We start from the raw sequence: 57,185 nt of genomic DNA, 5'->3' as shown, positions 1-57,185 counted from the left end.
TACAAACACACCATTTATGCGCCAGGTTTTTATACAGGTTACGGTGTTAAAACCATCCCTGGTATCCGCGAAGCAATTGAACAACGTAATTGGGACGAGGTGAAACAGCAGATAGGGGTAGTGTCTGGCAGGATTAATGCATTGGCGGGTTATTTGGCGATGGGGGCGAAGTAAAGATGTTATGGACAGTGAAAATTTATTAACTTCAATTTATAATCGTTATACTGAGATAGGCAAACGGATAGTTGGACAAGCGCCCGGAAAATTAAGATGTGACTGCCTTAAAGATTTTAACCGGCAAAAAGGATTGTTTTCTGTATCACTTACAATAATGGTATTAGAGCGTTTACCCAATGAAGACGACTATGGCATTGTATTTTCGACCACCGCACAGCCGGTGACTCATTATCATGGAATGATAAAAAACAAGATTGAAAACGGATTGTATTTAATTACCGATGTAGGTTCTGGCAGTGGTGAGATATTTGACGACATTGACGAAATTATCTATTACCCGGATGATGAATTAAGCAATAGACAAGTTTTAGAAATTGTAGAAGCATTTGTAAGATCACAGTTAAATGATATAAATGAGATTTTAGTTGATAGATACACCGTTAAGTTTGATATAAATAGAAACGATTTTGCTGTTTAAGTTAAATCACGTTATGCGGATATTGCTTGAAAGATATTTATTATATTTACTCAAATGATAAGGCGGGTTTATATCGATACTTCAGTAGTAGGCGGCTTGTTTGATAAGGAATTTTCAGAGAATACAATTCCTTTTTTTGATGCGGTTTCCAGCGGGCAGTTTATCATTCTTGTCTCGGATTTATTGGAAGTTGAATTGTTAAGGGCACCCTTGCAGGTGAAAAGTTTTCTTAACACGGTTCCGATTCAACAAATTGAAAAAATTAAATTAACGGAAGATGCCGCCGATCTTGCTGATCAATATATTAAGGCTAAAGTAGTAGGGCAAACCAGTCGTGCCGATTGTCAACATATTGCTATGGCAACGCTTGCTAAGGCCGATGTTCTTATAAGTTGGAATTTTAAACATATTGTTAACCTTGATAAGATTCGCGGCTATAATGGTATAAATTATCAACTTGGACATGCGATGATAGAAATCAGAACACCAAAAGAAATTATCAATTATGACAACTCAGACTTTTAATAACACAACCGAAGGTGTAGTGCAGGACTTGCGTAAAATTCGTCAGCAAATTAGCAGTGAAATTAAAGATATGACTTTTGAACAGGAACGAGCATACCTTAATAGCCTGCTTAATATTTCAGCACCAGTTGATGAAATATATCGAATGAATGATTCAAGTGATAAAGAATTGGGTATTAAATGATCTTGCATTTAGATGACCTCACCGTAAATATATCTCACATTAGCCAAAGCGACCTTGTAAACAGCTGGCTTTGGTTAATACCCGATCTTAAACAAATATTGCTGATCTCAAAAATGGGCGATATGTTTTTATTAGCTAATAACGGTCACGTATATTGGCTGTCTACCGATGACGGTTCGTTGACTAAAATAGCAGATGGCAAAGCCGGGTTTGAGCAAATGTTGGCGGATGAAGACAATATTGATAACTGGTTTTTGCCATCGCTGGTTAGCAAGTTATTAGCTGCAAATAAGTATTTGGGCAAAAATGAAGTTTATAGCTTCAAAGAATTTCCTATCATTGGCGGCGAATATTCGGTAGATAATATAGATCCTACTGATATCAGTGTTCATTTTACATTAACAGGTATAATTCATGAACAAATTAAAGATTTACCGGATGGGACAAAAGTGCAGATTAAGCCTATTGATTAATTTATAGCTGTCATAGTGAGAATTATATTTATCGTTATAACGCTTGCGGTTTTGTCCTCCTGTAACTTTTCATCCAGGGTTAAAGTGTCTGCGGTTAATGCGCCAGGTAAGGTTGTTGACTCCGGGGAAACCTTTGACGATTTTCGCAATAAGTTTTATACGGATAGCGCTTTTCAGTTAAGCCGGATAAAATTTCCGTTACCAAAAGTTTACAAGGAGACAGATAACGAGCAGAATGTAAAACCCGATTACCTGCAAAAAGGGCAATGGGAACTAAATTTAATGTTGGATAAAAGCCTGTCGCGTATTGAAACCACAAAATCAGATGATGAAGCCAACGAAAGAATAACAACGCCCGTTGATCCAACTGTTATTCAAAAAAGTCAATTCAAAAAAATAAATGGCAAATGGTTCCTGGTATATTACGAAACTGTTGGTTTTTAGAGGTTTTAAATTCAGAAATCGGCAAAAATGTTTTTTATTTTTTCAAAATTTAAGGGCTTATTTATAAAATCGGTTACAAGAGGGCTTTGTTTCGACCTGGTTAAATCGTCGATGCTTACTGAAGAGGTGAGTATATAGATCTTGCTTTTCTTTAGCGAATCGATTTTTAACTTGTCAAATTCGGTCAAAAATTCCCATCCGTCCATTACCGGCATAGCCAGATCCAAAAAAATATAATCTGGAAGCTGCTCTGGGTTGCTGTCATTGATTTTGCTGAGATGGTCTATTGCACTCTTGCCGTTTTGGCAAGAGTCAATTTTGGGGCTCATCAAGTACTTTTTTATCAACGCTTTCACGATAACACAATCCAATTCTTCGTCATCAATGACAAGAATGCTGACACCTGAATCAATAATACCCATTGGCCGATAAACTATTAAACAACATTAATGTTCTGAATGTATTCTAATACGACATTGAATTAATTTTGTTGCAATTTTTAATTAAAACAAGTCAGTTCGCTTCGGTCATGGTGTATTTGGTGCCATACATATATAAAATGGCGATGAGCTAAACCAGCCATCGCCATTCAAAATTCTTACAAATCACTAAATCAATAATTCAGTAATTCGATAATTAAACTTATTCCCCGTAATACACGTTGTTTTTCAAATCAACATCGGGTAGCTCGTGTTCCGGGTCAATCACCATCGATTTAATTTTTGATGTTGATGGATATTTAAACGTCCATACGCCGCCGCGCTGCCAAACGTTTACCGGCAGGTGCAGGGTTTCAACCTTGCCATTGGCCTGTGTAATTTTCAGGTCGACAGGCATGGCCATTTTTTCGTTATTGGTGATGGTGATCAGGGCGCCATTTGCAGCGTTATCGTCAATATATTTAACGCCGGTAATGGCTTGGTCAATTTTCCAGGTGGTGGTAAACCAGCCTTTCCAAAACCAGTTCAGGTCTTCGCCGCTGGCATCGTTCATCGCGCGGAATAAATCATAAGGCAACGGGTGTTTAAATGCCCAGTTTTTAATGTACTCGTGAAATGCATAGTCGAAGCGCTCGGGGCCTAAAACCACGTTGCGCAAAATATCCATACCCAAAGCGGTTTTAACATAGTACTGGCCATAGTCGTTAAGGCCAATGGCCTCGGGTGCGGTCATCAATGGGTCTTTACTGTTGCGGTACTGGCCTAAAATGCGCTGCGCCTGTTTGCTGGTATCGTTATACTCGCCTTTGTTAAATTGTTGCGAGGCATATTCATTAATAAAAGTGTTGAAGCCTTCATCCATCCACATGTATTTGCGCTCGTTTGAGCCAACAATCATCGGGAACCAGTTGTGTCCAATCTCATGGGTAACATCTCCCCATAGCTGTCCTTTTTTAAGACCACCAAGGCAAAATATAGCACCGGGGTACTCCATGCCAAGGGCAACGCCAGATACGTTCACAGCCGAGTTCCATGGGTATTCAAAATAAGCTTTTGAGTAAATCTCCATGCTGTTTTTCAGGTACTCGGTCGACCGGCCCCAGCTATCAACGCCGGCGCTCTCAACAGGATAGGCCGACATAGCAATACCCTTACGGCCCGATGGGAAATTAACCCTCGCAGCATCCCAGATAAAAGCATCCGATGCGCCAAAGGCAACATCGCGGCTGTTCTGCATTTTATAGTGCCAGGTAAGGCTTCCCTTAAACGGACGGGTTGACGATTTGCCAACTTCGCTCTGTTTAATCAGCATAACGGTTTTGTCGCTGCTTTTAGCTTCGGCCATGCGGCTCAGCTGCGCTGGCGATAATACTTCTTCGGGGTTTTGCAAATCGCCCGATCCTACAACTACCATATTGGCAGGGGCGGTTATGTAGTAATCAAAATCGCCGTACTCGCAGTAAAACTCGCCAAGGCCCATGTAGGGCAGGGTGTTCCAGCCTTCTACATCGTCATAAACGCACATGCGCGGGTACCATTGGGCAATTTCGTAAACGTAACCCTGTTTAAACTTTTTGCGGCCCATGCGGTCGGCACCATAAAATGGTATAGCAAAATCGTAATTGATTTTTACGCTTATCTTTTCGCCTTTGCCATCCATTGGGGCGTTAAGGCGCAGTTGCATACGGGCATCGGTTACAACCGGGGTAACTTTATAGGTTTCGCCTTTGTAGGTAACCTCAACCGAGCCTATGTGGTAACCGCCGCGACTAAAGCCACGCACATCAAAGCGGTCGCCGGTGTAGGGGGTTACGGCCGCGCCACGCGAATCGGGTTTAAATAAGTTTTGGTCAAGTTGCAGCCAAAGGTAATCCAGTTGGTCGGGGCTGTTGTTGGTATAGGTGATGGTAACTTCGCCGGTAATCGTGGTGTCTTTGCCTTCGTTAAGGGCGGCTTTAATCTGGTAGTCGGCGCGGTTTTGCCAATAAGTTGGCGATGGTTTGCCGGCATTTGAGCGGGTGCCCTGCCCGGTAACCGGCCAGGTAATGGGGCCAAATGATTCCTGGTGATTATACTTAACAGAGTCGGTTTGTGCCGATGCCGGGTTTGCCGATGCAAACAGGCCAACAGCACATAAAATGTTGATCAGTTTTAAATAGCGCATTTTTGTCAGTCAATAATAAAAACCGCAAATAAAGGGAATTAAATTGTGAAGTTGGTAACAGGCTGGTTTAAAGAAGCTATAAATGTGGGGATATTCATATTTTATTCATGCTTTGTTCTTTTCGGTAATCTGAACAAAGTAATTTCAGCAACGATTATTTATACCTTTATAGTAATATTTAATAACTACTAATCTTGATGCGTCAACCTAAGCCAATAAAATATCTGCTATTGATTTTACTTTTTTTGTTGCCCGCTCAAATTGTTGCGGCTAACGCTATCGACGATCTGAAAACCGATAGCGACGTCTTAAATTTGTTGGTAAAACTTGATACTAATTTTTTAAGCCATGGAAAACCATATATCGAAGTTTTGCCGACTGATAAATTAATACTTACCCTGAAATGTGGTGATGTAGCCCGCCAATGGGATATTAAAACATGGGAGAAGATTGATTTTAATATGGATAATTTAACCGATTTACTGGTAACTGTAAAAAATGGCGAATGGGCATATGTATACGTCATAATTGATAAGGGACATGGCGTGCTGAATCTGCATCGTTTGTCGCAAGGATATGGTGATAATTGCCAGATGGCAAAGCCGATTTTAGTCGATCATAAGCAGATGCTTCGTTTTTATTCAAAAAGATTGATATTCAATGATGGCGGTAATTTGACAGCGACACCAAGGATAGATACCTTGAATTTTTTATACGGTGATTTTATCGAATTTAACCCTAAGCCTGCAAATTATAAAATAAAGTCGGTTTATATAAATGCATCGGCATGCTTGGGTACTTGCCCCGTATTTAAACTTAATATGGCTGCCAATGGCAACGCTGTATATAATGCAATATGGAATAACCCTAAAAATGGGAATTATAAGGGAAGAGTATCATTGGACAGACTGGCCGAAATAAAATCTTTGATCAATTACATCGATATAAAAAAGCTGAAAAACTCCTATAGCGTAAACTGGACTGATGATCAAACGGCATTTATCAAGGTAGAATTTACAGATGGCACAATCAAAACCATAAATGATTACGGGATGATCGGCAGCTTTGGCCTTAGCCAATTATACACCTTGCTTTTTGATTTAAGAAATACGGAGAAATGGGACTGGGTTAGTTTTGATTAAATATAAATTGGAAGATAATATATGGGAGCCTGGAGTGCTACGATTTTAGGAAACGATACCGCCTGTGAGGTTTATGAAAGGTTTATCGATCTTTATAATTGGGGAGAAAAAGTAGATGAAATTGCCGAGATCGTTTTAGATGAACAGGCCGAAAATATCATTTATGATAAAACCAATGTCTGGCTTGGGCTTGCTTTGGGGTGTTGGGAGTGTAAGGTGCTAACTTCGGAAATTTACGCAGTTGTAAAAGATATCATTGAAACAGGTGAGGATTTGAAGGCCTGCCGCGAACTTGATGCAAGCGAACAGTTTTTAAAGGACAGGCAAAAAAATTTAGATAAGTTCTTAAGCAAAATATCGGTAGAAAAAACCCAAGCCCGATTAATAAAAAAACAGCCCCGCGAGTTTTCGTCTATTTATGTGCCCGGAGCTTGTTTGGCTTGCAAAAATAGCGCGGGTAATTACATTGGCATTTACCTTAAGGAGGCCGAACACTTCAGGAATAAGGGGGAAATAATGTTTTGCTTTCTTGACTTCGAGACGTGTGAGATGCCCGACTTGCAGACATTTAAGGGAAGTCGATTGTATGGCCTTGATGCATTAAGCAGCGAATGGAAAACAGCTATTTATCGTGGAAATGTTATGGGTATTATTTATGAAAAGGATACCCGGTTTGTGTTTTTTGATACGCTTGATAAGCGGTTTAAAATTGTAGGTGCCCTTAAATTCGCTGATAACAGTAAATGGATATGTAATTACGGGGGTGGATATATGAATAAAAATTATGCCGATAATTTTATAGATGTGATAGAGAAGGCACGGTTAACGACCAAAGAGAAATTTCCTGTTTCCGATATTACTTTAGCGGAACTTTTGGACAAAGTTTAATAAAGTAGTTTCAATTTAGCATCCTTACGTAAAACTTTCTCCACCAATCCTGCTTTAACCTACAGGTACAATTATATTCGCACATTGCATTGATAACGCAATACCATCTGCTATGAATAAACTTGCAAATTCCACCTCTCCATATCTGTTGCAGCACGCCAATAATCCTGTAAACTGGTACCCCTGGGGTAAAGAAGCCCTGGATAAGGCCAAAGCCGAGAATAAACTGATATTGGTAAGCATTGGCTACTCGGCCTGCCACTGGTGCCACGTAATGGAGCACGAAAGCTTTGAGGATGCAGCCGTGGCCGCGGTAATGAACGAGTATTTTGTTTGTATTAAGGTTGATAGGGAAGAGCGGCCCGATGTTGACCAGATTTACATGAGCGCCGTGCAACTCATGAGCGGCCGTGGCGGCTGGCCGTTAAACTGTATTTGCCTGCCCGATCAGCGGCCAATTTATGGTGGTACCTACTTCCGTAAAAATGACTGGACATCGCTGCTATTTAACCTGGCCGATTTTTATAAACAAAAACCGGAGGAAGCAGAGGAGTACGCCGTTCGCCTGACAGACGGCATCCAAAAATATGAATCGATCCAATTTGTAGCCGATCAGCCGGATTATACAAAGGACGACCTGAAAGTTATCGGCGATAACTGGAAGCGCTATTTCGACAGGCAGGAGGGGGGTACAGGCAATGCGCCCAAATTCCCGATGCCCAATAACTGGCAATTGCTGATGCGATATGCGCATTTGACCAACGACGACGAAATTGCCAAACAAGTAAAATTAACCTTGCATAAAATGGCTTTCGGCGGTATCTACGATCATGTAGGTGGCGGCTTTGCCCGCTACTCGGTTGATGGCCGCTGGCACGTGCCGCATTTTGAAAAAATGCTTTATGACAATGCCCAGCTCATAACCCTGTACTCCGAAGCCTACACCTGGCAGCCCGATGAATTGTATAAAACAGTGGTTGATGAAATTATTCATTTCACAGCGGCTGAATTGGCATCGCCGGATATGGGTTTTTACTCGGCGCTTGATGCCGATAGCGAGGGGGTAGAGGGTAAATTCTATATTTTTACTAAAACCGAAATTGAAACCATTTTAGGCGACGATGCCGACCTGTTTTGCATTTATTACCATATTAACCAAGACGGCAACTGGGAAGAAGAACACTCCAACGTGCTCTTCAGAAAAGAAACGGACGCGCAGCTGGCCGAAAAGCTGGGCTTAGGGGTGGATGATTTGCTCACCCAAGTAAAAGCATCCCGCAAGAGGGTGTTCGAAGCCCGCCGCCACCGCATCAGGCCGGGTTTGGATAACAAGATACTGGCATCATGGAATGGCTTAATGTTAAAAGGCCTGTGCGAAGCTTACCGGGCTTTTGATAAACCGAAGTACCTGGAACTTGCTTTGAAGAATGCTGATTTTATCATGGATAACCTTATAGGTCAAAATGGCAGGCTCTCGCGGGTTTGCGGCAGCCCGGTAATTGATGGCACCCCGATAGCGTTTTTGGATGACTATGCCAATGTCATAGATGGCTTCATCGCTTTATACGAAGTTACCTTCAATGAAGATTGGTTGCAGCAGGCAAAAGCGCTTACAGATACCGCTGTGGCCCATTATTACGATGAAAACAACGGCATTTTCTTTTATACTGCCGATGATGATGAGCAGCTGATAGCCCGAAAATCGGAAATTATGGATGGGGTTACGCCGGCCAGTAATTCGGTAATGGCGCGTACCCTTAAAAAATTGGGCCTGCTTTTTGATAACGAAAGCTATGCAGCGGTTTCGGCACAGCTGTTACGCAACATTATGCAGCAGTTGGCAAAGTATGGTACAGCTTATTCAAACTGGACCATGTTATTGCTTGATGAAGTGTATGGTATTTATGAAGTTGCCGTAACGGGGCCCGAAGCCGAAACTGTAAGAAAGGAACTTGAAAATAATTACATACCCAATAAAATTATATTGGGAGGTACAAAAGGAAGTTTACCTTTGTTACAGGATAAGTTTGGTAAATCAACACAAATATTTGTTTGTATAGATAAAACCTGCGGATTACCTGCTAATAACACGGCCGACGCACTAAAACAAATGCAGGCCTGATTGCTTATTTATAAAAACAGTAACAATGAAGATTGAACCACAGCACGTAGTGTCATTAACTTACGATTTGTATGTTGACCAGGATGGTACCGAAACTTTAACAGAAAGTGCCACACAAGAACAACCTTTAACCTTTTTGTTTGGTGCCGGCCAGATGCTGCCCAAATTTGAAGAAAACTTAAGCAGCCTTTCAACAGGTGATACTTATGAATTCCGTTTAACTGCAGGCGATGCTTATGGCGAATATGATGAGGAAGCCGTAGCCAACCTGCCTAAAGAAATGTTCCAGGGTGCAGAATTACCTGAAGTTGGTACTATTTTGCCTTTACAGGATAACAATGGCAACCGTTTCCAGGCCCAGGTAGTATCAATAGCCGAAGACGCGGTAATTGTTGATCTTAACCACCCTATGGCCGGCCAGGAACTGCACTTTAAAGGTAGCATCCTGAACGTACGCCCGGCTACGCCAGAAGAATTATCACACGGCCACGCGCATGGTCCGGATGGTCATCACGCTCACTAAGTTTATTGATCGTAAAATATTTGGAAGCCCGTTATGTGAATAGCGGGCTTTTTTGTGCCCCTCCATACGCGTCATTGCGAGGTAGTTTAGAGCATCGTTTAACCATATCCGGTGTACGTTATGCCGATTTTTATAGGTTTTACCTGGTCGGTACTCGCAATGGTATCTTTCTCATTACAGTTTTTTCCAGCGTAGGCTGCTGGTTACCTGATATATCTTCTGCACGTTAGCGATTGCAGCGGATACCGGCTAAGCGCTTCCAGACTTACGAAGTTTTTAAAACTTCGTAAGTCTTCGTTGGTTAGGCGCGGTTCAAATCATCTTCAATGTCATCCCAATTGCGCGCTGTCGTTTTCCCGTCTAAAAAATCCTGCCTTGTTTGTATAAAGCCGTTTATTTCAATCTCAGAAAATAGGTGTCCGCTATTTGCGTCTATTGAGTAGCTTAAACCAAATCGATTAAGGATCTCCTGTAAAACAGAAAGGTCTTTATCGTCAGTGATGTTTACGGTGAGCGTAGTCATAAACGAATTTACTGAAAATTATTTTCAAACGCTATTCCAAACAAAAACGGCCCATCTTCCAAAAAGGCGGGCCGTTTCACATTCCCCCTTCAGGGGGTTAGGAGGCTTAGAAACTATTCCTTACGCTGTTGCTAAAAGTTTTGGTTGTCCAGTAGCCGCTATCTAAAATGCGGCGTACAGTCATTAACGGATAATCTGGGTCGCGTTTATCGGCCAGTTGGAAAGCTATTTTAAAACCTTTCTTTTGAATCTCGGGCAATACCGGTTTTTTCCATACACCGAAAGGGTAGGCAAAGTAGTCAATTTTTTTGCCGGTTATCTCTTCCAGCTTTTTGGTTGGCTTGTCAATCTGGGTAACCCAGTCGTCAACTGGCTTCGTGGTTATTTTTCCGTTTTTGCCTTTGATCTTAATTTCTGAGTTATGCGAGTACTTATCTACCCGGTGATGGTCCCAGGTATGGCTGGCAATTACGTTGCCCTCGTCTGATAGCTTTTTAACCATGTCTGCGGTCATATAATGCGGGCGGCCTAACGATACTGTCATCACAAAATAAACTGCCTTAAAACCGTACTTTTTAAGCGTAGGGTTGGCAATGGTAAACTGGTCAAGATCGGTGTCATCAAATGTAAGCATGATTGGTTTTTTGGGTAACGCCGCGCCGGTGGTAAGGTAGGCGTACAACTGATCGGGCAGGATGGTGTGGTAGCCACTATCGGCCAGCATTTTTATATGCTCTTTAAATGCGGCAACCTGAACAATGTAATCTTTGGCTCCTTTGGAATCAGTAGGCTTCCAATCGCGTATTTGGTGGTAGCAAACGATGGGCACTTGTTTACGAGCCATCACAGCTTTGTTATCTACAGAGGCGGCCGAAGCAGGCGCAGGGCTCGTGGCGGATGCACTGGCAGACTTGTCGGTTGGTTTTCCCTGGCATGACATGGTTGCGCCCAATGCGCAAACTGCCATCCATACAAATGTTTTCTTTATCATAAAATAGTGGATGTTTTTTTAATTAGTTCAACAACGGCGAAATTAGGATTTTATTGAGATTTTCTCAGAGTTAAGAATCAAGAGTCAAGAATCAAGACGGAAATTTCCTAAATCATGAATCAAAAAATCTCATTTCAAATTTGTAATCAAACTAAATCCGAAATCGAAAATCCCAATTCCGAAATCCTAAAGTCCTGCATCTTCGCTTACACCGCGGCCAAAACCTTCTACCCAGTCCCTGTCGCCGAGTCCTTTTGCTACGGCGCTCAATAAGCGGCTGTGCACTGCGTTTACAAGCGGCATGGGTGTGTAGCTCGCCTGTGACAGTTTAAAGGCAAGGCGGGCGTCTTTATAGCCTAATTTGGCTTTGAATCCTACGGGTTCATATTGCTTGTTTGCAATCAGCCTGCCGTAGTTTTGGTAAATAGGGGCGTTGAATAGCGTTGATCCAAAAAAGTTGGCCACCTGCGCGCGGTCAAGCCCGTTCTTCTCGGCAAGGGTGTAGGCCTCGGCCATCATCTCCATTGATGCCATGATCATGAAGTTGCCGGCAATCTTCACCACGTTGGCACCGCCAACTTCCTCGCCAAAATCATGTATGGCCTGGCCCAGGCAATCGAGTACTGGTTTGGCAATATCTTTTACCTGCTGAGGCCCGGAAACGCAAATGAAAAGTTTTTTTGCCGCTGCCGCCTCGGGCCTTCCGAAAACGGGTGAAGCCAGGTAATGACTGCCCGCCTGCTCATGGGCATTAGCCAGCTCAACTGCTGTTTCGGGCGATATGGTGCTCATGGATATGTGCACAGCATTTGGCTGTAGCGTTTTCAAAATTCCGTCGGGCCCTGTAACCGATTCTCGCAACACGTCATCTTCCGATAGCATGGTGATCACGATAGGTACACCGGCGGCCGCTTCGGCGGGTGTTTGGCATTTGGTGATGCCGGCCTGGTCAAGCTCGTCGGCTTTGCTGAGGGTGCGGTTATGGACTTGCAGATGGTAGCCTGCCTCGATAAGGTTTTTGGCCATGTGGATGCCCATGTTGCCAAGGCCGATAAATCCGATTTTGTTTTTCATAGTGTTAGTTAATGTAGTCCCTGTCTTCGTCACTTAGTGTATTTTTATCTTCTTTTTGGTGGATGTTGTCGTGGTAACCTTCAATATCATATTTTGCTTTTTTGGGGCGGCCAACCATAAAGCCCAGGACAAAACCTACAAGGGTCATGGTGATCATGATGGCCAGTTTGGATACCCTGAAACTCATGAACAAAAACGCGAAGGTTACATTGTCGGTATTTTGGGCAAGAGCGGCCGTAAGCAAAATGGTGATGATAATTATTGTGATGGTTTTTATGCTCATGATGTTTTGATTTAATAAAGTTAACAGTTAATACAAGATGCAGTTTTTAATGTTGAAATAAAAGGGGTTTTAGATATGAGATATTAGATGTGAGATTTGAGACGGCCTGGCAGTGATAATTGGATGTTCCAAATTAGTAATTATCCAGATCGGATTTTTCTCTCCATGCCTGTCTTTTTTTACCCCGAAAAAATTTGGAGTTAAATTCTGTCACGGAAAAAACTGACTGATTTTATCGACGGATTTTCCGGTGGGGAAGTGGCCGATAATTTACCATGCTCATGAAGTTTTGATCGACGTCGTTCACGACGATAGGCGAGCTTAACTTTAATATTTCGGGAATTTTAAAAGCCAGATTCACTCGCTGTTTTCTTTGATGAGAGGTAAATTTTTGCCGCTCATTTTTCAGTCCTGTATACAAAACAGATGTCTGCCCTCATTTAAATAGAATTCTCATTTTTTTACTCGGTACACTTTGTTGTTTTGTTATGTCTCAAATGTGAATCTGTACTTTTTAGTTAAATAACATTGTTTAAGTATCTCATTTATTGATTGATAAATGTATATTAATAGGTGTGTGTTTTTGCTTGCTAATTTTTTTAGTTTTTTGTAATTTGACTTAGTTTCCTTTTGTTTAATTTTTACTTCTGATAGAGTGTGTAATTATTTGATTTTTAGTTAATTAAAATTTATTGTAAAATACGTTTTTTAATTTTTATTAATGAAATTGTCAGATATAAATCTCCCTTTGGCGCTTCTGATAAATTTTTCTATTTCTAAATTTTAATACACTAACTAAAAATAGAATTTTGGCGCTAATCGACGCAGGTTGGTTTAAACAGGCAGGAACGTGCCGAAAAATTACAATCGCTCACAGGGCTTAAAAATGGCGTTTTAGGGCAGGGGGATTTATCCCCTATTCAGCCTTGTTTGGGACCGGGAATACATGACTGAGTAAAAAATTTTATGAGATTGGATTGCTATTTGCCAACAAAAATGGAGGGCAAAATTAATCCAGGTAGATAGACTATCGCCAGGAATAACCGAAGTATCAGCCGCGATTTTTACGTCTGGCAATTTGCGACTGGGCAACCGGGTAAAGGAATATGGTTGACAGGATAAGTCCCGAGCCGCCCCAGAATCCGATGGACATTTTATTCATATCGCCAAAGAAAATAAATGCCATGATGATACCATATACAGGCTCGAGGTTGGTGATGAGCGCTACCCGGAAGGCCGAAAGTTCGCGCATGACGGATACCCCGGCAACATAAGCAAGCGAAGTGCACACCGTGCCAAGCAGTACCAGGTAGCCAATATCTGCCGGCTTTAAAAGTAGTTTTTGGTTGTATCCGTTGGTTGCCAAAAGATAAACCGAGATCCAGACAAATGCTCCTGTGAGCTCATAAAAAGCGATGATAGGAGCCTCACTTTTCTTAACAAACCGCGAGTTGATAATAGCGAAGAGTGCCGCACAAACTGCGCTTGCCAGCCCGGCTATGATCCCCTTAGTGTATTGAGTTTCGAATTTGAAAATTAAAATGATACCGGTGATGATTAATAAACCAGCCATGATTTCCAGTTTAGAGATCCTGCTTTTGTTAATCAGCGGCTCAAAAATAGCAGTAAACAAAGTGATGCTGGAGAGGCAAACCAGTGTTACCGGCACCGTAGAAAGCTTGATGGAAGCGAAGAAAAGTATCCAATGACCGCCCACCAAAGCGCCTGTAAAGACCATTTTTAGCATGGTTTTTCGCTCAACTTTAAAGTCGGTTTTGCTGAATTTGAAGTATAAAAACAACGAAACAAAGGCTATTAACACCCGGTACCACACCAATTGTACTGCCGAAATGGTGATTAATTGGCCCAAAATACCGGTAAACCCCCAGATAAAAACTGTAAAATGGAGGATAATCAGGTTCTTATTGAGCACTTTTGGGCTATTTTTATCCAATTTTTGGGCAATTTATTTCAATTTTTCGGCAACGTTTCGACACTTTTTCAATACTTTTTAACACTATTTAGGCGCTTTTAGCAACACGTAATAACCTAATATACCAAATAATGTATTAGGAATTAGCACTGTAAAAATTGGCGGTACGCCGCCTTTTATCGAAAATACGATCGAGAATTTCTCGATAATGATGTAGGTAAAACACAACAAAATCCCAATCCCAAGTGGTAATCCCACGCCGCCTCGCACCTTGCGGGACGACAACGCGACGCCCAAAATTGTTAAAACATATGCCGATAAAGGGTACACAAAGCGGTGGTATTTTTCGTAATAAAGGTTGTTTAAAACCTCCGGCCGGCGTAGCTTTTCCTTATCGATATTCTTGTTCAGCTCGCTTAAAGACATCGCCGCGTATACGTTATCGTACACAATAAAATCGGTTGGGTGCATGTCCAGTACGGTATCTTTTTGGCCCGGATTGTGGATAAACTGTTCCTTTAATCCCTTTATATATCTAACGTCGTAGTTTTTTAAAGCCCAGATTCTTTTCACAGAATCGTAGGTTACCTGCTGCGCAATCAGCTTTTCGCGCAAGGTATCACCGTTAAATTTCTCCATAATAAAGGTGTAGCCGGTGTGCACCGTTGGGTCATAATTGGCCAGGTAAACAAAGGTATGCTTGTCAATTTGCATGTGCACCTCGCTCTTGGTAGGGTCGTTATCGGTGATGCCGTTGGCGTTTTCAAAGTCGTTTTTGAGGTGGTTTGTATATGGGATAAGGTACACATTGGCAAAAAACGATACCACAAATATGAGCGATGCAGCAATAAAATAGGGCCTTAAAAAGCGGTTAAAACTGGCCTTGCCACTCAGTATCGGAACGATTTCTGTTTGGTTTGCCATCTTGGCCGTAAAGAAAATTACCGCCAAAAAGTTAATCAACGGCGATAGTAAATTGAGGTAAAAAGGCACAAAACCGGCGTAGTATTTAAATACAATATCGTGCAGTGTAGCGTGCCTGCTGGTGAAGTTATCCAGCTTCTCGGAGATGTCAAACACTACCGAAATAGCCGCGAAAATAGCCATCGTAAACACAAAAGTGCCCAGGTATTTTTTAATAATAAACCTGTCGATAACCATCAGGTACCGGTGTATAAAAGTCCTCATCGGCAGATTAAATGTTTTTTAAAGCCATGGTTTATATTATGTAAGCAACGCTTTTTATGGCGCATTATTTGATCATCCTGCAATTATAATCGCTGGCCTAAACGGCCCACCATCATGTTTTTCCAGGCATAAAACTCGCCGCTGATGATCTTTTTACGAGCTTCCTTAACCAGCCACAGATAAAAGTGGAGGTTGTGTAAGGTAGCAATTTGAGCCCCAAGCATCTCGCCCGAGTGGATCAAATGGCGTAAATAAGCCTTGCTGTATTCTTTATCTGCAAATAAATCACTGTCGTCTTCTATCGCGCTAAAGTCGTTTTTCCACTTTTCATTCTTGATATTGATGATGCCGTTTTTGGTAAAAAGCATGCCATTGCGGGCGTTGCGGGTTGGCATAACGCAATCAAACATATCAATTCCAAGGGCAATATTTTCCAATAAATTGATGGGAGTGCCTACACCCATCAGGTAACGGGGCTTGTGTTCGGGCAAAATATTGCATACAATTTCGGTCATGGCGTACATTTCTTCAGCTGGTTCGCCTACCGAAAGACCGCCTATGGCATTCCCTTCGCGCTCAAATGAAGCAATAACTTCGGCCGATTTTACCCTTAAATCTTTATAAACCGAGCCCTGCACAATCGGGAAAAGTGTTTGGCTGTAGCCGTATTTTGGCTCCGTACTATCAAACCTGTCGCAGCATCTTTTAAGCCAGCGATGCGTCATTTCTATCGACCGCCTTGCATAACCATACTCGCAGGGATAGGGGGTGCATTCGTCAAAAGCCATGATGATATCGGCACCAATAACACGCTGAATATCCATTACATTTTCGGGTGTAAACAGGTGTTTTGACCCATCAATATGCGAACGAAAGGTTACGCCTTCCTCCTTAATCTTACGAACTTCGGTAAGCGAATACACCTGGTAACCGCCGCTATCGGTTAAAATAGGGCCGTCCCAGCCATTAAATTTGTGCAGGCCGCCGGCACTTTCCAACGTGTTTAGTCCTGGCCGGAGGTACAAATGATAGGTGTTTCCTAAAATAATTTGCGCTTCTATGTCCGTTTTAAGCTCGCGCTGGTGCACCGCTTTTACCGTGCCGGCTGTGCCAACGGGCATAAATATGGGAGTTTCAATAGTGCCATGGTCGGTGGTAATTTCACCGGCGCGGGCCTTTGAAAGTGGGTCTTGTGCTGCTAATTTAAATTTCATTTTGAAGGGGTAAAATTAGCAAAAAAAAGGAGCCCCTCTATGATCTTGTTTATAGGTTTTTCGCGCAAAGACGCAAAGGCGCTAAGAAAAAATAAGCATATCATCTTGTTTCAAGGCTCCGCTTATTTATAAATTTAAAAGTGATGACCGGTGCTCAACTAAAGCTTTTCTATTTCTTCGGCAGAAAGTTTGGTGAACTTTGAGATTTGGGAGGGTGGCAGACCGCCTTTTTTCATTTCATGCGCAATGGCGATTGCTTCTTCAAGTTTACCTTTTTCGATACCTTTCTCCATGCCCTTTTCCATGCCTTCCTGCCGGGCATAATCTATCACATTCTTATTATCTCATTTGTATTTTAAGCTGCTATCGTGCATTGTTTTTTCTTCCTTTGTCAGGTTTGTATATGCTTCAATACTGAACAATTTCTCAAATATCGGCTTACGCAGGTAAACCGGGAGCTTATTCATTCCTGGTATACTCTTTAGAGAATAAACCTCAAAATAGGGATGTTGAAAGGAGCCCTGCCTGTTTTATAATTTATAAAAGAGATGTTCTTTGTTTGGCTATAGTTTTTCTATTTCCTCAACAGAGAGCTTAGTAAACTTTGAGATTTGGGCAAATGATAAGCCATCTTTTTTCATTTCACGGGCAATGTCCAAAGCCTTTTTATATTCGCCTTTTTCAATACCTTTCTCCATACCTTCCTGCCGGGCATAATCGATCACATTCTTATTATCCCACTTGTATTTTAAGCTGCTATCGTACATTGTTTTTTCCTCCTTTGTCAGGTTTGTATATGCTGCAATACTGAACAATTTCTCAAATATGGGTTTCCGTAGATAAATCGGAATTTTCTCCATCCGGCTCATGTTTTTTAATACATAAAGCCATCTATCCAAATCGGTTTCCAGTTCGGTTTCCTCTTTCACAAATTTACTCAATTCTATATAGGTATAACCCAGTTTATCGTAAAAAATTTCACCGGTATCCCTGTTGCACAGGCAAATATCATGCAGGTAACTGTTTGCCGGGCTATCTTCCAGTGTAAAATCTTCTAACAAAGCTATTAAATATACTTCGGCTATGTTGTAACCCCAGGCGTTTCGTTTGCCTTTTGGCGCCTGGTCGCTTATGAGGCGGGAGGTATAAAACAAGGCCCTTTCTTTAAAATATCCTTGTTTTGCCCGTTGTACCTCAATTATAAAACGTTCGCTGTTATCTCCTGTGCAAAGCAGGTCAAATATGGCCGAGCCTTCATCTTTTAAATCGCCGGGGTGTTCGTTTTTATTGTAAACTAAGTCCACAATATACTTCCGTCCCCTGAATACTTCATTTAAAAAAGCAATCAGTAAGTCTTTATTAGGTTCGCTACCGAATATTTTTTTAAAGGCGAAATCAACCAAAGGGTCGATGTATTTCCCTGGAATAGGTGGGTTATTGTTTGGCATAGTCAAATATAAAAGTTTATTTCTTATCCGCCCCCGCAGTGAAAATAGCCCGCGACTGGCAAAAGTGGAAGGTGTATACGCTGGATGACAGCATCGGGTGAGGCTACTTATCCATATATCCCATTCACCCCAATGTTTGGATAACTACTACCAGTTCTATTCATCCCAACCCTTAAATTTAATCCAGTAAAAAAGAATTATTTACATCTTGACAACCATGTAAATAAAAAGTCATCTTAGTATCTATAATCATTTAAATAAAAAATCACGGAGAACATTAGTATGAATAGCGAAATTTTAAAGAAGTACGATGTTAACTTTTACACGGCTGAAGACGGAACCAAACTGACAAACGGAAGCAACAATGCAATTAGTTCCTACATATATATATGGCGCCAAATTGATGATATAGGTGATTTTTTGTTAGATATTGATCGTTGCCTTGACGGCCGATTTGAATCGGTTGAAGATCCTGATTACAGCGATGGTTTAACCAGAATGTATGGAACTTTAACCTATGATAGCCTGATTATCACATCAAAAGGTGGGCTAAATCCAATTGAGATTCCGTTATCAGATTTTAAAGTATTGCTCTTGTCCTGGAGAGAGTTTTTACTATCCTAATATATTGGGATTTAAGAGCTCTTTATAAACCCCAAATTATTTAACACTAAAACAAGTAATCGGATTATATTAAAGTTTCGTGTTGAGCCCCCTCCAGGCGACATAAATAACGAACTACTTATCAACACATTTTTGCCTTACATGAAATGTGTGGAAAACTACTGCCAGTTCTGTCAATCTAAACCCTCAAATTTAAGCCGATTAAATCCTTTAAATTCGTGTTATTTTAACAACTTTGCCTGATTATTTTTGGCTCATTGGAAACTTATATACAAATAGTACTTTTTCTACTTTTTCAGCTCTGTTTTATTTTTCAGCTGTACTACCTGGTAAGTAGCCATATTAGCCTTGCCGGTTACAAACCCCGTGAGGAATTGCCAAGCGTGTTAATACCTGTTTCGGTAATCATCGCCGCCCGCAACGAGGCGCAAAACCTGCAGGAAAACCTGCCATCGATACTGGAACAAAACTATCCTGATTTTGAGGTTGTAGTAATAAACGATTGCTCGTACGATAGATCGGATGAGGTTTTGGAGGATATGGAGCGCCGTTACCCCAACCTTAAAGTGGTTACCATTACCGAGCATGACCGCTTTAAAACCGGGAAAAAGTTCGCGCTTACGCTGGGAATAAAAGCCTCAAAAAACGAATATTTGTTGTTTACCGATGCCGATTGTAAACCCGTATCGCCAAATTGGATAACGCGTATGATAGCCAATTTTGGCGGCGGGGCGCAAATAGTTTTAGGTTACTCGCCCTTTTATAAAACCAGGAGTTTTTTAAATTGGTTTACCAGGTACGAGTCGGTAAAGGCGGCCACAAACTACCTGTCATGTGCATTAAACGGCGATGCTTATATGGGGGTGGGGCGTAACCTGGCCTATACCAAAACTTTGTTTTTTAGCGAAAAAGGCTTTGCGTCGCACATGCATGTACTATCCGGCGATGATGATTTATTTGTAAACCAGCATGCCACGCCCAACAATACCGCTATTGAAATTCACCCGGATACTTTTATGTACACAGCGGCAAAATCAACATTATCTTCATGGTACAGGCAAAAAAAAAGGCATGCGGGCGTAGGTAAATTATATAAGAGAAGACACCGTAAAATGCTTATTTTTGACGGCGTTAGCGGCTTTTTGTTTTATATGCTGCTTATATTATGCCTGGTTTGTAAATTCGAACCGCTGTTGGCATTAGGTTTGTTGCTTTTTAGACTGATTATCCAATTATTAATCTATAATAAGGTTTTCAAGAAGCTCGATGGCAAAGATCTGATTTGGTATTTACCGTTTTTTGATATCATATATTATATGTATTTAATTGGATTTGGATTAGTTGGGCTACTTTTAAAAACCACCCAATGGAAATAAACGCAAATTTTACCGAAAACGCCAAGAATGATTTTCACCTGGTAGTGAGGGCCCGCACGGGCGATCAAAAGGCGTATGCCGACCTGATGCACCGTTATAAGGACTCCATTTATTTTATGGTGCTTAAAATGGTGAATAATAAAGAGGACGCCATGGACCTTACCGTGGAGACCTTTGCCAAAGCCTTTGAAAAGCTGGAAAAATACCAGCCCGATTATGCCTTCAGTACCTGGCTTTTTAGGGTAGCAACTAATAATTGCATCGATTTTATCCGTAAAAAGAAACTCAATACCCAATCTATCCACGGTATGACGGATGAAGATGGCGACGAAAAGCCATTGCAAATTAAAGCCGACGTATTAAACCCGGAAGAAACATCCATAAAAAAACAGCAAACCCAGGAGCTTAAATTGCTGATAGAGAGCCTGCCGCCGCGCTACCGTAACCTGATTACCCTGCGTTATTTTGATGAACTATCGTACGAAGAAATAGCACAACAGCTTGATTTGCCATTAGGTACGGTAAAGGCACAATTGTTTAGGGCCAGGTACCTGCTTGGCAACATCATCAACCGATTTAACAGGGATGACATCTGATATCGTTTTTAAATATTTTCCCGAACTAACAGCGCAGCAACGTGCCCAGGTTGAGCAGCTGCCCGAATTATATAACACCTGGAACAGCCAGATTAACGTGATATCCCGCAAGGATATTGATTTGTTGTATGAGCGCCATGTTTTGCACTCTATGGGTATTGCCAAAATAATGCCCTTTTTACCCGGCGAAAGTGTGCTCGACGTAGGCACCGGCGGTGGTTTTCCGGGTATTCCGCTGGCTATATTATTCCCCCAAACTTCTTTCCATTTGGTTGATTCTATCGGCAAAAAAATAAAAGTTGTGCAGGAAGTTGCCAAAGCATTGGGCCTTACCAATGTGAAGGCTACCCATGCCCGAGCCGAAGAAATTGGCGAGAATTTTGACTTTGTAGTATCGCGCGCGGTAACCCAATTAAAGGATTTTTACCCCTGGGTGCGCAGCAAATTCAAAAAGCAATCGGGCAATAAACTGCCTAATGGCATCCTATATTTAAAAGGCGGCGACCTTGACCAGGAGATCAAAGAATCGGGCCTTAAAGTGCAGCAATATTACCTTAAAGATTATTTTACCGAAGAGTTTTTTGAAACTAAACAGGTGATTTATGTGAAGGGGAAGTTTTAAATTCAAAATTCAAAAGTAAAAATTCAAAAGTTGGCTGTTCGGAGTCTCCGACTTCGAATCACTATGCCTGTAGTTTGCAACTACAGTAGCTCTTTATATGTTTATCCTAAACAAAAAGACCAAGTTTGGGATTCATCAAAATTCGATTAGAGCGGGTTTGGTTTATGGTGCCGAAGATCATGCATATTCAAGCGCATCTAATTATGCTGTATTATGACATTATTGATGTTAGTTGTTTGTTTTAGGCATCCTGTAGTCAGTATAACTAATTTGGTTTAAATTATACAATATCTTATATTTAGGAGGTCTATTATCAGACAATATTTTCAAACCTTATTACTAATTAACGCATGAAATCTTTTTTTTTACTTTTATTAGCTTTTACTGTTCACTTGAGTGGCCAGGCGCAAGATTTGACAGGTACCTGGGAGGGGCAGCAAGATGCCAACGGGAAACAGTATAGATATACTTTGTACCTGTCCAAAGCAGACAATAACGGTTATACAGGTGTTACTTATCTCAAGGAAACACTATTCACCAAAAAGACCGTTGGTAGTTTATTTTCTTCAACAACGAAAATTACTTTGAATGCCAGCGTGCTTGACAAAAAGCCAAGTGCAAAAGCTTTTTTACTGGGCAGTTTTTCAAATAACACCTTAAAGTACAGCGAACTTGCAATGATTAAGATAGAAGGCGACCCTAAGAATTGGGCGCTGGGCAGATCGGCCTTTAGTTACGTGCAGGTTAATGGCAAAGAAAAATTGACAGGTGGCGGTAACGCACATCTGGAGCTTACCAAAAAAAGCAATGAATTTCCTTCAGAATATGCGCAATATGCTTTAAAAGAGATATTGAGCGTAAAAGCCATTGATTTTACCAATAGTGGCAGCCAGAACAAGATCAAGTTTAATGACTTGGGCACACTATCCTTCACGCTTATAAATAATGCCCCGATTGATATTACCAGAGTAAATATCGGCTTATTTATTAGGGAGAAAGGCGATATAAAAGCAAACGATGGCGGTGCCGTTAATCTTTCGGTTCCCCAAGGTCAAAACACTAATGGAAGTATAGACATCCGTTCAGGTTTTGATCTGCCTGTAGATTCGGTGCATTTTGTTGTTCAGGGCACATATAACGAAGCCTTGATATTTTCGAAGAACATTGCTCTTGCAACAATCCCTTTTTATTTGACAGACAAAGTTGTGGTGAACAAAAGCTCATCTGCGACGTTTGCTGCCGTGCAAGGTTTTTATGGCTTCAACAAAACACCTTTCTCGTCAACTGCTCCGTCGCTTGACCAACTTGTATTAGCCGGCAACAAGTTTGCCCCTATGTGGAAAGCTATATTTAAAACTACAGGTAGGGCAGGCTACGCATTGGATGAAAGTGCAGGCGTAGATCTGGCAAAAAAAGTCTATAAAGATATTTCTTACGCGGCCAGAAATGGAGATGCCGAAGCCCAGTACCTTATGTTTTATGCTGTGGGTATGGGTATAAGCGGACCTATATCCAGAGATGTAGCAGGTGCTTTCTTGAAAAGGGCTGCTGATGCAGGTTATTTACCGGCAATGTATGATTACGCACAGTTTTTACAAAGCGATAAAAAATACGATGAGAGCTACGCACTATTGTTAAATTGTTACGATAAAGGGATGCAAAAAGCCGCGGTAAAAATCGGTAACTTTAATCAAAAGGGATACGCAGTAAGCAAAGAACCCAAAAAGGCGATAGAATGGTATCAAAAAGGAGAGGTATTTGGCGACCCAGAAGCACTGATGCAGTTGGCTACAATATACACAGATGGCGAGGATATTGAGCCTGATGCGCCTAAAGCAATTGCTTATGCTACTAAAGCTGCCGCTTTAAAGAATAGCGATGCCATGAGTTTTTTAGCCAAGATATATCTTAATGGAAGAAACGGTGTGCCCAAAAATGTTTTAAAGGCTGTGAGCTTATACAAGGAGGCTGCGTATTTAGGTGATAATTCTGCAATGGCATCATTGGCTTACCTATATCTTAAAGGCAGTCCTGAGGTTCCGCAAGATGATAAAACGGCTCTTTTTTGGACCAGGAAATCAGCTGAAGCAGGAGGAGCTGACTGTATGTCAATGTTAGGCAAAATGTACGATGTAGGCGTTATTGTCGATAAAAAGGATACTATTAAAGCCAGATTTTGGACTAATCAGGCTTTACTGAACGGCATTGGTCAAAAAGACAATTCGGCACAGGATGCAAGGGACAAAGAGATGTCGAGTTTCATTAACAACATCGACCTGAGTGACCAGCATACTTTATATAAAGATTACTATGGTAACGCCTATATAAGCAACGATGGCCCGGATATAGTAGGCGGTATCTTCAAATCTTTTATGGGTACTTATCTTAACCGGCAGGCTCAACATCAAATAGAGATTAACGGATTGGAATACATTTATGAGGCCAAAGGCAAGAAAACGTATGGTGGTACATTAACATCCCAAATTACTACCGAACTGTTTTTAAGAAAAGGGCAGAAGGTAAAAATCAAAGGCTATGGCACGGTTAACTTCGGGGTAAATGCGGGCGTTGGTACCCCTAACGGTGTAGCCAGTCCGATGTTTCAATCTTACTGTTTAGACTCAACTATCCCACACGGTGCAATAATGGCAAGTATGAATAACGGCTGGACATTTATAGGTAGCGATAATACATTTATAGCGCCGACTGATGGCAATCTTCGACTTGCAGTAAATGATAACGACTACACGCATAACATAGGCTATTTTGATATCGTATTAACTATTGAGAAGTGAAAAGCCCGGCAACTGAACTTTGGTTAATTGTAAAGTATCAAGTAAAGCCAGCTTTCGTAAAAGATGCCGCCATTTGTTTTAATCACGTGAGTCCCGCTAAGCCGGTATACTTTTTGCTCGGCGCCTTCGCTAATAAAATCACTTTGTAGGATTGGGGGTGTATAGAAAAGATTCTGTCGTTCAGCGAAAGCTAAGAGTGTTGCTGTTTCTTCACTTTTGACGTGCTGCTGTTTTTTAGCTGTGAAGCCTGTTGCCGCATCTGATCTAAGGAAACATTGGACTTTTTTGAGTTTATTTGCCTGGCCAACAGGTTCATCTCCGAGAATGATATTTTGTAGTTCATCTTTGATGTTTTTCATTTAATGATCAAAAATAAGTTTTTTTGATCAATTAAACATATTGGATTACGCTTGTAATTATGCGGATAAAGTGTGTCGTGAGCGAAGGTAGTCCCGGGCTTTGCGTTAGCGATTGCAGCGGATACCGGCCAATGTGGCTAAGGCCTGTGTAGTATGAGCGTAAAGCGCGGCCCACACTTCTACCGGTGGGGGCAACGCCATATTTAAGTCAAAAGTTAGAAATCAAAATTCAAAAAAGCGCATAGCAAGCTTACTCGGGATGTTTTCCCGGTTGATGGGAGGAGCAGTTCACTTGATTTTGCTCAAATCAAGTGATCGTGGTGTTGGTTATCGGTTCGCGATGCGGCGAAGAATATCAAACCAATTACAAACAGCGCGCCGCCTGCGAACACAGGTAGCTTAAATGTCCAGCTGCCATTGGGGCCGGTAACAATTTCTTTGCTGCCGCCGCTATCAACAGCATTTGATGTTTTTTTGTAAAAAAAGTTGCTGGTAATAAACAGCGCAATACCCAAAATGGCTACAATAATTCCAAACTTTTTCATGATGATTAAATTTAAATGATATACCCAATCGGTATTTTAGGCACTGTATATCAACTGAGTAGTATATCAAATTTAACAAGTTTAATTGGTAAGTGTTTATTTTATTTAATTATTATATAAGCATATGCAAAAAGCCGGAATACGCGGGTATTGATGGTATTGTGATGTCAATTGTTTGTTTTGGCATCCCGTAGTCAGAGAAACAGGCATAATGGTTCGAAGTCGGAGACTTCGAACAGCGGGGCATGGTGGTTCGAAGTGGAAGATCCCGAACAGCGGGTTTGCTACTCCGTAGGAGTTACCCGTTTGTAGCTATGGCACGCAAAAACTATTTTGCGCCGTAGGTGCTACCTCTGGATAAGAAGGTATCCATCCTTTCAGCGTGTAGGTAGCCTCTGCCGAGGCAAAGGTTAGTAGAGAATATATTGTGCTACAAATGGGTTGCACCTAACGGCGCATAGCTACGGGCATATGGCTGTGCAGATATAGCATGTACCACAATGAAAGATGTTGGTATTTGTTAACAAAAGAGGAGAAGTGCTTTACACAGAAAAATGCCGAAGCGGGTTTTACCGTTCAGCAATTTTTGACCCATTGGTTTTTGGGGTAATTAGTTTGTCCCTGATGGCTAATTTGCCTCCGGTGTGGCCTCAGCAGGGGATACAGCTGGAGCTGGTTTCAGGTAGAGGACTGCCGATATCAGTTTTAACTTCAATTTAACAGGTTTTGCCCCTGTAACTTTAGAGCTCAGGCTTGCCGATACCGGTTTCAACTTCAAAGTTTTAGCAGGTTTTGGTGATTGTGGCTGTGTGCCGGGTTGAGGCGCTACAGGCATTCCAACCGTATCTTTTGAGCTAACAGGAGGTACCGGCGGCGGCGGTGGCATTCTGTTTATATCTCCTGAGCCAACTGGCGGTACTGGTGGTGGTGGCGGCATTTTGTTTATATCGCGTGACACAACCGGAGGCGCAGGCGGGGGAGGGGGAGGCGTCCTGTTCACATCTGCTCCTTCAGCGGGTGGCGGTGGGATGCGCAGGTGTTTAGCACCATGTTTTGGTGGTGCAGGTGGTGGCGGCGGCATTCTGTCCATGTCTGGCTGCGCACCGGGTGGCATGGGCGGCGGTGGCGGAAGTTTAGGGTATATCATCATTTTAGGGAACGAATAACCGTATTTTTCCTTCAGCATGGCCAGCTCTTGCGGTTTTGCCTTGCTTTTGTAAAACTCCTTTTGATCGCCGTTTTTATCGGTAATAATTACCCTGAAATCGGTTTTGTTATTAATAAGGTAACCAGTTTCATCATAAGCATAGCCTTTTGATGTAGTGGCCCTTGTTCTCATCTTACGTGCAGATGTATCGGCTGTGGCTGTTTTAGGTGCTGTAAGGGTTGGCTTTTCTGTTTTTGGTGCCAGGTCAATAAAGGCATAATTTTTACTGAACGCCAATGTTGATGCGCAAAGCATCCCCGCACATATGGGTACGGCCACCAGGTACTTTAGCCTTGCTAAATTGCCCGAACGTTGTTGGTTTAACATAATGATCCTCTTTTTTAACAAATTATAATTGAAAAATGAATGCGTGATGGACGAGCCATTGAGCCCGTAAGCATTATCGACCAGGAACGATGAGTAGGCCAGTGCATCTGTTTCATGCGCTGCGGTTTGCTCATCAGCAATATACTCGTGTACGGTTTTAAGGCTTATTTGCAACAGGTAAATGATAGGATTAAACCAGTTTACGATTTTAATAACCTCGATAAAAACAATATCAAACGAGTGTTTTTGGCGGATGTGTACCAGTTCGTGCCGGATAATAATGTCGCTGGCGCTGGTTTTTGTGCCGATAAAAAGGTAATTAAAAAATGAAAAGGCTGTATCTGCATCTTCAATATCTATCAGCTTGTACTTATTATCAATAAGCCTTTTACCTGATGTGGTTAGGTTTACCAGTTTAAATAACTTGATAACCAGCAATAAAGCCAACACAGATATCCCAACAATATAAACAGCCCATAAAGCATTATCCCAGGTAATGTAATCAGCTGCAACTGACGGTACAGTGGCCGAATCAGCAGGGGAGCTTACCCAGGTAATTTCCTGAACGTTTTCTGCTGGTTTCAACGCACCTATCTGGATAACAGGCAGTACGAACGACAGGATACAACTCAGCAACAAGTAGACCCGGTTAAGGTTATAATGCGTTTCGCAATTTAAAAACAGGCAGTAACCGGCATAAAATACAGCCAGGTAAATATTTGCCTCAAACAGATAATGCAGCCAGTTCATCGGGTTATGGTTTTAATATTTATAGTACCAGGTTTCGCTTACCAGCTTTAAGCGTTGTAGAATAGCCAAGTTGAGTAGTATTCACTATACATGGATAGGGTTCTATTTTCTGTTTTCCTTCAACCGCATAAAAGGTTTTTGGCCCCTGTATAACGAACTGAAAGTATAAGGCATAAGTTCCCGCCTTGCCCGGAAGGCTTTTTTTACAGTTATTTAAGCAATTAAATACCCGCTGGTAAAATTCCGGGCTGGTGCTTTCGGTGATTTTGACAGCGTTGATATGATGGCTGTCGTCTATTTTAATTAAGCAGGTGATATTACCAGGCAGGTTTTTGGTTAGGGCATTTTCAGGGTACTGCAGGTTTTTATCTAAATAATCGTTAACCACCTTCCCAAGATTCGACACATTGCTTGCCGCTGCATCTTTAATATCGGGAAGTATTTTTATCCAGCCATAATTTTTGCTGAACGCCAATGTTGATGTGCAAAGCATGCCCGCACATATGGGTACAGCTACCAGGTATTTTAGCCTTGTTAAATTACCCGAACGTTTTTTGTTTAACATCATAATCCTCTTTTTTAGTAGGTTGTAATTAAAAAATGAATTTGTAACGGTCGGTCCGCTAAGGCCGCAGGCATTATTAACCAGGAAGGCAGAGTAGGTAATTGCATCACCTTCCTGAGGGGCAGTTTGCTCGTCGGCAATGTATTCATGAACTGCTTTAATACTCATTTGAATCAAATAAATGAGTGGGTTAAACCAGTTGATGATTTTCAATACTTCCAGGAAAATGATATCCAGCGAGTGTTTTTGCCTGATGTGTACCAGCTCATGCCTGATGATGGTTTTGTTGTCCCTAATCTTTGTGCCGATAAACAGGTAATTGAAGAAGGAAAAAGCGGTATTTGAACTTTCGATATCTATCATTTTGTATCCATTATCAAGCAATGTTTTACATGATGAGGTTAGGTTTACCAATCTGAATAGTTTAATAGCCAGTAATATCATCATTACCGCTATGCCAACAATGTAAACAGCCCATAAAGTATTGTCCCAGGTAATGTAATCAGCTGCATTCGCCTGCACAGTGGTTGAACCGGCTGCCATTATAGTCAGGGCCGGGTTTGTACTGTCGGCAAGGGTAATCTCCGGAATCTTTTCTGCTGGTTTTAACGCCCCTATCTGGATAACGGGCAGTACAAACGATAGGATACAGCTTAACAGCAGGTATATCCGGTTAAGGTTATAATGCGTTTCGCGATTTAAAAACAGGCAGTAGCCGGCATAAAATACAGCCAGGTAAATATTTGCCTCCAACAGATAATGCAGCCAGTTCATCGGGTTATGATTTAGTTTGTGAAGGATAAGCAACTACCACAACTTCATTTAAACTAACCGCAGTTGAAAAGCCGGCGGATTGTTTGATAGGCTTATCAGCGGTATTCGCTTCTGGTAAATGGGAAACCACCACCTGATTGCTGCCTTTATAATCAACCACCTGAAATAACGTAGGGATTGAATAACGCCCGTTTTTTAAATCAAGTGTGCCGTCATAAGCTTTAATAGCACGTAAAAGCTCCCCGTCCATCACCGGTTCTACACCCCGTACAATTTGAGGGTCGGTAATTTTGCCATCAACCACATCAAAGGCTGCAATTACCCTGCCGCCGATTTTCTTATCGCGGTCGATAGCAGGATATCGGACGTTCCTGGCTACATATTTGCAAAAAACATCGGTTGTTGTGCGGATCGGTGTATCGGCCTGCATGCTAACCGGCGGAGCGGGCGGTGGTGGAGGGGGGAGTTTGGTGGCCTCATTAATTTCGACAGGATTTGGTAAATTCGCCGCTTTTTTATCAGCATTGTAAGGTGCCATTGCAGGATATTTACTTGCGCCAAAAATCAACATATTAAAATCATACCCGGGGGCTTTTAGCTCGTTGGCATCAGCTGTTTTTGCAAATTTGTAGTAATCGGTGCAGAAATAGACCGTTATTTTATGTGCGCCTGCTGTTTCGTTAACCACACCATTATATGCTTTCAGTGCCTGTAAAACTTCATTGTTAAATTCAATGGCAGCATTTTTGGCAATTTTGATATCCGTAATTTTATGATTGGCTTTAACATTAAAGCTTACACCAACCAATCCTGCTTTGCCGCTTTTTAACGCCGCTGTAGGGTAAACTATGGTTTTATTCAGATAATTGAAAAGGTCGACATAAGTATCCTTGACAACTATTGGCGGAGGCGGTACCTGCATTGGGATTTTCTTGATTTTTACCGACGCCGGAAATTTGTAACCATATATATTGTACATCACCGATTCGCCGCTGGCATTGATTTTGCTGGCATCTACCACGGTTTTTGCGCCTTTTTTATCTGTGAAAGTTACCATAAACCCCGGTTGGCCAAACGCCGTGAAGTTTTTTTCTTCCACTTTATAACCTTTTGCGTTAATAAATGGTGTTGGCATACTTTGAATTGCGGTGTCCGGAAGCGCGGTTGCAGGCGCAATGTCAATCAGTACGTAATTTTTGCTGAACGCCAATGTTGATGCACAAAGCATCCCGGCGCAAATAGGTACAGCCACCAGGTATTTTAGCCTTGCTAAGTTCCCCGAACGTTTTTGGTTTAACATAATGATTCTCTTTTTTAGTAGATTATAATTGAAAAATGAATGTGTGATTGACGAGCCGTTTATGCCGTAAGCATTATCAACCAAAAAGGACGAGTAGGTGATGGCATCGGTTTCATGCGCGGCGGTTTGCTCGTCGGCAATGTATTCGTGAACGGTTTTAAGGCTTATCTGCACAAGGTAAATAATGGGGTTGAACCAGTTGATGATCCTCAGGATCTCCATGAAAATAATATCGGCCGAGTGTTTTTGTTTGATATGTACCAGTTCATGCCTGATGATGGTGTCGCTACCGTTTATTTTTGTGCCGATGAAAAGGTAATTGAAAAATGAAAAAGCAGTGTTTGAACTTTCGATACCTACTAACTTGTATTTATCGTTCAGTATGGTATTACCCCCGGTAGTCATTTTGATGAGCCTGCCAATTTTGATAAGCAGCAGCAAAGCCATTACCGCCATACCTATTATATATAGGTACAAAATGGCATCCTGCGGGGTAAAATGGCTTACCGGCGGCTGGTAGTTTACCAGCGCAGGTGCGGTGTTATTTTGGTTGTTCGCTGCTACGGTTATATAGGTTTGTTGTTCAGTTTCGGCAGCGGGTTTAAGTGCGCTTACCTGTACCAATGGTAAAATAAATGCCACTGTACAGCTTAACAACAGGTACACCCGGTTAAGGGTATAATGCGTTTCTTTATTTAAAAACAGGCAATAAAAGGCGTAAAAAACGGCCAGGTATATGTTTGCTTCCAGTAGGTAGTGTAGCCAGTTCATGATTGTTTTTTGTTTTTAAGGTTATCAATCAGTGAGGTTAATTCGTCCAGTTCTTTTACGCTGATCTTCTTTTCGTCTACAATAAACGATACCAGGCTTTGGTACGAATTGCTGAAATAGTTTTTCATCATCTTATCAAACGTGAACTTTTTATACTGATCATCGCTGATAAGCGGGAAGTAAACGTGCGAGTTGCCATAGGCTTTATGGTCGATAAAACCTTTGCCCTCCAGTACACGCACCACGGTTGATACGGTATTGTAGGCCGGTTTAGGATCGGGCATTTGCTCAATGATATCTTTTACAATAGCTTCCTTTAATTGCCACAGAATCTGCATGATCTGTTCCTCGGCTTTGGTTAGTTCTTTAACATTCATAGTAAACTATTTTTATAGTTAGATAAAGGTAAAACTATTTTTATAGTTTTCAAACTATTTTTATAGTTTTTTATTTTTAATTTGAAGATTTGAAAATTTGAGGATTTGAAAATGAATTAGTGGCTGTGCAGATGTTGTCTGAACCTGAATTCTTTCATCTGCACATTTGGAATCTGAAATCTGCACATCTGAAATTAATATTTGCTAATATTTTTAGGATTTGTATATTCGTGGTACTGATAGTGGCGTTTAATCTGCACATCTGAAATCTGTAATCTGCACATCAATGATCTATAATACCGCTTTATCATTTGTTAAAAACTTAGGCCCGGTAGCGGCTAAATCATTGATGGCTTATTTAGGCAGTGCGGAGCAGGTTTTTAAAACATCGCCCTCGAAAATGGCTACCATACCAGGCATTGGCGAGAAACGGGCAAGCCAATGGGATTTTGATGAAGCCTTGCGCCTGGCCGAAAAGGAACTGGAATTTGCCGGAAAACATGGCATCGAATTGATATTTTATACCGACGCCCGGTATCCAAAGCGGTTAAAAAACTGCACGGATTCGCCTATACTATTATATAGTAAGGGTAAAATGGAGCTTAACATGCCCAAAGTGATCAGTATAGTTGGCACCCGCAACGCTACTGATTACGGAAAGCAATTATGCAGGCAACTGATAGAGGAGTTACAGCAATATAATGTATTAATTGCAAGTGGCCTTGCCCTGGGCATTGATGTTGCTGCCCATAAAGAATGCCTGCGATTGAATGTGCCAACGGTAGGGGTGCTGGGCCACGGCCTCGATAGGATGTACCCCAGCCAAAACCGGGCGACTGCCGAAAAAATGCTGGAAAACGGTGGCTTACTTACCGAATACCCGTCCGGCACCATCCCCGACAGGGAAAACTTCCCCCAACGAAACCGGATTGTTGCCGGCATGGCCGATGCCACGGTTGTGATTGAAGCAGGCCTTAAGGGCGGCGCACTTATAACCGCCGAAATTGCCAACTCCTACAACCGGGACGTGTTCGCATTCCCCGGCAGGCTGGATGATGTGTATTCGGAAGGGTGTAACTTTCTGATCCGCAACAATAAAGCAGCACTGCTTACCTGCATGGCCGACCTGGCCTTTAGCCTTGGCTGGGAAAAAGACGAAAACCTGAAACCCACCGAACAGTTTATGCTGGCGCTGGATTTAACCAAAGACGAGAGCCTGATATTTGATATTTTACAACAACATAAAGCCCCGTTGGCTATTGACGAACTTACCATAAAGGCCAACATGCCCATGAGCTCGCTGGCCATGAACCTGCTCAACATGGAAATGCAGGGCTATATCCGTAGTTTGCCGGGGAAAACTTATCGGGTGAATTGATGGGGTACGTGTTGCCGGTTGCGGGGTTCGGGTGAGAATTTTGAGGTTTGGGTATTGGTCATGAATGTTTTTGTGGATATTTTTGGTATAAAGAAAATCAGTCGCTTTATATAAGATATGAACAAGATCGATATACACAATGAGCGTATTGCAAAAATGACTTTTGCCTCGGTTTACCCTTTGTATCTGGTAAAAGTGGAGAAGAAAGGTAGAACAAAGGAAGAATTACATCAGGTAGTTGCATGGCTGACAGGTTTTAATGACGAGAAATTAAAAGAGTTGATTGAACAAAAATCAACTTTTGAAACCTTCTTTCAGGTGGCTTCGCTAAATCCCAATGCACACCTTATTACGGGAGTAATCTGTGGGTATCGTGTAGAGGAAATCGAGAACCCTTTGACACAGCAGGTTAGATACTTAGATAAGTTGGTAGATGAGCTGGCGAAGGGACGGAAGATGGAGAAGATATTACGGAACCCTTGAGGCATCGGGAAATTTACATCCCCCCAACGCAAAGCCGGTTATAGTGCAAACCATAACCGGCTTATAAATCCTCTGTTATATAAATATGCATTGCCGGTTGTTATTGATAAAGACTTATAGCATCCTCCTTATTAAGATCGATAATCCACTTTTCAATGTAGGCAAGCAGGTCATCTTTATCAGGGCCCGAATTGTTTTCTCCACGTGAGCCAAAAACAATTAATCCCAAAGCAATGCAATACCTGATGTCGAGCTGCAATATTAAACCTACGGTAAAACCGGCAATGAAATTGTCTCTTGCATCCTTTGCAATCTCAATATTATAATCTACTACCTTTCGTGTTAATACAAATTGCTGATCTTCGGAATATACCAGGGCATCATTTGCAGAATAAATTAACAACTGGTTCACCGTCATCGTCTTAAATATGGAAAAGTATTTCCTTTTTAAATCGCTTAGTGCAAAAGCGTTTAATGTATTATAGTCTGGGCGTTCGCCATTCAAAACCATCCATAATTTAACAGCCTCACTTTCGTCCAGGCAAAATGTCACCCGGCCATGTTTTGAAAATGCACTTATAATGTCGAGGATCTCATCCACCTGGAAGAATAACTTTTTAGCAGGATCTCCAAGATAAAAAATAAACTCTAAATCCGTTTTCTGTAAAGGCCGAATAACATCTGAAAGCAAACCATCCCATAAATCCGAAGAGTTTGCCACATTTGCCCAGTCGTCAAACGCGATAGTGCGACAAGCCTGAAACAGGTCTGAAAGATCAGCAATTAGTTTTTCGCTTTTAATTTCAGACCATCTGTTGCTTCTGTTACCGCCCTCCTCAACATCAAAGGCACATTTGGAAAGCGCATCTTCGGCGTGCGGAGAACTTAAAGTTAGACTACGGACACCTAAATTGGTTAAAAATTCGGGCAGTTTGGCCTCTTTAATTCCAAATGCCTTTTTAAGGGTTCCCTGCTCAGGTGTGCTGCTATCATATGTCCGGCTCAGGTAAATATTTTGAGAATCATTAAAGCTCCTGATAGAATCGGCCAGATCCGTTAATATGGGAAGTACGTTTTTGATTTCGATATTATAAACTTTCATGGCTCAATTTTTTATGAATAATGGGGTTGAATATTTGTCTAACCGTTAAAATAAGTTTATCGGGTTACCGGCGGCAATGCGTTCTTCGCTGTAGATTAATGGCATATCTTTCATGCGGATAGCATCGTCTAAAAACTCGCCGCCTTCGTTCATACTGTACGGAGGCTCGTTAATAGCTATGGTGTGTTTATCTGATTGATCTTTCAGATTTTCACCAACTAGATATAAAAAGAAGGGATTCATGGCGTTTACATGGTTAATGAATAATTTGTTTTTCTTTCGGTAACAGCCGGTCCGTTCACCCGGACCAGCTGGACAATTTATTGTCAAAAAAAATCGGTGAGCGTTCGATCTGCTACCTGCTGACTTGCCGTGTTGTTGACCGGTTTTCGTAAGGATAATACGCCGGCGTAGGGATATCCTGGTGCACGAACTGGTGGAAAGTGCATTCCCGTTACAACCGCCTCGGCAAGCTGCCACCCGTCATCTTCGTTTCAACAGGCGGCAGATCGCTACCATCAGGCCTTTTGCAGCTGGTAACTCCACCATTTTTCAAAGTTAATGGCTCCCAGCTCTGCCTGCCCGGCCGGTACCAATGCTGCATGGGTAATTTCTCCGCCGAAGTACGATGGTTTGCCGTCAGATAACACCTGGCGTGGATCTTTTGTATACTGCAGATACCGGGCCACTATTTCATACAAGGCAAAGCGTTCGGGACCGGCTATTTCCGTTTCGCCATTAATAGGGGCCGCCAGGGCGTATTTAGCTACAAAGGAGGCTACATCTTCTGCAGCAATAGGTTGGAACAGCACATCGGAAAGATGCACTTCGTTCCCGTTAGTAGCCTGGTTGGCGATACCTGCCAGGAACTCTAAAAACTGGGTGCTCCGGATAATAGTATAAGGCACTCCCGATTGCTTGATAAGGTCTTCCTGTGCTTTTTTGGCCCGCATGTAACCAATGTTTTGCATAATGTCGACCCCAACAATGGAAAGCGCCACATGATGCTTTACACCGGCATTGATTTCTGCAGCCAGTAAATTGCGGCCGGCAGTCTGAAAGAATTCAAGAACAGCTTTGTCTTCAAAAGACGGAGAATTTGCCAGGTCTACAACAACATCGGTATTGTTCATGGCCTCGGCCAGTCCTGCTCCTGTAATGGTGTTGATACCTGTGTCCGGAGAGGCAGCTATAACCTGGTGCCCCTGTTGGCGAAGTTTTGTTACTACTTTGGATCCGATGAGGCCAGTGCCTCCAATGACTACGATTTTCATAATGTTGTTTTTTTAATGATTTGTTATCCAAAAGGCAAAGCCAATGCCAAACAATTCAAATCATTGATAATCAACAACATTACTAATTTAAGCCATTATATTTTTCACTATATTCAGTGAAATCACGACCATCCTCACTATATAAAGGGAAGAAATTCGGGAATTCTAAGAAGGTGTTTAATTTTGATTTATTAATGTTTTATACCTCCAATGAACTACATATCCACGCGTCAATGCGAGTAACCATCAGGATGATCCTGAAAAAAAAGGGGATGCCGTGCCACGAAATATAGTTAAACTGATGTCCAAAACTACCGTCATTGCGAGGTACGAAGCAATCACGAACTATGTGGGACTTAGCATGTCGGGGATTGCTTCGTACCTCGCAATGACGGCCTGTTTTTTTATTTTTAAACAACCCTTAAGCATTTATCAGGCAAAATAATCGCTCTTGCTGATGCCTAACTTTTTCATTTTGGAGTGTAAAGTATTGCCGGGGATTTTCAAAATTTCGGCAGCGCCGCCAGCACCCGAAATTTTGCCGGCACATCGTTTCAATGCTTCAATAATATGACTACGTTCAACTTCCTCCAGCGACCTGCTTAAGAGGTACACCTCGTCTTGTTTTTCTGTATCCATATTCCTGGGGATATATACATCTTGCAATATGCCGTCGGTTGTTAATAATATGCTGCGTTCCAGTAAATGCTCCAATTCGCGTACATTGCCCGGCCAGGTGTAGCTGCGTAACTGCTGTATTACTTTTGGTGCAATTTTCCTGATCTTGCGGCCGGTATTTCTGCTGTGCTTCTGTACAAAAAAATGGGTAAGGGCTTCAATATCCTCCGATCTGTCACGAAGAGGGGGCAGGTTGATAGGAAATACATTTAGCCGAAAATACAGATCTGAGCGAAAACGGCCGGCCTTTACTTCTTCTTCCAGGTTGCGGTTGGTTGCGGCAATCAGCCTTACATCTATCTTTATGGTTTGTTTACCCCCAATTCGTTCCAGTTCACGTTCTTGTATTACACGCAGCAATTTAGCCTGCGCTTCAAGCGGCAGTTCGCCAATTTCATCAAGGAACAGCGTACTGTTATTGGCCAGCTCAAATTTACCTATGCGCCGGTCAATGGCCCCGGTAAAGGCGCCCTTTTCATGACCAAACAATTCGCTCTCAATAAGATTTGCCGGTAACGCGGCGCAATTGACCTTTACCATCAGCTTATCGCGGCGCGGCGATGCGTTGTGAATGGCTCTTCCAATCAACTCCTTTCCTGTTCCTGTTTCGCCCGATACCATCACAGTAGTATTGGAATCGGCCACCAATGACATCAAGCGATATACTTTTTGCATCTGGTCGCCACTGCCAATTATTTCCGAGAAGTTGTAAATAGTTTTGATTTGTTCTTTCAGATAATCATTTTCTACTTCCAGCTGCCTTTTGTAGGCCAGCAATTTTTCGTTAGCCTGTATATTGGCAACAGCAACAGCTATTTGGGCACATATCCCTTTCAGCAGCAATGGGCTCAGCCGGTTTGCCAGCAGCCAGATGGTGCCTATGTTTTTGTCGCCCACACGTAATGGCAGGGCGTACATATTTCTTAGTCCGGTTGTTTTCCACAGCTTTGCGTATGTATTACCGGTTTTTAATTCTTCTTCCACATTAAACACCAGTCCATCCTCACTTGCAAGCACCTGCGCCGTGTAGGTTTCTTCAATGGTGACCCGGTTAGCCAGGCTTTTATCGTAGTCGGTTTGGGCTTTGCCAAACAACGTACTGTCAAACATAAATGGGGTGAGGTGAAAGCCGTCATCGTCAATCACCCGCAACATGGCAAGTTTTGTTTGCATTGTTTTATCCAACACCCTGAAAATAGCATTCTGCAGATCAAGCTTCGTTCTTGACTGTGTAATATCATTACTGAAATTCAGCAAAAAGGCCTGCTCTTCCTGTTTTTTATTGATTTGCTCATGAGCCAGAATATTAGCCATAGCTATGGATATTTGTGCGCAAATACCTTGCAACAACTGAACATTGATTTCCCCAATGTCGAGGAACAACATGCCAAGGTTCGTTTCACCGTTACGCAACCGGATACCTACAATGTCCTTAAACCCCATCTCTTTCCAATATTGTAAATAAGCAGAGGTAATTCCGCGTTGTATTTCCCTGTCTATGTTAAATAACAAAGGGATTGGGCTATTTAATACACGGTTTTGAAGTCCGTCATTAACGGGGTACCTGGCTTGCTCAAGCGCATTCACTATTTTGGGATCTTGTGCCTTTTGAAGATCGTACACATAGGGGCTCATTGTCGTCTGGTCTTCATTGATCCGGCGAATGACAAAGCCCCCCGGCGGATTTAACTTGCCTAATGCGGTGCGGACGGCGCGGGCAAGCTCTTCCTTCGTCCTTACGGTTACAATATCGCTGCTAAAGTCAAGAAGGAATGATTTTTCTTTTTCCTTGTCAAGCAGTTCCTCATTTTTGATAATATTAGATACGGCGCTCGACAACTGGGGTATAATTCCTTTAATAATGCTCCTGAATTCGCTGTTAAAACTGCCGGGTTTATCTGAGTAAATATGAATAAAGCCCATAGGCTTTCCTTCTTTCATAAGCCGCGTCATTAAAATTTCTCTTACGCCTTCATCGTAATTAACGCGGAGAAAAGCGGGGCTTCGCGGCTTGTCCATTATATCTTCCAGCAGAAAAGATACAGGTTCTTCTGCCTGCAATACCGTCTGGATGAAGGGTTCGTTCAGTGAAAAATGAGACTTAACCATTTCCTGGTATCTTGGATGCGACCGGATCGGAGACCCATCATTGTCAAGCAGAAAAGGGACATATGTTTCGTCCTTGTTGTCAATCAGGGTAACAATCGTATGAGTAAAATAAAATAACCCTTTGATCCTTTTTTTAAAAAGCACTATAAGATCATTCTTGTCCCGAACCCGGGTAATATCATTTCCCAGTTCCAACAAGATCCTTCTTTCCTGCTCAAGCCCGGCTATTGAGGGGGCCGGCAAATCTGATTCAGAAAGTTTTGTCTTTTTCATGATGGCAATTTATGGAAATTACAAGCAGATGTTTCCGCCTTATTGCTGTGGCCCAAATATGCACATAGCTTTATTACTAAACAAAGCCACACCTCATTTTCATGAGAAGCGTTTGGGTACGTTCTCCCCGAAATCCTGTAACCCGCTCCCCGAACATGCACTCGGATCACCCCTTCGGTGAATCAAAAAAAGTTAAGTGGCCATCTTCGCCGCTGATGGATTCCCAGGTGTCATTATCAAAAGTAATGAGGGCAACGGCGCAGGTTGGTAAATCGCGGTACTGGCCGGTAAGGTAATATAACACCTGGCTGATGCCGGGGTTATGGCCTACAACGCCAACAAAATCATATTCATTTGGCAAGCCGTTAATCACTTTTACCCAGGTGTATTCGTTGGCTTCGTAAATTCTTTTATCGGTGCCGGCGTTGGGTAGCTGCATTTGTGCGGTAAAAATATCGGCTGTGGTTTGCGTACGCAACGCCGGGCTGGTCACTATTATTTGTGGGATAATGGATTGCCCTTTCAGTATCGATGCCATAAGCACGGCATCCTCTTTGCCCGCCTGCTTTAATGGTCGGTCAAAATCAGCGTAGCCACTTTCATGTGTGGCTTTAGCATGGCGGATGAGCAGCAATTTTTTCATAACAAAACGGATTTTCCGGGGATTTTAAGTTTAGTTTATTAAGTATTAACGTTGCTTTTTGTTTGTTGTTTTGCAGGAGAAATGTTAAAAAACAAAGCCTACTGAAGCTCCAAAAACATGATTTTTGAACTTGTTGCCAGCCTGGTCTGGCGCAATGTTTGATAGGCCCAGATCGTAATTGAGGTTGAAGAGCAGGCCGCCTTTCAGTTTGATGCCCGCGATGGCGCCTGCACCATACTCGTCAGAGCGGATATCACCGTTATCGCCAAACGTGATTTTATCGCTGCTGGAAATGGCGGTATGCGTACCATTATTATTGTTATCGGCCGATAGATTTTTGCGTCCATAAATCCCCATGCCCACAAAAGGGCCTGCGCCAACGTAAAATTCGCCTACCACAAAAGGTGCATGATAAACTATATTAACGGGGACCTGTACATAATATAAATTGTACTTTGTGCTAACCTGGCTTACAGATCCATTTGGAAGTGTACCGGTAAAACCATTGAATGTGCCGCCTTTGCCGGTAAAATTAACAGCCGGCTGTAATGAAAAATGCCCAAGTTTAACATCAACAAAAACGCCGAAGTTAAAAGATGTTACCGTGCCGCTGTTGGCTATTGTGTTGGTGCCGGCAACTACATTGGCCTGTGTGCCCGATGCCTGCATGGTTGCAAAATTTACACCGCCCTTAATGCCAATTGATGGCAGTTGCGCAAATACTGTTATTGATGAAGTTGTTACAAAAAGTAAAAGTATAAGTTTTTTCATCAGGCAATATTGGGTTATTTATATTACCAAATGTATGAAATCTATCAATTAAAAACAGCGTGATGTAAACGCGGGACTGGGTATCTGGTTACTATGATTAACTTAAAATGTTAAACCCACTGATAGCTGCAACGCCCGGTTATGTAACTTTATTTCCTGGCCGGCAGGGGCAATATCTGGTATGCCTAAATCATAATTAGCGCTAAATAAAACACCACTTTTCAAATGGACGCCCACCAAAAAACTGGCTCCATTATCGAATGGTTTAAGATCGTCACCATCATTATTACCAAACTTAATATTGTGGTTAATATAGGTAGTTTGGGCCTGGCCATTTGGATTGCCCTCATTAATGTATTTTGAACTGCCTTGTATTTTGCCGCCAACACCAATTGACAGATAGGGGCCTGCCCCAAAAAAAATGTCGCCAATAACAACCGGTACATGGTAAAGCACATGGACCGGAACCTGGGCATAATAAATATTACGTTTGATGCTGTAGTTGCCAATCAGGTCGTAGCCGGAGATGGCCTGTGCCTCTTTGCCACCCCGGCCGGTAAAGTATGCGCCGGGCTGTACAGACCAGTTGCCCAATTTAAAATCGGCGAAGCCGCCGATAGCGAAAGTTGTAATTGAACCTGTCGACGCGTTAACGGTTGTGTAATTATAGGTGTTGGTTAATGTTGCAAAATTGACACTGCCTTTAATGCCAAATGATGCAGATTGGGCAAAGGAACTTAATGATAAACCAGATAATAACAGGAAGATAAGCGTTCTTTTCATAGATAAGGTTTTGAATAAGATAATACTAAACCTTACGGGCGATGAGACGCTAATATAACAGCAGGTAGTAATTATGTATTAGCGTTTAAAAAGCCGACGATGCCATCCTCAGGCATGTCATTCATGCATTTAAAATGCCCGAGCGGGCATTTCTCTAACCCGAATTTTGAACATGGGCGGCAATCCAGGTCGATGCCGGCAACCAGCACATCCTTAACCATATAGGGTTGTACGCCAAGCAACTCGGGTACGGTACCGCCCCAAACTGATACGATGGGTTTGTTAAAAGCTTCGGCAATGTGGGTAAGGCCGGTATCAAAACCAATGATGCTTTCGGCTTCGGATACCAGGTAAACCGATTCGTCCAGCGAGGTTAACCCGCAGGCATTATAAATATGAGTACCGATGGCAGTGGCGACGATATCGCCATTAGCTTTAACGTCGTTACCGCCCAATAGCACAACCGGCAATTTAAGCTGGCTGCAAATACTGATGATTTTTTCATTCGGCATCCGTTTGGTGAAATGCGTGGCGCCTATTACAAAGGCGACATAGCTGTTTTGATGAGTGGGAGGAAGTAGTTTGCTTAGCTGATGCTCGGCTTTTATATAGTAGTCAATCGGCCTTCCGTCGTTGGTAACGCCCAGGGGTTTTGCGGCTTCCAGGTACCTGTCGACCAGGTGGGTAGGGGCAATAAGCTTTAGTTTAAACTTTAAGCTAAGCCATTTCCTTATAGGTTGTTTTTTATAGGTGGTGGATTTTACGCGCGTGCGCAACTTAATAATAGTGGTGCGCAGGTTGTTGTGCAAATCTACGATGTGATCGTATTTTTCGGCCTTAATCTCGTTAATCGTATCTGAAAGCGAGGGTTTTAGCAGCAGTAATTTATCAACATAAGGGTTATTGTCATAAATATACTTAAACGCCGGTTTGGTTAAAAAATGTACTTCGGCATTGGGCACCTGCTTTTTAATACAACGTACAACGGGCGTTGTATATATAATATCACCCATCGAACTAAAGCGGATTACCAGTATCTTCATGTTGCTGCCGTATCAGGAAATTTGATTCCTGATTTTGTTGATTATCGACGTTGAGGAATAGCCTTCTACAAAATTGATGGTTTTAACCTCGCCGCCGTTGGCTATCACCTCTTTGGCCCCAACTATATTCTCTACCGAATAATCGGCGCCTTTTACCAAATAGTCGGGTAGCAGGTTGCTGATTAAATTTAGCGGTGTATCTTCCTCAAACACAACTATGCCATCTACAAAAAACAATGCCGCTAATATTGCTGCGCGGCTGTTTTGGTCGTTAACCGGCCTGCTTTCGCCCTTGATACGCCTAACTGAGCTATCGGCATTAAGCCCGATAATCAATTTATCGCCCAGTTCGGCAGCTTTGGCCAGGTAGGTAATGTGGCCAATATGCAGCAAATCAAACACGCCATTGGTAAATACTACCTTTTGTCCTTCACTTTGCCAGCTTTGTACAAGGCTTTTAAGCGATGGCAAATCATTAATTTTTCCCGTAAGTGTTTTTTCGAGGTCGATTCTCATTATCTTATTTTGGTATACAGACACCTATTTGTGTCGCCGCATGCAAATATGAATGTTTGGCAGAAGACGCAAATATGCTTCCCTACATTTTTTAATCAAACAAGTTATCAACTGCCTGGCACATAATATGGCCAATCAGGATATGCATTTCCTGGATGCGGGCAGTAGTGTTGGATGGTACCACAATGTTTAAATCGCAAGCCCCGTTCATTTTACCGCCATCCCGGCCAGATAATCCTAAAGTTTTGCAGCCATATTGAGCAGCCGTTTCAAAGGCATTTAAAATCCCCTGGCTGTTGCCGCTGGTAGATATCCCTATAAACAAATCGCCGGGTTTGGCAAAGGCCTCAACCTGGCGTGCAAATACCCTATCGTAATGGTAATCATTGGCAATGGCAGTCATTGCCGATGTATCAACTGTTAAAGCTATTCCTGGTAATGCTTTCCGTTCCTTTACAAAACGGCCGGTTAATTCGGCTGCAAGGTGCTGCGCATCTGCCGCGCTGCCGCCATTGCCCGCAAATAAAACTTTATTGCCGTTTTTTATAGTAGTGGTAATCATCTCACAGGCTGTTTCAATATCGCCTTGCAGTGTATCGATAACCAATTTTATCGTGTTTTGATGATCTATGAGTTCTTTTAAAATCATTTTAAAGTTTTGAGGTTGTGTTACCTGTTTTGAGGTAGTTTATTCTTAAAAAGTCTTTCTGTTTTAAGCCTTCGGCTTTCAGCTTCTTTCCATGTCTTTAATAATCTCGTCGATGGTTGTTGTGGCACTTCCAACATGGCGTATCACTATTGCTGCTGCATGGTTTGCTAATTCACACGCTTCTTCAACAGATAGCCCGGAGGCAATAAAATAGGCCATGGTTGCTAAAACGGTATCACCGGCACCGGTCACGTCAAACACTTCGGTAGCTTTTACCGGTAATGATTTGTAGGTTAGTTCACTTAGTATCACCATACCTTCTTCCGATAGTGTAACCACGATGTATTCAGAGCCCGTTTGCCCAAAAATAACTTTTGACGCTTCTTGCAGGCTTTCAATAGAATTGATTTTTTCTACTTTAGCTGCTTCCGCCAGTTCCTTGCGGTTTGGTTTGATAATAAATGCCCCTTTATACTTTTCGTAATTGAGCCCCTTGGGGTCAATTACTACTTTTTTGCCGTATTTGGTGGCCTCGATGATAACCCGCTGAGTTAATGATGGTGAAAAAAGGCCTTTGTTGTAATCAGACAATATCACCATATCGGCCTGTTCAATATATTCGCCTAATTTGCCAATCAGTTCATCTTCAATAGCTGCAGAAACGGTATCCGTTACTTCCCTATCCACCCTCACCAACTGGTGACTGCCCGCTAATACCCTGGTTTTTACCGTAGTAGGGCGGTTGCTATCCTTGATAATACTAAGGGTTTGTACGCCTTCGTTAGCCAGGATATCAAATACCTGTGTGGCTGCCGCATCATCACCAATTACACCTGCCACAGAAACGCCCGCACCAAGGGATACCAGATTTTGTACCACATTGCCGGCTCCGCCAAGGGTATAGGTTTCTTTTTTAACATTTACAATGGGCACCGGGGCTTCTGGTGAAAGCCTTGTGGCACCGCCTATTATATAATGGTCAACCATCAAATCTCCTATAACAAGTATTTTGGGTTTTGCACCTGATGATTGTATAGCGTGTACTTTATCCTTTAAGTTCATTAGTTCACTGGTTCATTAGTTCATTAGTCATTTCGCTTCGCTGTCATTTGTCATTCGCTTCGCTGTCATTAGGCATTTCGCTACGCTGTCATTGGTCATTTCGCTACGCTGTCATTGGTCATTTCGCTACGCTGTCATTAGGCATTTCGCTACGCTGTCATTAGTCATTTCGCTTCGCTGTCATTGGTCATTTCGCTGCGCTGTCATTAGTCATTCGCTGCGCTGTCATTAGGTATTTGGCTGCGTTGTCAATTGGCGTTTTACCTTTTACCTTTTACCTTTCACCCTTCACCTTTTACCTTTTACCTTCCACCTCTCTTCTTTTCAAATACCTTGGTAATTTCTGGTAATGATAACGCGTTTAGGCACATTTCCTTATACAAGCCACCTTTACGGGCTGCTAAAATACCGTAATGCATATCCAGGTGGCCTTCCAGGCGGTGGGCATCCGGATTGATGGATAGCATAACGCCTTTTTCAAGCGCGTATTGGTGCCAGCGCCAGTCAAGGTCAAGCCGTAGCGGATTCGCATTTATTTCAATTATCACATTGTTGGCGGCACAGGCGTCAATTACCTTTTTATAATCAATAGGGTAACCTTTACGGCTTAACAGCAATCGGCCTGTTGGGTGGCCCAGTATGGTGGTGTAAGGGTTTTCAATGGCGGTTATTAGCCTTGATGTAGCTTTGGCCTCGTCCATTTTTAATATAGAATGTACCGACGCCACAATGAAATCGAATTTTTTTAATATCTCATCCGGGTAATCCAATGCACCATCGTACAAAATGTCCGATTCAATACCTTTAAATATATGAAAGCCATCCAGCTTTTTGTTCAGGTGGTCAATTTCTTCCTGTTGTTGCAGCACGCGTTCAATGGTCAGTCCCTTGGCATAAAAGGCACTTTTACTGTGGTCGCACATACCCAGGTATTCCAGTTTTAGGGTATCGCGGCAGTATAGGGCCATTTCTTCTACTGTATTTACGCCATCGCTCCAGGTACTGTGGTTATGCAGGCTGCCTTTTAAATCGTGCCAGTTTATGAGGATTGGCAGCGTGTTTGTTTCGGCCTTTTCAATAAACATGGTGCCTTCACGCAGTTCGGGCTGCATCCAGGCCAGGCCTGCTTTGGTGTATATGAGTTCTTCAGTCTCGGGCTGTTGAAGCGGGGTATTAATACGGTCTAAAACGGCCTGTACATGATCATCAGTGCCGGTATTTTTAAAAAGTTCTAAATAATAATCACCTTTTTCCACACAAACAATATCAACCAGCAAACCGTTCTTCAACTCGCCCGAAATATGATTTTCGTTCTGGGCCACATTTTGTAATATTTCCGATGCTAAAAAAGCATCATAGGCAATTTGCTGGTCAATACTGCCAATTACTATCACAATTTCGGTAATGATATCATTTAGCCTCCTGAATTCACCGGCGAAATGCTTTAGCGCGCCCGGGAAAACAGATTTTACCATGTCCATCAACTCGTTTGCTTCCTTTTCAACCTGGGCAAACAGAAATTTGCCATTACTTGCCATCCTGAATTCAATAGCCTTACGGATCTCTTCCTGTGTTTTCAGCCCGAAGCCTTTGGCCTCAATCAGGCGGTTTTCGTTACAAGCGTAAAAAAGTTCCCCCGTGTTTTCAATCCCCAGCTCCTTCCATATAATAGCAACTTTTTTGGGGCCGATGCCTTTAATGTGCATCATCTCTACCACGCCCTCGGGGGTTTGGGCAAGCATTTCTTCCATTTCGGCCATGGTACCGGTTTCAAAAAGCTCGATGATTTTGCCGGCTATGCTTTTGCCAATGCCGTCAACCTTTTCCAGTTCGGCCAGTGTTTTACCGGCAATAGGGAAGGGGAGTTTATCAACTTTAAAGGCAGCATTAGCTATCGACTTAATTTTAAACGGATTAACCTCATGCAGTTCCATGAGTTGCGATAGTAACCGAAGTTTGCGGGCTATGGGTTTATTTTCCATCATTAAATTGAGCGGCAAAAATACAAAAAGCCATTGTAAAGACAGTGTTGTGGGGTGGTTTGTTTTGTATATGTGCAGATTTCAGATTTTAAATGTGCAGATGATTGAAAGTTAAAATAGGGTTATTTCTGAATTGGATTTTTAGAATGAACAATATCAAAACGAAACTTATGAAGTTTTTAAAACTTCGTAAATTTGATACTAAGTTGCTAAAGTTATCAAAACCATGATCAACATAAACCAGGAAGAATTTCAGAAGAACCTTTTGCTTACACAGGTTTATTGTGATATGCAACTCAACACCGAAGGAAAACCGGCTGGTGAGATATTAAGGAGCATCAACCCGCTAATTGATGGCAAAGCTATCTTTTCCTTTAGAAGAGTAAGATTCTTTGGTAGTGCTGAAGAAGAGACAAGGGTGATTTGGAGCATAGATCCTAACAAAGCCGGCAATGAAATGATTTATGATAAGCTGTTTCAACTGCAATTGACGCACAAAGAGCAAACCGTTAACCTGTTGAATTCAAATGTAGAATATCACGGTAAAATAGTAGTTGTCGAGGTGGATTGCGTAATAGTTGACGGATTTTCAGAGGATGAATCACTTGGTATAATAGATGAACAGGACTGCCCGCCCATTGATACCTGGTTTTATGTGGCCAGGAATAATATGGGCCGAATATTGTATGCCTGGATACCTGAAAAATTTGTTCCGCTTGTTCAGGCCGCAACGGAAGTTAATATACTATCTACTGTTGTATGGCTTGATGATTTTATAAAAGATGGTAGGGATAAATTGTTATTGTAAACATTAAAGCCAACGAATTATGCCCGATTACAATCAAATCCTTTACGCCACCGAAGTACATTCCGTTGAAGGAATTAAACAATATTTCGGCGATGGAGGAAGTCCAAACGAAGTTCATGGTGGCGTGCCGCTTTTTACCACCATGGTCGAGATGTATTACCGAAGCCCCCAATTTAAAGATTGTATCCGGGCGTTTATTGATGCCGGTTTGGAGTTTGAAGATCAGGCGCTTTTGGCCGTGCTGGCGCATGATGCCGGAGAGTTAAAATCGTGTATTGTTAACGATCCACAAATAACTATCAAAGCATACGCTTTACACAATAATACCTATACGCCGCTTACCGGCGCAACTTTGATGCATTACTGCGCCGAATATAATAGCCTTGCCTGTGCCGAAGTACTGGTGCAATACGGCGCCGATGTTAATGCCAAAGCTGCCCTTGACGAATACGGTTTTGGCGGCCATACACCAATATTCCATACAGTAAATCAAAATGGCAATAGCTCTGTTGATATGCTCCACTTCCTGCTGCAAAAAGGTGCCGATTTATCAATCACCGTTAAAGGGCTTATTTGGGGTAAAGGGTACGAATGGGAAACCTTGATGCCAGCTGTTAACCCGGTAAGTTACGCCATGATGGGCTCGTTACCCCAGGTTCACCGTAAAGAAGCGACTGTAATGGAAACAGTAAGTTTGTTATTGAAACATGCTTACGGGATTGATTACTTGCCAAATAATGTACCGAATGTTTATTTAAAAAGGGGATAGGCACACCGCATATGGTACACTTTAATAGATTTGCTAATTTTAGGTATAATTTAGAAAAATGAAAATCGCCATAGCTTCGCCACCAATGCCGGCATCTATTAAAGAGGGCTTGCAACAGGCCGAATTTTTGATCCAGGAAGCTGCAAATCAACAGGCAGAGATCATCTGTTTCCCCGAATCCTATCTCCCGGGTTACCCTGCTGAAGAATTTGGGGTAGAAACAAGTTCGCCCGAAAAAATGCGTTTGGCTTTAGAAGAAGTATGTGCCATGGCGGCAACAAATTCAATAGCTATTATTATGCCCATGGATTGGTATACCATTGGCGGAGTTTTAAACATAGCCCATGTCATATCAAAAACAGGCGAAGTTTTAGGCTATCAAACCAAAAATCAGTTAGATCCATCCGAAGATAGTATCTGGATTCCCGGAACCGAACGCCATATTTTTGAAGTAAATGGTGTTAAATTTGGTATCACCATATGTCATGAAGGTTTCCGTTACCCCGAATCTGTACGGTGGGCGGCCCGCAATGATGCTAAAATTGTATTTCATCCGCATTGTACAGGCAGCAATGTGCAGGGAGTCGAGCTTACCGAGTGGGGCAGCAAGGATAATCCCTACTATGAAAAGGCCATTATGCTAAGGGCGATGGAAAATACGATATATTTTGCCAGTTCGAACTACGCGTTTAAGTACCCGGATTCGGCCAGCTGTATAATTGCGCCGGATGGCACATGCATAGCTCACGAAACCTACGGTAAAATTGGCGTGATTATAGCTGATATTGATCCCGATTTAGCTACAGGCCTGTTGGCCAGGAGGTTTAAGCCACAACTCTACATTTAAGAATACTTCCAGTATACAACTATTGCCAATAGTGTTTTTGGGGGCTCTATGACGTTTTGTATGGGTTGTTCGATTTCAATTAGCTTCCACATAACTCTCTTCTTAAGGGCCATCGGCCCGGTACATATTGTAGCCACGGGTTTCAACCCGTGGATGATTGGTCAAAGGACAACAAGAGTGCCATCGGCACGGCACATATTGGGGTGTAAATCCAGGTATTTTCAATTTGTTCAAGCGATATATACGCGTTGATAATATGTGCCGAACCTACGGTTCTCAATCGTTTTCTTCGTTTTTTTCCATGGGTTAAAACCCGTGGCTACAAGATTGGCCGAGGCTACGCCTCTATTCGTGTTGAAACAAGCCCCGATGTGTCAACAAAATATATCTTTAGAAACTAATCAGCAATAGCGTCTGTATTACCCACACAAACCGTCATAGAACCTTTTTTTGCCCAAAATGTCTTTTGGTAATTCTACCTAAAAAGGCAGGCATTTATACGCGATACAAAACAGGTAATAACACGTTTGCGTTTACGTGAATCCCCTGATAGATTTTTTTCGGCGTCTGCCGACTTTAGCCCGTGATTAAACAATAAAGAAATTTTGTTTCAATCAGCTAAAATTTATTTATTAAAAATCTCTAAAATCTATCCACATGAAAAAGATCTATTTATTACAGTTACTGGCGGTTGTTGTATTGGCAATAACTTCTTGCGGTAAAGACGGAGCAGTAGGCCCTGCAGGGCCTGCCGGTTCACAAGGTACAACAGGTGCTGCCGGAGCAGTTGGCGCAACAGGCGCCGATGGAACTAAAATTTACTCGGGCACAACGGCCCCGGCCACAACACTTGGTATCAATGGCGATTTTTATGTTAATATCGCAACCAGCGGCTTTTATGGCCCCAAAACCGCTGCCGGTTGGGGTTCGCCTTTTAGTTTAAAGGGTGCAACAGGCGCAACTGGTGCGGCAGGTGCGGCCGGGGCCGCCGGTTCAACCATTAAAAGCGGCAATGTTGCACCAAGTGCAGCTGTGGGTGCCAATGGCGACTATTATTTGAACACTGCCACCTATTTATTTTACGGGCCAAAAATTGGCGGCACATGGCCTGCGCCTATCAACCTAAAAGGCCCTAAAGGCGATCCCGGTACTGCAAACGTTATTTACTCTGATTGGTTTACACCATCGTCGTATGTAAAAACAACGATTTTTGGTTCAAGTACCTTTACATTCGACGTAGCCGAACCTAAAATAACACAAGATATATTAGATAAAGGTGTTGTGGTGGTTTATGGCAAATTGAATGGCTACAATCCTGTGATCTGGCCAACAGACCAGGTGTCACCATTGCCGGTTGTAGTTAACTACTTAAGCGGCACCACCCCCGAAATTGATATCTGGTCGGGCCTTTATACCCTGGGTAATGTACAAATCAGCATGAAAAACAATAACAATGTGTACACTAATATTTCAAACGCCCACAGTTACAGGTATGTAATTATACCTGGCGGGGTACACATAGCTGCTGTTAAATTGAAAAACTATAATGAATTGAAAGAGGCATTGCATATCCAGGATTAAATCATCCCCGTTTATCAGCTTTTTAACCACCATATGAAGATGTTTATCTTTCATATGGTGGTTTTTGTGTGATTAAGTTATTTATATTATCCCGGTGATACACACCTTATAAACCCTCATAATCCGTTCGCCAATAGCTTTGGTATCTGCAGTTACTGGTCGTGAGGATTTAATGATCATATCATTATCTGCAATTGTTTCACCCTCAATATTTATGAAAATATTACCTGCGTTTACGCCATCGATCCTTATTTTAAAATAGAGCATTTCAAAGGCTTTTACCGTTTTTAGCTTGCTGTGGATAAAAGCAGGCCAATCTTTTAGTTTTTGGTCGCGAAGATTTTTGTCTTGTACCTTAAAAAGATGGAAGTTCTTTATCACTTCGTCTCCTAAAATCGTTGCATCAGTTGGGAATTTTAATACAGAACATTTTTCCTGTTCGTAGTAAATTCCCGCGTTGTTTTTATACAGTGGCGCAATAATAATTTTTTCCTCCTGTTCAGAAATATATAACGAAACGTGCTTTACGTGACTGTTATTGATAGATTTTTTGTTGAAAAAGGCTAACATCCAATAAAATTAACAAAAAAAGCCACCCTTTCGGGCAGCTCTTCTTTCAAAATATAACATAAAACTTACTTGATCACAATTTCATAGGGCAACCTGGCCTGTGGGGTGCGCATTATTTGGGTAAGGCCTTTTAATTGTTCGTAAACACGGTAATTATCGCCTAATTCCGATTTCATCATTTTGGTTTTCATTTGGCCGGTTACATCACTGTCAAGCTGTTTAAAGAAACTTTTTTGCTCGGGGTAGCTTACCAGGTTATAGTTTTTAAGCTTAGCCTTTTTTGCAGCCGAAGCAACAGCATCGTTAATATTGCCCAAACGGTCAACCAATCCAATTTTTATAGCCTGTGCGCCGGTCCATACGCGGCCCTGGCCAATACTGTTGATGTAAGCTTGTGTTTTGCCGCGACCTGCTGCTACGGCTTTTGTAAAATCGTCATAACCATGATTCACGTTGTTTTGCAATATAGCCTTTTCTTCTGGAGTTAATGGCCGACTCACGTCGCCCAGATCGGCATATTTGCCGGTTTTTACACCATCAAAAGTAACGCCCAGCTTATCATTAAACAGTTTTTGCATGTTAGGCAATACGGCAAAAATACCTATCGAGCCGGTTATCGTATTAGGTTCGGCAAATATCGAATCGGCGGCACAGCTGATATAGTAGCCACCTGATGCGGCGTAATCGCCCATCGATACAATAATGGGTTTCACTTTTTTGGTAAGCGCAACTTCGCGCCATATCACGTCAGACGCCAAAGAGCTGCCTCCGGGCGAGTTAACCCGCAACACTACGGCTTTTACTTTATTATCTAAACGTACTTTACGGATAGCTTTTGAAATTCTTTCAGATCCGATGCTGTTATCATCGCCCTGGCCGCCGGTTATATCGCCGCTGGCATAAACAATAGCTATGCGGTTTTTTGACGAATTATCGTCGTCACTATTAACATCTGTTTTGCTTTTGGTATATTCATCAAGGTCAACGCTTGCAATATCTTCTTTTTTGCCTTTGCCTGTACGCTGCCTAAGTTCATCTAAAAGCTCGTCCTTATATTTCAGGCCATCTATCAGCTTCAGTTTTACTGCATCTTCGGGGAATTGAACGCGACCGCTATTTGCATAATTAAACAACGAATCTTTATTAATGCCCCGGCTTTTGCTGATGCCGGTTAAAAAATGATCATACAACGAACCTAAATAGGAGGTAACCTGCAACCGGTTAGGCTCGCTCATTTTGGTAAGGAATAAAGGCTCAACTGCACTTTTGTAAGTGCCTACCTTAATAATTTGTACCTCGATGCCCAATTTATCAAGCGCGCCTTTCAGGAAGGTAACTTGCTGGCTGAAACCGGTAAACTCAAAAATACCTTTGGGGTTCATGTATACTTTATCGGCAACTGATGCCAGGTAATAAAAGCCCTGGGTATAAATTTCTGAGTAGGCTATAACAAACTTGTGCGATTTTTTAAAGTCGATTAATGCATTGCGGATTTCTTCGGTGGTGGCCTGGCCCGATGTCATATAGCTTTCATCTAAAAAAATGCCTTTAATGTTGCTATCGGATTTTGCTTTTTTAATATTAGCCAAAATGTCGTTCAAACCGGTTGATTTATCGCTGTTTAATCCCAAAAAGCTTAACCCGGCAAGCGGGTTGTTTGGTGTACGCTCGGTTATCGGGGTAGTAAACGCCATGTGTAACACAGAACCGGGCTCAACTTCTACCTCTTTTTCACCGCTGGCGGCAACTATTATACCTACAATTATTAAAACCAGTATCACTGTTGTTAATACTAACCCCAGCATGGTGGCAAAAACGAATTTGAAGAATTGTTTCATTAATGTTATAAATCTGTTTAACTATGCAAACTTAGTAATTCAATACCGTATAGTGGTAAGAGCCTGTTCTATAATATTTGTTACAACATGATTGATGTTTTTTTACTTTTGGGCAGTAACCTTGGCGACAGAAAATTGCTGCTGAATGAGGCAATTGAGCGCATTGAAGCCGATGTAGCGCCTGTATTACAGGCGTCATCTGTTTATGAAACTCAATCATGGGGCAAAACAGATGCGCCCGACTATTTAAACCAGGTGCTGCGGTTACAAACGGAAATGACAGCGCGGCAGGTACTCAACAAAATATTGGCGGTTGAACTGTTAATGGGGCGCAGGCGCAAAGAAAAATGGGGCTCACGGACGATTGATATTGATATTTTGTTTTATGGCGATGCCATTATTGATGAGCCTGATTTGAAGGTGCCACACCCCGAAATGCATAAACGGAGGTTTACTTTAGAGCCTTTGGCTGAGTTGGCACCTGAATTTGAACACCCGGGGATAAAAAAAAATATTTTAGAGTTAAAAAGTGAACTTATTGATGACTTGGTCGTAAAAAAAGTATAATTTTGAATATTCATAAATCTTTATATGTCAGATATTTCACCAGAACAAGACTTTGATCTTTCTTTCCTATATGAAATTGCCGATGGCAGCGATGAATTTATTGTTGAATCTATTGGCATGTTCCTGGAACAAACACCACAACTATTGGGTGCAATAACCACTGCCCTTGAATCGGGCGACTGGACCGAGGCAGGGAAGGCATCACATAAACTGAAACCCAACCTTGGTTTTTTTGGGATGCCAATAAGCCAGGCTACCATACAGGAAGTTGAGTTGGCTTGTAAGGCGGGCGGCCAAAATCCGGCAGAAATTTTTGCCAAATTTAACCAGGTAAAAGCCACAGTAAATGCTAATTTGATTACCCTGCAGCAAATTAAAGCCGAAAAAGAAGCCAGCCTTTAAGGAGGTAAAAGGTTAAAGGCGAAAGGTAAAAGGTTTTTTGCTTAAAATATAAAAGAGGCCATCCTTAAAAGGGTGGCCTCTTTGCATTCTATGTCCTTATAAATTGAACAAAAAAAGAGGCTACCTCTCTGTGAGATAGCCTCTTTTTATATTTTAGAGTGTTGTTAAAGCCTTTCGCCTTTTATAGAGTTGTTAAAACCTTTCGCCTTTAACCTTTTTCCTTCCACCTTTTCCGTCAAAAACTAAACTTCTACTACCTTAAAAGTATAGCTTTCCATAATCAGGTTGGCCAATAAGTTTTTGCAGGCTTGGTCTACTTTGCTGTGTGCTGTTTCGGCGCTGTCGGCTTCAAGCTCAAGGGTGATATGTTTGCCTATACGTACGTTTTGAATTTCGGCCAAACCGAGGTTTTTCATGCTTCCGGTTACTGCTTTTCCTTGCGGGTCAAGAATTTCTTTTTTTGGCATTACGTCAATTTCAGCCTGGAATTTTGTCATTTGTGAGTCTTGTTTGAATTAAAGATAAGGTGATGTACATAAATATAACCACCGGAACTGCCACAAATTTAAAAAATAGAATCAGTATTGCCGAAAACATGAGCAGTAAATAACGGAAAATGTTTTTATTGAAGTCGCGGTTCTTGAATTTAAGTGACATCAGCGGCAATTCGGACACCAGCAGGGTACACATGATAACTATAAGTACCGTTAATGTGTACGGGTTTAAGATAAACCGGGCCAAAACGTCGTACTGTTCAATAATCAATGGCAGCGATGCTATAAATATGGCATTGGCAGGTGTTGGCAAACCAATAAAGCTATCTGACTGCCGGGTATCATTATTGAATTTGGCCAGGCGTAAAGCCGAAAATACGGTTATTAAAAAAGCCAGGTAGCACAAATACTCGCTGATGTGCGCAATTTGCGGGGCCTTTAAAAACAGTTCATATAATATAGCCGATGGTAAAAAACCAAAGCTTACCATATCTGCCAGCGAATCAAGGTCCTTGCCTATAAACGAGTAGGAGTTGAGTACCCTGGATGCAAAGCCGTCAAAAAAATCAAAAATGGCAGCAAGGAAAATGGCGTAGGAAGCGATTAACAGATTACCCTGAAAGGCAAACACGATGCCTATACAGCCGCTAAACAGGTTGGCGCAAGTTATGGTATTGGGCAGGTGTTTTCTAACTCGTCTCTTCATTTTGTGTTACGAAGTTATCAGGATTTTATTAAGTAATAATGAAGTTACAAATAATATTTACATTAAATATAACTTCATTACCACTAAAATATTACGAATTCATCGAAATCAGGAATTCTTCGTTGGTTTTGGTACCCCTTATTTGTGCCTGTAAAAACTCCATTGATTCCTGCGAGTTCATGTCGGCCAGGTGGTTACGCAATATCCAGATGCGTTGCAGTGTTTCGCGGTCAAGCAACAGATCGTCGCGGCGGGTACTTGATGCAGTGATATCGATAGCAGGGAAAATACGTTTGTTTGAAAGTTTACGATCCAGCTGTAACTCCATGTTACCGGTACCTTTAAACTCTTCAAAAATAACCTCGTCCATTTTTGAGCCGGTTTCTGTAAGGGCAGTAGCGATGATGGTTAATGAACCGCCATCCTCGATGTTACGGGCCGCGCCAAAAAAGCGTTTCGGTTTGTGTAATGCGTTGGCATCAACACCACCCGATAGTATTTTACCAGATGCTGGTGCAACTGTATTATAAGCACGGGCCAGGCGGGTAATTGAATCCAAAAGGATCACCACGTCATGACCGCACTCTACCATACGTTTTGCTTTCTCCAAAACAATATTGGCAATTTTTACGTGGCGCTCGGCAGGCTCATCAAATGTTGATGATACTACTTCGGCGCGTACGCTGCGGGCCATATCGGTTACCTCTTCAGGGCGTTCGTCAATCAGCAATATAATAAGGTACACTTCAGGATGGTTTTTTGCAATGGCATTAGCCACATCCTTTAATAGCATAGTTTTACCTGTTTTAGGCTGCGCCACAATTAATCCACGCTGACCTTTACCAATAGGCGAGAACAAATCCATAATGCGGGTTGAATAGTTACCAGCATCGGTGAACAGGCTCAGTTTTTCTGATGGGAAAAGCGGTGTTAAGTGATCAAAAGGCACACGGTCACGCACTTCGGCAGGGATACGGCCATTAATGGCTTCCACACGTACCAAAGGGAAATATTTTTCACCTTCTTTTGGCGGACGGATGCTGCCGCGAACGGTATCACCTGTTTTTAAGCCAAAAAGTTTTATTTGCGATTGCGATACGTAAATATCATCGGGAGATGTAAGGTAGTTGTAATCAGATGATCGTAGGAAACCGTAACCATCGGGCATAATCTCCAATACACCTTCGTTAACAATAACGTTATCAAAATCAAGGTTAATAGCAGGCTCCTGTGCTTTTTGCTGGTTAGGGTTGCCATTAGCGCGCCTGTCAAATTTCTGCGGACGTACCTCAGCAGATGGTACTTCTGCTTTTGGGGCCGATTCACCAGGTTGATTGTCTGGTATTTCGCCGCTTACAGGCGCTGTTGTTGTAGTATCATTTACAAGACTGGCATTGTTCTGGTCGTCCTCTTCCTCTTCAAAATTGTTGGTATCATCCAAGGGTACTTCAACGCGGGGCTGAGTTTTTGGTTTTAACACGCGGGTACGCTTACGTGTTTTTTCACCGGCTTCTTCGGCTACAGGCTCGGCTGTAATAGGTGCATAATTTTGTTCAACAATGTTCTGTTGTACCCTTGCGGCCTCAATTAATTGTTGTTGTTCAATAATACGTGCAATTAGCTGTGCTTTACGTAGTTCGTCGGCCTCAGCAATACCTAAATTTTTTGCAATTTCGCGCAACTCTGAAACGAGTTTGTCGTTCAATTCGATTTTATCAGACATGATATGAATTATAGTTCAAAGGGATTTTTAATATCGTAAATAGTTTTCAAACGGTTATAAAACTTCCATGTGCATTTTGGCTTATACGTTGTTACACACGGGGTGTTATAGTAAGAAATTGATCTTGAAGCATTGATTAAATAAACATCCAAACCCACTCAAAACATTAGTTAATAAAAATCGTGGGGTTTTAAATTGTTTCTTTGGTGCAAGAAAAAATTCAAAGGAAAACGATGCAATTCTAAACAATAATTTCTTAATATCAAATTAATTAAAAAAATATCTACGGTGTTATAACGTTTAAGCTAAATTTTTAGTTTTTTTGCCATCCGAATGTTTAACCCCTCCCTATGATATCGCGCAGGCAGCTAATAGACCAGATCAAGCAAAAAAAATCCTTTTTATGTGTAGGCCTTGATACGGACATTGATAAGATACCGGAATTTTTAAAGGAATATCCCGATCCTATCCTGGAATTTAACAAACGAATTATTGATGCCACTAAAGATCTTTGCGTATCCTACAAGCCCAATGCCGCTTTTTACGAGGCGCGGGGTATAAAAGGCCTGCAAAGCCTGATAGATACCTGGAAATACCTGCCAACAGATACTTTGAATATAATAGATGCCAAAAGGGGCGATATCGGCAATACATCTGATAAATATGCTACGGCTTTTTTTAATGAAGAAGCATCGGGCATGAGCTTTGATGCTATCACCATAACCCCTTATATGGGCAATGACAGCGTTACGCCATACCTTAAATATGATGGCAAATGGATTATTATCCTGGCGCTCACCTCATCGGTAGGCAGTAAGGATTTTCAGTACCTGGAAACCGGCGGCGGCTATTTATATGAAACCGTGATACAAAAAGCCAATACCTGGGCCGGGGCCGATAGAATTATGTACGTGGTAGGTGCCACCAAAAGC

Annotated in this window: 57 protein-coding genes and 1 pseudogene (2 of these 58 running past the window's edge); 24 read left to right on the top strand and 34 right to left on the bottom strand. The window is 42.1% G+C overall.

The annotated features are described in order from the left end of the window. The 6 genes in view from AC1RM2_RS31080 to AC1RM2_RS31055 are tightly spaced (at most 54 nt apart) and all read left to right on the top strand, a layout consistent with a single transcriptional unit that may run on beyond the window. Positions 1 to 174: the 3' end of a transferrin receptor-like dimerization domain-containing protein gene (locus AC1RM2_RS31080; RefSeq protein WP_492989012.1), read on the top strand. 2,043 nt of this gene lie to the left of the window's left edge; only the last 174 of its 2,217 coding nucleotides appear in the window; its start codon lies off the left edge, out of view; its stop codon occupies positions 172 to 174. Positions 175 to 181: 7 nt separating this feature from the next. After that, on the top strand, positions 182 to 655 hold the full coding sequence (locus AC1RM2_RS31075) for a hypothetical protein (RefSeq protein ID WP_492989011.1): 474 nt from the start codon (positions 182 to 184) through the stop codon (positions 653 to 655). 54 nt (positions 656 to 709) lie between these two features. Further along, positions 710 to 1,180: a PIN domain-containing protein gene (locus AC1RM2_RS31070; protein WP_492989010.1), complete on the top strand. Its 471-nt coding sequence runs from the start codon at positions 710 to 712 to the stop codon at positions 1,178 to 1,180. After that, on the top strand, positions 1,161 to 1,364 hold the full coding sequence (locus tag AC1RM2_RS31065; RefSeq protein WP_492989009.1) for a hypothetical protein: 204 nt from the start codon (positions 1,161 to 1,163) through the stop codon (positions 1,362 to 1,364). Before AC1RM2_RS31070 ends, AC1RM2_RS31065 begins: the two co-directional genes overlap by 20 nt. Beyond that, positions 1,361 to 1,837, top strand: coding sequence for a T6SS immunity protein Tdi1 domain-containing protein (locus tag AC1RM2_RS31060; protein ID WP_492989008.1), 477 nt, complete (start codon positions 1,361 to 1,363; stop codon positions 1,835 to 1,837). Before AC1RM2_RS31065 ends, AC1RM2_RS31060 begins: the two co-directional genes overlap by 4 nt. A gap of 15 nt (positions 1,838 to 1,852) precedes the next feature. Then, positions 1,853 to 2,281: a DUF4348 domain-containing protein gene (locus AC1RM2_RS31055; RefSeq protein ID WP_492989007.1), complete on the top strand. Its 429-nt coding sequence runs from the start codon at positions 1,853 to 1,855 to the stop codon at positions 2,279 to 2,281. Between the two features lie 11 nt (positions 2,282 to 2,292). Here the strand turns inward: AC1RM2_RS31055 and AC1RM2_RS31050 are convergent, their stop codons facing one another. Further along, positions 2,293 to 2,703 carry a response regulator gene (locus tag AC1RM2_RS31050; RefSeq protein WP_492989006.1) on the bottom strand — a complete coding sequence of 137 codons (411 nt, stop codon included), beginning with the start codon at positions 2,701 to 2,703 and terminating at the stop codon, positions 2,293 to 2,295. Positions 2,704 to 2,923: 220 nt separating this feature from the next. Then, a complete protein-coding gene (locus tag AC1RM2_RS31045) occupies positions 2,924 to 4,885 on the bottom strand; it encodes a M1 family metallopeptidase (RefSeq protein WP_492989005.1) in 1,962 nt (653 codons plus the stop codon). Positions 4,886 to 5,082: 197 nt separating this feature from the next. On the opposite strand from AC1RM2_RS31045, the gene AC1RM2_RS31040 reads away from it, so the two are divergent. From AC1RM2_RS31040 to AC1RM2_RS31025, 4 genes are all read left to right on the top strand, one after another. Next, positions 5,083 to 6,027, top strand: a complete 945-nt coding sequence (locus tag AC1RM2_RS31040; RefSeq protein WP_492989004.1) for a DUF6438 domain-containing protein — start codon at positions 5,083 to 5,085, stop codon at positions 6,025 to 6,027. 21 nt (positions 6,028 to 6,048) lie between these two features. After that, positions 6,049 to 6,915, top strand: coding sequence for a hypothetical protein (locus tag AC1RM2_RS31035; protein ID WP_492989003.1), 867 nt, complete (start codon positions 6,049 to 6,051; stop codon positions 6,913 to 6,915). Positions 6,916 to 7,027: 112 nt separating this feature from the next. Beyond that, entirely contained in the window at positions 7,028 to 9,037 is a 2,010-nt protein-coding gene (locus AC1RM2_RS31030) for a thioredoxin domain-containing protein (protein ID WP_492989002.1), read from the top strand. A 25-nt stretch (positions 9,038 to 9,062) separates the two neighbouring features. Then, complete coding sequence (locus AC1RM2_RS31025) at positions 9,063 to 9,560, top strand: FKBP-type peptidyl-prolyl cis-trans isomerase (RefSeq protein WP_274212623.1); 498 nt, start codon at positions 9,063 to 9,065, stop codon at positions 9,558 to 9,560. A 301-nt stretch (positions 9,561 to 9,861) separates the two neighbouring features. Here AC1RM2_RS31025 and AC1RM2_RS31020 read toward each other — a convergent pair whose 3' ends face one another. The 9 genes and pseudogenes from AC1RM2_RS31020 to AC1RM2_RS30980 form a co-directional block, all read right to left on the bottom strand. Next, positions 9,862 to 10,083, bottom strand: a complete 222-nt coding sequence (locus AC1RM2_RS31020; RefSeq protein ID WP_492989001.1) for a hypothetical protein — start codon at positions 10,081 to 10,083, stop codon at positions 9,862 to 9,864. A gap of 106 nt (positions 10,084 to 10,189) precedes the next feature. Then, on the bottom strand, positions 10,190 to 11,074 hold the full coding sequence (locus AC1RM2_RS31015; RefSeq protein ID WP_492989000.1) for a polysaccharide deacetylase family protein: 885 nt from the start codon (positions 11,072 to 11,074) through the stop codon (positions 10,190 to 10,192). A 186-nt stretch (positions 11,075 to 11,260) separates the two neighbouring features. Continuing rightward, positions 11,261 to 12,148: an NAD(P)-dependent oxidoreductase gene (locus AC1RM2_RS31010; protein ID WP_492988999.1), complete on the bottom strand. Its 888-nt coding sequence runs from the start codon at positions 12,146 to 12,148 to the stop codon at positions 11,261 to 11,263. Between the two features lie 4 nt (positions 12,149 to 12,152). Beyond that, the gene (locus AC1RM2_RS31005) at positions 12,153 to 12,431 is read right to left on the bottom strand and encodes a LapA family protein (protein ID WP_090649341.1); all 279 of its coding nucleotides are present in this window, start codon (positions 12,429 to 12,431) and stop codon (positions 12,153 to 12,155) included. Positions 12,432 to 13,482: 1,051 nt separating this feature from the next. Then, on the bottom strand, positions 13,483 to 14,385 hold the full coding sequence (locus AC1RM2_RS31000; RefSeq protein WP_492988998.1) for a DMT family transporter: 903 nt from the start codon (positions 14,383 to 14,385) through the stop codon (positions 13,483 to 13,485). 63 nt (positions 14,386 to 14,448) lie between these two features. Further along, a complete protein-coding gene (locus tag AC1RM2_RS30995; protein ID WP_177183827.1) occupies positions 14,449 to 15,552 on the bottom strand; it encodes an LptF/LptG family permease in 1,104 nt (367 codons plus the stop codon). A gap of 83 nt (positions 15,553 to 15,635) precedes the next feature. Further along, the gene (gene tgt, locus AC1RM2_RS30990; RefSeq protein ID WP_274212630.1) at positions 15,636 to 16,766 is read right to left on the bottom strand and encodes a tRNA guanosine(34) transglycosylase Tgt; all 1,131 of its coding nucleotides are present in this window, start codon (positions 16,764 to 16,766) and stop codon (positions 15,636 to 15,638) included. 158 nt (positions 16,767 to 16,924) lie between these two features. Then, positions 16,925 to 17,260, bottom strand: a pseudogene (locus AC1RM2_RS30985) (PD-(D/E)XK nuclease family transposase); the annotation flags it as partial. A gap of 69 nt (positions 17,261 to 17,329) precedes the next feature. Further along, complete coding sequence (locus tag AC1RM2_RS30980) at positions 17,330 to 18,214, bottom strand: Rpn family recombination-promoting nuclease/putative transposase (protein ID WP_492988997.1); 885 nt, start codon at positions 18,212 to 18,214, stop codon at positions 17,330 to 17,332. A gap of 282 nt (positions 18,215 to 18,496) precedes the next feature. Here AC1RM2_RS30980 and AC1RM2_RS30975 point away from each other — a divergent pair, with 282 nt between their 5' ends. The 5 genes from AC1RM2_RS30975 to AC1RM2_RS30955 all read left to right on the top strand — a co-directional run bounded on the left by AC1RM2_RS30975 (position 18,497) and on the right by AC1RM2_RS30955 (position 24,227). After that, a complete protein-coding gene (locus AC1RM2_RS30975; RefSeq protein WP_492988996.1) occupies positions 18,497 to 18,838 on the top strand; it encodes a hypothetical protein in 342 nt (113 codons plus the stop codon). Between the two features lie 257 nt (positions 18,839 to 19,095). Then, entirely contained in the window at positions 19,096 to 20,214 is a 1,119-nt protein-coding gene (locus AC1RM2_RS30970) for a glycosyltransferase (RefSeq protein ID WP_492988995.1), read from the top strand. Further along, a complete protein-coding gene (locus tag AC1RM2_RS30965) occupies positions 20,205 to 20,810 on the top strand; it encodes an RNA polymerase sigma factor (RefSeq protein WP_295713138.1) in 606 nt (201 codons plus the stop codon). The genes AC1RM2_RS30970 and AC1RM2_RS30965 overlap by 10 nt, the downstream gene beginning before the upstream one ends. Further along, positions 20,800 to 21,432, top strand: a complete 633-nt coding sequence (rsmG, locus tag AC1RM2_RS30960) for a 16S rRNA (guanine(527)-N(7))-methyltransferase RsmG (RefSeq protein ID WP_492988994.1) — start codon at positions 20,800 to 20,802, stop codon at positions 21,430 to 21,432. Before AC1RM2_RS30965 ends, rsmG begins: the two co-directional genes overlap by 11 nt. Before the next feature lie 350 nt (positions 21,433 to 21,782). Next, on the top strand, positions 21,783 to 24,227 hold the full coding sequence (locus AC1RM2_RS30955; RefSeq protein WP_492988993.1) for a tetratricopeptide repeat protein: 2,445 nt from the start codon (positions 21,783 to 21,785) through the stop codon (positions 24,225 to 24,227). 23 nt (positions 24,228 to 24,250) lie between these two features. Here AC1RM2_RS30955 and AC1RM2_RS30950 read toward each other — a convergent pair whose 3' ends face one another. The 6 genes from AC1RM2_RS30950 to AC1RM2_RS30925 all read right to left on the bottom strand — a co-directional run bounded on the left by AC1RM2_RS30950 (position 24,251) and on the right by AC1RM2_RS30925 (position 31,202). Then, positions 24,251 to 24,586, bottom strand: coding sequence for a putative polyvalent protein kinase domain-containing protein (locus tag AC1RM2_RS30950; protein WP_492988992.1), 336 nt, complete (start codon positions 24,584 to 24,586; stop codon positions 24,251 to 24,253). 302 nt (positions 24,587 to 24,888) lie between these two features. After that, complete coding sequence (locus AC1RM2_RS30945) at positions 24,889 to 25,131, bottom strand: hypothetical protein (RefSeq protein WP_477365866.1); 243 nt, start codon at positions 25,129 to 25,131, stop codon at positions 24,889 to 24,891. Positions 25,132 to 25,759: 628 nt separating this feature from the next. Beyond that, entirely contained in the window at positions 25,760 to 27,415 is a 1,656-nt protein-coding gene (locus AC1RM2_RS30940; protein WP_492988991.1) for a M56 family metallopeptidase, read from the bottom strand. Positions 27,416 to 27,434: 19 nt separating this feature from the next. Continuing rightward, positions 27,435 to 28,754: a M56 family metallopeptidase gene (locus AC1RM2_RS30935; RefSeq protein WP_492988990.1), complete on the bottom strand. Its 1,320-nt coding sequence runs from the start codon at positions 28,752 to 28,754 to the stop codon at positions 27,435 to 27,437. 4 nt (positions 28,755 to 28,758) lie between these two features. Beyond that, the gene (locus tag AC1RM2_RS30930) at positions 28,759 to 30,825 is read right to left on the bottom strand and encodes a M56 family metallopeptidase (RefSeq protein ID WP_492988989.1); all 2,067 of its coding nucleotides are present in this window, start codon (positions 30,823 to 30,825) and stop codon (positions 28,759 to 28,761) included. Further along, positions 30,822 to 31,202: a BlaI/MecI/CopY family transcriptional regulator gene (locus tag AC1RM2_RS30925; protein ID WP_090649392.1), complete on the bottom strand. Its 381-nt coding sequence runs from the start codon at positions 31,200 to 31,202 to the stop codon at positions 30,822 to 30,824. The genes AC1RM2_RS30930 and AC1RM2_RS30925 overlap by 4 nt, the downstream gene beginning before the upstream one ends. A gap of 286 nt (positions 31,203 to 31,488) precedes the next feature. On the opposite strand from AC1RM2_RS30925, the gene dprA reads away from it, so the two are divergent. Beyond that, positions 31,489 to 32,580: a DNA-processing protein DprA gene (dprA, locus tag AC1RM2_RS30920; protein ID WP_492988988.1), complete on the top strand. Its 1,092-nt coding sequence runs from the start codon at positions 31,489 to 31,491 to the stop codon at positions 32,578 to 32,580. A 117-nt stretch (positions 32,581 to 32,697) separates the two neighbouring features. Then, positions 32,698 to 33,063, top strand: coding sequence for a DUF2200 domain-containing protein (locus AC1RM2_RS30915; protein ID WP_090649399.1), 366 nt, complete (start codon positions 32,698 to 32,700; stop codon positions 33,061 to 33,063). 100 nt (positions 33,064 to 33,163) lie between these two features. Here the strand turns inward: AC1RM2_RS30915 and AC1RM2_RS30910 are convergent, their stop codons facing one another. The 12 genes from AC1RM2_RS30910 to AC1RM2_RS30855 all read right to left on the bottom strand — a co-directional run bounded on the left by AC1RM2_RS30910 (position 33,164) and on the right by AC1RM2_RS30855 (position 45,948). Next, complete coding sequence (locus tag AC1RM2_RS30910) at positions 33,164 to 34,165, bottom strand: hypothetical protein (protein ID WP_492988987.1); 1,002 nt, start codon at positions 34,163 to 34,165, stop codon at positions 33,164 to 33,166. A gap of 45 nt (positions 34,166 to 34,210) precedes the next feature. Further along, positions 34,211 to 34,408 carry a hypothetical protein gene (locus tag AC1RM2_RS30905; protein WP_492988986.1) on the bottom strand — a complete coding sequence of 66 codons (198 nt, stop codon included), beginning with the start codon at positions 34,406 to 34,408 and terminating at the stop codon, positions 34,211 to 34,213. Between the two features lie 275 nt (positions 34,409 to 34,683). Continuing rightward, positions 34,684 to 35,439, bottom strand: coding sequence for an SDR family oxidoreductase (locus tag AC1RM2_RS30900; RefSeq protein ID WP_492988985.1), 756 nt, complete (start codon positions 35,437 to 35,439; stop codon positions 34,684 to 34,686). Between the two features lie 432 nt (positions 35,440 to 35,871). Then, a complete protein-coding gene (locus AC1RM2_RS30895) occupies positions 35,872 to 38,499 on the bottom strand; it encodes a sigma-54-dependent Fis family transcriptional regulator (protein WP_492988984.1) in 2,628 nt (875 codons plus the stop codon). 166 nt (positions 38,500 to 38,665) lie between these two features. Then, positions 38,666 to 39,142 carry a SixA phosphatase family protein gene (locus AC1RM2_RS30890; RefSeq protein WP_492988983.1) on the bottom strand — a complete coding sequence of 159 codons (477 nt, stop codon included), beginning with the start codon at positions 39,140 to 39,142 and terminating at the stop codon, positions 38,666 to 38,668. Positions 39,143 to 39,226: 84 nt separating this feature from the next. Then, positions 39,227 to 39,913: a porin family protein gene (locus AC1RM2_RS30885; protein ID WP_492988982.1), complete on the bottom strand. Its 687-nt coding sequence runs from the start codon at positions 39,911 to 39,913 to the stop codon at positions 39,227 to 39,229. Positions 39,914 to 40,015: 102 nt separating this feature from the next. Then, complete coding sequence (locus AC1RM2_RS30880) at positions 40,016 to 40,696, bottom strand: outer membrane beta-barrel protein (RefSeq protein ID WP_492988981.1); 681 nt, start codon at positions 40,694 to 40,696, stop codon at positions 40,016 to 40,018. Between the two features lie 71 nt (positions 40,697 to 40,767). Continuing rightward, positions 40,768 to 41,739 carry a glycosyltransferase family 9 protein gene (locus AC1RM2_RS30875; protein WP_492988980.1) on the bottom strand — a complete coding sequence of 324 codons (972 nt, stop codon included), beginning with the start codon at positions 41,737 to 41,739 and terminating at the stop codon, positions 40,768 to 40,770. 12 nt (positions 41,740 to 41,751) lie between these two features. Continuing rightward, positions 41,752 to 42,255 (bottom strand): D-glycero-beta-D-manno-heptose 1-phosphate adenylyltransferase, encoded by a 504-nt coding sequence (rfaE2, locus tag AC1RM2_RS30870; RefSeq protein WP_492988979.1) that lies wholly within the window; start codon positions 42,253 to 42,255, stop codon positions 41,752 to 41,754. Between the two features lie 91 nt (positions 42,256 to 42,346). Beyond that, a complete protein-coding gene (locus AC1RM2_RS30865; RefSeq protein WP_492988978.1) occupies positions 42,347 to 42,904 on the bottom strand; it encodes a D-sedoheptulose 7-phosphate isomerase in 558 nt (185 codons plus the stop codon). Positions 42,905 to 42,982: 78 nt separating this feature from the next. After that, on the bottom strand, positions 42,983 to 43,966 hold the full coding sequence (rfaE1, locus tag AC1RM2_RS30860) for a D-glycero-beta-D-manno-heptose-7-phosphate kinase (protein WP_492988977.1): 984 nt from the start codon (positions 43,964 to 43,966) through the stop codon (positions 42,983 to 42,985). 302 nt (positions 43,967 to 44,268) lie between these two features. Then, on the bottom strand, positions 44,269 to 45,948 hold the full coding sequence (locus AC1RM2_RS30855) for a helix-hairpin-helix domain-containing protein (protein ID WP_492989293.1): 1,680 nt from the start codon (positions 45,946 to 45,948) through the stop codon (positions 44,269 to 44,271). A 226-nt stretch (positions 45,949 to 46,174) separates the two neighbouring features. Between AC1RM2_RS30855 and AC1RM2_RS30850 the strand changes: the two genes are divergently transcribed. From AC1RM2_RS30850 to AC1RM2_RS30835, 4 genes are all read left to right on the top strand, one after another. Next, a complete protein-coding gene (locus tag AC1RM2_RS30850) occupies positions 46,175 to 46,756 on the top strand; it encodes a hypothetical protein (RefSeq protein WP_492988976.1) in 582 nt (193 codons plus the stop codon). Between the two features lie 19 nt (positions 46,757 to 46,775). Beyond that, the gene (locus AC1RM2_RS30845) at positions 46,776 to 47,525 is read left to right on the top strand and encodes an ankyrin repeat domain-containing protein (RefSeq protein WP_492988975.1); all 750 of its coding nucleotides are present in this window, start codon (positions 46,776 to 46,778) and stop codon (positions 47,523 to 47,525) included. A gap of 58 nt (positions 47,526 to 47,583) precedes the next feature. Then, the gene (locus tag AC1RM2_RS30840; protein WP_492988974.1) at positions 47,584 to 48,372 is read left to right on the top strand and encodes a carbon-nitrogen hydrolase family protein; all 789 of its coding nucleotides are present in this window, start codon (positions 47,584 to 47,586) and stop codon (positions 48,370 to 48,372) included. A 657-nt stretch (positions 48,373 to 49,029) separates the two neighbouring features. Beyond that, positions 49,030 to 49,953, top strand: a complete 924-nt coding sequence (locus AC1RM2_RS30835) for a hypothetical protein (protein WP_492988973.1) — start codon at positions 49,030 to 49,032, stop codon at positions 49,951 to 49,953. 81 nt (positions 49,954 to 50,034) lie between these two features. On the opposite strand, the gene AC1RM2_RS30830 is transcribed toward AC1RM2_RS30835, so the two are convergent. Both AC1RM2_RS30830 and sppA read right to left on the bottom strand, forming a co-directional pair. Next, positions 50,035 to 50,523, bottom strand: coding sequence for a hypothetical protein (locus AC1RM2_RS30830; protein WP_492988972.1), 489 nt, complete (start codon positions 50,521 to 50,523; stop codon positions 50,035 to 50,037). Positions 50,524 to 50,588: 65 nt separating this feature from the next. Then, positions 50,589 to 52,361, bottom strand: coding sequence for a signal peptide peptidase SppA (gene sppA, locus AC1RM2_RS30825; RefSeq protein ID WP_492988971.1), 1,773 nt, complete (start codon positions 52,359 to 52,361; stop codon positions 50,589 to 50,591). An 87-nt stretch (positions 52,362 to 52,448) separates the two neighbouring features. Between sppA and folK the strand changes: the two genes are divergently transcribed. Together folK and AC1RM2_RS30815 are read left to right on the top strand one after the other, a co-directional pair. Next, the gene (folK, locus tag AC1RM2_RS30820) at positions 52,449 to 52,928 is read left to right on the top strand and encodes a 2-amino-4-hydroxy-6-hydroxymethyldihydropteridine diphosphokinase (RefSeq protein ID WP_492988970.1); all 480 of its coding nucleotides are present in this window, start codon (positions 52,449 to 52,451) and stop codon (positions 52,926 to 52,928) included. A gap of 24 nt (positions 52,929 to 52,952) precedes the next feature. After that, a complete protein-coding gene (locus AC1RM2_RS30815) occupies positions 52,953 to 53,330 on the top strand; it encodes an Hpt domain-containing protein (protein ID WP_492988969.1) in 378 nt (125 codons plus the stop codon). A 242-nt stretch (positions 53,331 to 53,572) separates the two neighbouring features. Here the strand turns inward: AC1RM2_RS30815 and purS are convergent, their stop codons facing one another. From purS to rho, 3 genes are all read right to left on the bottom strand, one after another. Then, positions 53,573 to 53,827: a phosphoribosylformylglycinamidine synthase subunit PurS gene (gene purS, locus AC1RM2_RS30810; RefSeq protein WP_477446804.1), complete on the bottom strand. Its 255-nt coding sequence runs from the start codon at positions 53,825 to 53,827 to the stop codon at positions 53,573 to 53,575. Then, a complete protein-coding gene (locus AC1RM2_RS30805; RefSeq protein ID WP_492988968.1) occupies positions 53,808 to 54,530 on the bottom strand; it encodes a CDP-alcohol phosphatidyltransferase family protein in 723 nt (240 codons plus the stop codon). Before AC1RM2_RS30805 ends, purS begins: the two co-directional genes overlap by 20 nt. 91 nt (positions 54,531 to 54,621) lie before the next feature. Continuing rightward, on the bottom strand, positions 54,622 to 56,253 hold the full coding sequence (gene rho / locus AC1RM2_RS30800; RefSeq protein ID WP_492988967.1) for a transcription termination factor Rho: 1,632 nt from the start codon (positions 56,251 to 56,253) through the stop codon (positions 54,622 to 54,624). Between the two features lie 353 nt (positions 56,254 to 56,606). On the opposite strand from rho, the gene pyrF reads away from it, so the two are divergent. Next, positions 56,607 to 57,185, top strand: the 5' portion of a protein-coding gene (pyrF, locus tag AC1RM2_RS30795) for an orotidine-5'-phosphate decarboxylase (protein ID WP_492989292.1). Its footprint extends 252 nt past the window's final position; the window shows 579 of its 831 coding nt (coding positions 1-579); it begins with the start codon at positions 56,607 to 56,609; its stop codon lies off the right edge, out of view.

The organism is Mucilaginibacter sp. GW822-FHT03E02, assembly GCF_058801545.1.
Note: the sequence above shows the minus strand (reverse complement) of the source record. Positions and strands in the feature narration are given on the sequence as shown.

What these genes read in the sequence shown, in the direction of transcription:
- AC1RM2_RS30975 (WP_492988996.1), top strand. Translation starts at nt 18,497, where the DNA reads ATGAATAGCGAAATTTTAAAGAAGTACGATGTTAACTTTTACACGGCT.
- AC1RM2_RS30840 (WP_492988974.1), top strand. Translation starts at nt 47,584, where the DNA reads ATGAAAATCGCCATAGCTTCGCCACCAATGCCGGCATCTATTAAAGAG.
- AC1RM2_RS30940 (WP_492988991.1), bottom strand. Translation starts at nt 27,415, where the DNA reads ATGAACTGGCTGCATTATCTGTTTGAGGCAAATATTTACCTGGCTGTA.
- rho (WP_492988967.1), bottom strand. Translation starts at nt 56,253, where the DNA reads ATGTCTGATAAAATCGAATTGAACGACAAACTCGTTTCAGAGTTGCGC.
- AC1RM2_RS30930 (WP_492988989.1), bottom strand. Translation starts at nt 30,825, where the DNA reads ATGAACTGGCTACACTACCTACTGGAAGCAAACATATACCTGGCCGTT.
- AC1RM2_RS31030 (WP_492989002.1), top strand. Translation starts at nt 7,028, where the DNA reads ATGAATAAACTTGCAAATTCCACCTCTCCATATCTGTTGCAGCACGCC.
- AC1RM2_RS30845 (WP_492988975.1), top strand. Translation starts at nt 46,776, where the DNA reads ATGCCCGATTACAATCAAATCCTTTACGCCACCGAAGTACATTCCGTT.
- AC1RM2_RS31070 (WP_492989010.1), top strand. Translation starts at nt 710, where the DNA reads ATGATAAGGCGGGTTTATATCGATACTTCAGTAGTAGGCGGCTTGTTT.
- tgt (WP_274212630.1), bottom strand. Translation starts at nt 16,766, where the DNA reads ATGAAATTTAAATTAGCAGCACAAGACCCACTTTCAAAGGCCCGCGCC.
- AC1RM2_RS31020 (WP_492989001.1), bottom strand. Translation starts at nt 10,083, where the DNA reads ATGACTACGCTCACCGTAAACATCACTGACGATAAAGACCTTTCTGTT.
- AC1RM2_RS30955 (WP_492988993.1), top strand. Translation starts at nt 21,783, where the DNA reads ATGAAATCTTTTTTTTTACTTTTATTAGCTTTTACTGTTCACTTGAGT.
- AC1RM2_RS30850 (WP_492988976.1), top strand. Translation starts at nt 46,175, where the DNA reads ATGATCAACATAAACCAGGAAGAATTTCAGAAGAACCTTTTGCTTACA.
- AC1RM2_RS30830 (WP_492988972.1), bottom strand. Translation starts at nt 50,523, where the DNA reads ATGTTAGCCTTTTTCAACAAAAAATCTATCAATAACAGTCACGTAAAG.
- AC1RM2_RS30950 (WP_492988992.1), bottom strand. Translation starts at nt 24,586, where the DNA reads ATGAAAAACATCAAAGATGAACTACAAAATATCATTCTCGGAGATGAA.
- sppA (WP_492988971.1), bottom strand. Translation starts at nt 52,361, where the DNA reads ATGAAACAATTCTTCAAATTCGTTTTTGCCACCATGCTGGGGTTAGTA.
- AC1RM2_RS30805 (WP_492988968.1), bottom strand. Translation starts at nt 54,530, where the DNA reads ATGAAGAGACGAGTTAGAAAACACCTGCCCAATACCATAACTTGCGCC.
- AC1RM2_RS31060 (WP_492989008.1), top strand. Translation starts at nt 1,361, where the DNA reads ATGATCTTGCATTTAGATGACCTCACCGTAAATATATCTCACATTAGC.
- AC1RM2_RS30855 (WP_492989293.1), bottom strand. Translation starts at nt 45,948, where the DNA reads ATGGAAAATAAACCCATAGCCCGCAAACTTCGGTTACTATCGCAACTC.
- AC1RM2_RS31045 (WP_492989005.1), bottom strand. Translation starts at nt 4,885, where the DNA reads ATGCGCTATTTAAAACTGATCAACATTTTATGTGCTGTTGGCCTGTTT.
- folK (WP_492988970.1), top strand. Translation starts at nt 52,449, where the DNA reads ATGATTGATGTTTTTTTACTTTTGGGCAGTAACCTTGGCGACAGAAAA.
- AC1RM2_RS30925 (WP_090649392.1), bottom strand. Translation starts at nt 31,202, where the DNA reads ATGAATGTTAAAGAACTAACCAAAGCCGAGGAACAGATCATGCAGATT.
- AC1RM2_RS31005 (WP_090649341.1), bottom strand. Translation starts at nt 12,431, where the DNA reads ATGAGCATAAAAACCATCACAATAATTATCATCACCATTTTGCTTACG.
- AC1RM2_RS30900 (WP_492988985.1), bottom strand. Translation starts at nt 35,439, where the DNA reads ATGAAAATCGTAGTCATTGGAGGCACTGGCCTCATCGGATCCAAAGTA.
- AC1RM2_RS31050 (WP_492989006.1), bottom strand. Translation starts at nt 2,703, where the DNA reads ATGGGTATTATTGATTCAGGTGTCAGCATTCTTGTCATTGATGACGAA.
- AC1RM2_RS30980 (WP_492988997.1), bottom strand. Translation starts at nt 18,214, where the DNA reads ATGCCAAACAATAACCCACCTATTCCAGGGAAATACATCGACCCTTTG.
- AC1RM2_RS31035 (WP_492989003.1), top strand. Translation starts at nt 6,049, where the DNA reads ATGGGAGCCTGGAGTGCTACGATTTTAGGAAACGATACCGCCTGTGAG.
- rfaE2 (WP_492988979.1), bottom strand. Translation starts at nt 42,255, where the DNA reads ATGAGAATCGACCTCGAAAAAACACTTACGGGAAAAATTAATGATTTG.
- AC1RM2_RS30880 (WP_492988981.1), bottom strand. Translation starts at nt 40,696, where the DNA reads ATGAAAAGAACGCTTATCTTCCTGTTATTATCTGGTTTATCATTAAGT.
- rsmG (WP_492988994.1), top strand. Translation starts at nt 20,800, where the DNA reads ATGACATCTGATATCGTTTTTAAATATTTTCCCGAACTAACAGCGCAG.
- AC1RM2_RS30895 (WP_492988984.1), bottom strand. Translation starts at nt 38,499, where the DNA reads ATGAAAAAGACAAAACTTTCTGAATCAGATTTGCCGGCCCCCTCAATA.
- AC1RM2_RS30885 (WP_492988982.1), bottom strand. Translation starts at nt 39,913, where the DNA reads ATGAAAAAACTTATACTTTTACTTTTTGTAACAACTTCATCAATAACA.
- AC1RM2_RS30875 (WP_492988980.1), bottom strand. Translation starts at nt 41,739, where the DNA reads ATGAAGATACTGGTAATCCGCTTTAGTTCGATGGGTGATATTATATAT.
- AC1RM2_RS30910 (WP_492988987.1), bottom strand. Translation starts at nt 34,165, where the DNA reads ATGAAAGTTTATAATATCGAAATCAAAAACGTACTTCCCATATTAACG.
- AC1RM2_RS31015 (WP_492989000.1), bottom strand. Translation starts at nt 11,074, where the DNA reads ATGATAAAGAAAACATTTGTATGGATGGCAGTTTGCGCATTGGGCGCA.
- AC1RM2_RS30935 (WP_492988990.1), bottom strand. Translation starts at nt 28,754, where the DNA reads ATGAACTGGCTGCATTATCTGTTGGAGGCAAATATTTACCTGGCTGTA.
- purS (WP_477446804.1), bottom strand. Translation starts at nt 53,827, where the DNA reads ATGACAAAATTCCAGGCTGAAATTGACGTAATGCCAAAAAAAGAAATT.
- AC1RM2_RS30945 (WP_477365866.1), bottom strand. Translation starts at nt 25,131, where the DNA reads ATGAAAAAGTTTGGAATTATTGTAGCCATTTTGGGTATTGCGCTGTTT.
- AC1RM2_RS31075 (WP_492989011.1), top strand. Translation starts at nt 182, where the DNA reads ATGGACAGTGAAAATTTATTAACTTCAATTTATAATCGTTATACTGAG.
- AC1RM2_RS30865 (WP_492988978.1), bottom strand. Translation starts at nt 42,904, where the DNA reads ATGATTTTAAAAGAACTCATAGATCATCAAAACACGATAAAATTGGTT.
- AC1RM2_RS31025 (WP_274212623.1), top strand. Translation starts at nt 9,063, where the DNA reads ATGAAGATTGAACCACAGCACGTAGTGTCATTAACTTACGATTTGTAT.
- AC1RM2_RS31065 (WP_492989009.1), top strand. Translation starts at nt 1,161, where the DNA reads ATGACAACTCAGACTTTTAATAACACAACCGAAGGTGTAGTGCAGGAC.
- AC1RM2_RS30835 (WP_492988973.1), top strand. Translation starts at nt 49,030, where the DNA reads ATGAAAAAGATCTATTTATTACAGTTACTGGCGGTTGTTGTATTGGCA.
- AC1RM2_RS30905 (WP_492988986.1), bottom strand. Translation starts at nt 34,408, where the DNA reads ATGAATCCCTTCTTTTTATATCTAGTTGGTGAAAATCTGAAAGATCAA.
- AC1RM2_RS30995 (WP_177183827.1), bottom strand. Translation starts at nt 15,552, where the DNA reads ATGAGGACTTTTATACACCGGTACCTGATGGTTATCGACAGGTTTATT.
- AC1RM2_RS31010 (WP_492988999.1), bottom strand. Translation starts at nt 12,148, where the DNA reads ATGAAAAACAAAATCGGATTTATCGGCCTTGGCAACATGGGCATCCAC.
- dprA (WP_492988988.1), top strand. Translation starts at nt 31,489, where the DNA reads ATGATCTATAATACCGCTTTATCATTTGTTAAAAACTTAGGCCCGGTA.
- AC1RM2_RS31040 (WP_492989004.1), top strand. Translation starts at nt 5,083, where the DNA reads ATGCGTCAACCTAAGCCAATAAAATATCTGCTATTGATTTTACTTTTT.
- AC1RM2_RS30815 (WP_492988969.1), top strand. Translation starts at nt 52,953, where the DNA reads ATGTCAGATATTTCACCAGAACAAGACTTTGATCTTTCTTTCCTATAT.
- AC1RM2_RS30965 (WP_295713138.1), top strand. Translation starts at nt 20,205, where the DNA reads ATGGAAATAAACGCAAATTTTACCGAAAACGCCAAGAATGATTTTCAC.
- rfaE1 (WP_492988977.1), bottom strand. Translation starts at nt 43,966, where the DNA reads ATGAACTTAAAGGATAAAGTACACGCTATACAATCATCAGGTGCAAAA.
- AC1RM2_RS30890 (WP_492988983.1), bottom strand. Translation starts at nt 39,142, where the DNA reads ATGAAAAAATTGCTGCTCATCCGCCATGCTAAAGCCACACATGAAAGT.
- AC1RM2_RS30915 (WP_090649399.1), top strand. Translation starts at nt 32,698, where the DNA reads ATGAACAAGATCGATATACACAATGAGCGTATTGCAAAAATGACTTTT.